The 48,337-nt window shown below is 38.8% G+C and carries 49 protein-coding genes and 1 pseudogene; 12 read left to right on the top strand and 38 right to left on the bottom strand.

Translation table 11 applies throughout. The features are described from left to right. Positions 1-98: 98 nt before the first annotated feature. From ACYQY7_RS07375 to merA, 6 genes are all read left to right on the top strand, one after another. Positions 99-431, top strand: coding sequence for an ArsR/SmtB family transcription factor (locus tag ACYQY7_RS07375; protein WP_461201431.1), 333 nt, complete (start codon positions 99-101; stop codon positions 429-431). 18 nt (positions 432-449) lie between these two features. Next, complete coding sequence (locus ACYQY7_RS07370) at positions 450-1,748, top strand: arsenic transporter (RefSeq protein WP_461201430.1); 1,299 nt, start codon at positions 450-452, stop codon at positions 1,746-1,748. 15 nt (positions 1,749-1,763) lie between these two features. Continuing rightward, a complete protein-coding gene (arsC, locus tag ACYQY7_RS07365; protein WP_461201429.1) occupies positions 1,764-2,183 on the top strand; it encodes an arsenate reductase (thioredoxin) in 420 nt (139 codons plus the stop codon). Between the two features lie 391 nt (positions 2,184-2,574). Next, positions 2,575-3,477, top strand: coding sequence for a DMT family transporter (locus ACYQY7_RS07360; RefSeq protein WP_461201428.1), 903 nt, complete (start codon positions 2,575-2,577; stop codon positions 3,475-3,477). Positions 3,478-3,664: 187 nt separating this feature from the next. Beyond that, complete coding sequence (gene merR / locus ACYQY7_RS07355; protein ID WP_461201427.1) at positions 3,665-4,060, top strand: Hg(II)-responsive transcriptional regulator; 396 nt, start codon at positions 3,665-3,667, stop codon at positions 4,058-4,060. Positions 4,061-4,065: 5 nt separating this feature from the next. Continuing rightward, the gene (gene merA / locus ACYQY7_RS07350) at positions 4,066-5,676 is read left to right on the top strand and encodes a mercury(II) reductase (RefSeq protein WP_461201426.1); all 1,611 of its coding nucleotides are present in this window, start codon (positions 4,066-4,068) and stop codon (positions 5,674-5,676) included. A 23-nt stretch (positions 5,677-5,699) separates the two neighbouring features. Here merA and ACYQY7_RS07345 read toward each other — a convergent pair whose 3' ends face one another. Then, on the bottom strand, positions 5,700-7,784 hold the full coding sequence (locus ACYQY7_RS07345) for a DNA topoisomerase III (RefSeq protein ID WP_461201425.1): 2,085 nt from the start codon (positions 7,782-7,784) through the stop codon (positions 5,700-5,702). A 138-nt stretch (positions 7,785-7,922) separates the two neighbouring features. Between ACYQY7_RS07345 and ACYQY7_RS07340 the strand changes: the two are divergent. Beyond that, positions 7,923-8,211, top strand: a pseudogene (locus ACYQY7_RS07340) (ferritin-like domain-containing protein); the annotation flags it as partial. A 269-nt stretch (positions 8,212-8,480) separates the two neighbouring features. On the opposite strand, the gene ACYQY7_RS07335 reads toward ACYQY7_RS07340, so the two are convergent. The 8 genes from ACYQY7_RS07335 to ACYQY7_RS07300 form a co-directional block, all read right to left on the bottom strand. Beyond that, positions 8,481-8,675, bottom strand: coding sequence for a hypothetical protein (locus tag ACYQY7_RS07335; protein ID WP_461201424.1), 195 nt, complete (start codon positions 8,673-8,675; stop codon positions 8,481-8,483). A 198-nt stretch (positions 8,676-8,873) separates the two neighbouring features. Next, the gene (locus ACYQY7_RS07330; RefSeq protein WP_461201423.1) at positions 8,874-10,301 is read right to left on the bottom strand and encodes an alanine/glycine:cation symporter family protein; all 1,428 of its coding nucleotides are present in this window, start codon (positions 10,299-10,301) and stop codon (positions 8,874-8,876) included. Positions 10,302-10,606: 305 nt separating this feature from the next. Beyond that, positions 10,607-12,511: a vWA domain-containing protein gene (locus tag ACYQY7_RS07325; RefSeq protein WP_461201422.1), complete on the bottom strand. Its 1,905-nt coding sequence runs from the start codon at positions 12,509-12,511 to the stop codon at positions 10,607-10,609. A 10-nt stretch (positions 12,512-12,521) separates the two neighbouring features. Further along, on the bottom strand, positions 12,522-13,343 hold the full coding sequence (locus ACYQY7_RS07320; protein ID WP_461201433.1) for an AAA family ATPase: 822 nt from the start codon (positions 13,341-13,343) through the stop codon (positions 12,522-12,524). A 197-nt stretch (positions 13,344-13,540) separates the two neighbouring features. After that, positions 13,541-13,804: a metal-sensitive transcriptional regulator gene (locus ACYQY7_RS07315; protein ID WP_043966402.1), complete on the bottom strand. Its 264-nt coding sequence runs from the start codon at positions 13,802-13,804 to the stop codon at positions 13,541-13,543. A 63-nt stretch (positions 13,805-13,867) separates the two neighbouring features. Continuing rightward, complete coding sequence (locus ACYQY7_RS07310) at positions 13,868-14,242, bottom strand: helix-turn-helix transcriptional regulator (RefSeq protein ID WP_003397201.1); 375 nt, start codon at positions 14,240-14,242, stop codon at positions 13,868-13,870. 165 nt (positions 14,243-14,407) lie between these two features. Further along, positions 14,408-15,307 carry a formyltetrahydrofolate deformylase gene (gene purU / locus ACYQY7_RS07305; RefSeq protein WP_461201421.1) on the bottom strand — a complete coding sequence of 300 codons (900 nt, stop codon included), beginning with the start codon at positions 15,305-15,307 and terminating at the stop codon, positions 14,408-14,410. Positions 15,308-15,391: 84 nt separating this feature from the next. Next, entirely contained in the window at positions 15,392-16,213 is an 822-nt protein-coding gene (locus tag ACYQY7_RS07300; RefSeq protein WP_461201420.1) for a formate/nitrite transporter family protein, read from the bottom strand. A 242-nt stretch (positions 16,214-16,455) separates the two neighbouring features. Between ACYQY7_RS07300 and speE the strand changes: the two genes are divergently transcribed. Together speE and rpmG are read left to right on the top strand one after the other, a co-directional pair. Further along, positions 16,456-17,304, top strand: a complete 849-nt coding sequence (speE, locus tag ACYQY7_RS07295) for a polyamine aminopropyltransferase (RefSeq protein WP_461201419.1) — start codon at positions 16,456-16,458, stop codon at positions 17,302-17,304. Between the two features lie 98 nt (positions 17,305-17,402). Further along, on the top strand, positions 17,403-17,552 hold the full coding sequence (gene rpmG, locus ACYQY7_RS07290) for a 50S ribosomal protein L33 (RefSeq protein WP_003397205.1): 150 nt from the start codon (positions 17,403-17,405) through the stop codon (positions 17,550-17,552). A 152-nt stretch (positions 17,553-17,704) separates the two neighbouring features. On the opposite strand, the gene treR is transcribed toward rpmG, so the two are convergent. The 7 genes from treR to ACYQY7_RS07255 form a co-directional block, all read right to left on the bottom strand. Further along, the gene (gene treR, locus ACYQY7_RS07285; protein WP_461201418.1) at positions 17,705-18,427 is read right to left on the bottom strand and encodes a trehalose operon repressor; all 723 of its coding nucleotides are present in this window, start codon (positions 18,425-18,427) and stop codon (positions 17,705-17,707) included. Between the two features lie 27 nt (positions 18,428-18,454). Further along, positions 18,455-20,119, bottom strand: coding sequence for an alpha,alpha-phosphotrehalase (gene treC / locus ACYQY7_RS07280; RefSeq protein WP_461201417.1), 1,665 nt, complete (start codon positions 20,117-20,119; stop codon positions 18,455-18,457). 1 nt (position 20,120) lies between these two features. Next, positions 20,121-21,524 carry a PTS system trehalose-specific EIIBC component gene (gene treP, locus ACYQY7_RS07275; RefSeq protein WP_461201416.1) on the bottom strand — a complete coding sequence of 468 codons (1,404 nt, stop codon included), beginning with the start codon at positions 21,522-21,524 and terminating at the stop codon, positions 20,121-20,123. A gap of 169 nt (positions 21,525-21,693) precedes the next feature. Further along, positions 21,694-22,080, bottom strand: coding sequence for a PilZ domain-containing protein (locus tag ACYQY7_RS07270; protein WP_461201415.1), 387 nt, complete (start codon positions 22,078-22,080; stop codon positions 21,694-21,696). 68 nt (positions 22,081-22,148) lie between these two features. Next, positions 22,149-24,545 (bottom strand): DNA topoisomerase IV subunit A, encoded by a 2,397-nt coding sequence (gene parC / locus ACYQY7_RS07265; RefSeq protein ID WP_461201414.1) that lies wholly within the window; start codon positions 24,543-24,545, stop codon positions 22,149-22,151. 4 nt (positions 24,546-24,549) lie between these two features. Next, positions 24,550-26,523: a DNA topoisomerase IV subunit B gene (parE, locus tag ACYQY7_RS07260; protein ID WP_461201413.1), complete on the bottom strand. Its 1,974-nt coding sequence runs from the start codon at positions 26,521-26,523 to the stop codon at positions 24,550-24,552. A gap of 122 nt (positions 26,524-26,645) precedes the next feature. Next, positions 26,646-27,050 carry a CoA-binding protein gene (locus tag ACYQY7_RS07255; RefSeq protein ID WP_461201412.1) on the bottom strand — a complete coding sequence of 135 codons (405 nt, stop codon included), beginning with the start codon at positions 27,048-27,050 and terminating at the stop codon, positions 26,646-26,648. A 135-nt stretch (positions 27,051-27,185) separates the two neighbouring features. Between ACYQY7_RS07255 and plsY the strand changes: the two genes are divergently transcribed. After that, on the top strand, positions 27,186-27,767 hold the full coding sequence (gene plsY, locus ACYQY7_RS07250; protein ID WP_461201411.1) for a glycerol-3-phosphate 1-O-acyltransferase PlsY: 582 nt from the start codon (positions 27,186-27,188) through the stop codon (positions 27,765-27,767). Next, the gene (locus ACYQY7_RS07245) at positions 27,767-29,131 is read left to right on the top strand and encodes an RsmF rRNA methyltransferase first C-terminal domain-containing protein (protein WP_461201410.1); all 1,365 of its coding nucleotides are present in this window, start codon (positions 27,767-27,769) and stop codon (positions 29,129-29,131) included. Before plsY ends, ACYQY7_RS07245 begins: the two co-directional genes overlap by 1 nt. Before the next feature lie 157 nt (positions 29,132-29,288). Here ACYQY7_RS07245 and ACYQY7_RS07240 read toward each other — a convergent pair whose 3' ends face one another. From ACYQY7_RS07240 to ACYQY7_RS07140, 21 genes are all read right to left on the bottom strand, one after another. Next, complete coding sequence (locus ACYQY7_RS07240) at positions 29,289-29,852, bottom strand: YpmS family protein (protein ID WP_461201409.1); 564 nt, start codon at positions 29,850-29,852, stop codon at positions 29,289-29,291. Positions 29,853-29,855: 3 nt separating this feature from the next. After that, complete coding sequence (locus ACYQY7_RS07235) at positions 29,856-30,599, bottom strand: SGNH/GDSL hydrolase family protein (RefSeq protein ID WP_461201408.1); 744 nt, start codon at positions 30,597-30,599, stop codon at positions 29,856-29,858. 66 nt (positions 30,600-30,665) lie between these two features. Next, positions 30,666-31,238 (bottom strand): SCO family protein, encoded by a 573-nt coding sequence (locus tag ACYQY7_RS07230; RefSeq protein ID WP_461201407.1) that lies wholly within the window; start codon positions 31,236-31,238, stop codon positions 30,666-30,668. 13 nt (positions 31,239-31,251) lie between these two features. Continuing rightward, a complete protein-coding gene (locus tag ACYQY7_RS07225; protein ID WP_461201406.1) occupies positions 31,252-32,094 on the bottom strand; it encodes a DegV family protein in 843 nt (280 codons plus the stop codon). A gap of 141 nt (positions 32,095-32,235) precedes the next feature. Continuing rightward, a complete protein-coding gene (locus ACYQY7_RS07220) occupies positions 32,236-32,487 on the bottom strand; it encodes a YpmP family protein (protein ID WP_461201405.1) in 252 nt (83 codons plus the stop codon). A 97-nt stretch (positions 32,488-32,584) separates the two neighbouring features. Next, complete coding sequence (gene ilvA / locus ACYQY7_RS07215; protein WP_461201404.1) at positions 32,585-33,853, bottom strand: threonine ammonia-lyase IlvA; 1,269 nt, start codon at positions 33,851-33,853, stop codon at positions 32,585-32,587. Between the two features lie 123 nt (positions 33,854-33,976). Then, positions 33,977-34,519, bottom strand: a complete 543-nt coding sequence (locus ACYQY7_RS07210) for a dihydrofolate reductase (protein ID WP_461201403.1) — start codon at positions 34,517-34,519, stop codon at positions 33,977-33,979. Beyond that, complete coding sequence (gene thyA / locus ACYQY7_RS07205; RefSeq protein WP_461201402.1) at positions 34,479-35,273, bottom strand: thymidylate synthase; 795 nt, start codon at positions 35,271-35,273, stop codon at positions 34,479-34,481. Before thyA ends, ACYQY7_RS07210 begins: the two co-directional genes overlap by 41 nt. A gap of 92 nt (positions 35,274-35,365) precedes the next feature. Then, the gene (gene hypE, locus ACYQY7_RS07200) at positions 35,366-36,358 is read right to left on the bottom strand and encodes a hydrogenase expression/formation protein HypE (RefSeq protein WP_461201401.1); all 993 of its coding nucleotides are present in this window, start codon (positions 36,356-36,358) and stop codon (positions 35,366-35,368) included. Positions 36,359-36,361: 3 nt separating this feature from the next. Beyond that, positions 36,362-37,471: a hydrogenase formation protein HypD gene (gene hypD / locus ACYQY7_RS07195; protein WP_461201400.1), complete on the bottom strand. Its 1,110-nt coding sequence runs from the start codon at positions 37,469-37,471 to the stop codon at positions 36,362-36,364. Next, positions 37,452-37,679: a HypC/HybG/HupF family hydrogenase formation chaperone gene (locus ACYQY7_RS07190; RefSeq protein ID WP_461201399.1), complete on the bottom strand. Its 228-nt coding sequence runs from the start codon at positions 37,677-37,679 to the stop codon at positions 37,452-37,454. The genes hypD and ACYQY7_RS07190 overlap by 20 nt, the downstream gene beginning before the upstream one ends. Beyond that, a complete protein-coding gene (hypF, locus tag ACYQY7_RS07185; RefSeq protein ID WP_461201398.1) occupies positions 37,670-39,949 on the bottom strand; it encodes a carbamoyltransferase HypF in 2,280 nt (759 codons plus the stop codon). The genes ACYQY7_RS07190 and hypF overlap by 10 nt, the downstream gene beginning before the upstream one ends. Continuing rightward, complete coding sequence (gene hypB, locus ACYQY7_RS07180; protein WP_461201397.1) at positions 39,922-40,593, bottom strand: hydrogenase nickel incorporation protein HypB; 672 nt, start codon at positions 40,591-40,593, stop codon at positions 39,922-39,924. Before hypB ends, hypF begins: the two co-directional genes overlap by 28 nt. A gap of 4 nt (positions 40,594-40,597) precedes the next feature. Beyond that, positions 40,598-40,948, bottom strand: coding sequence for a hydrogenase maturation nickel metallochaperone HypA/HybF (locus ACYQY7_RS07175; protein WP_461201396.1), 351 nt, complete (start codon positions 40,946-40,948; stop codon positions 40,598-40,600). Then, complete coding sequence (locus ACYQY7_RS07170; RefSeq protein ID WP_461201395.1) at positions 40,941-41,360, bottom strand: Rieske (2Fe-2S) protein; 420 nt, start codon at positions 41,358-41,360, stop codon at positions 40,941-40,943. Before ACYQY7_RS07170 ends, ACYQY7_RS07175 begins: the two co-directional genes overlap by 8 nt. Next, positions 41,357-41,833 (bottom strand): HyaD/HybD family hydrogenase maturation endopeptidase, encoded by a 477-nt coding sequence (locus tag ACYQY7_RS07165; protein WP_461201394.1) that lies wholly within the window; start codon positions 41,831-41,833, stop codon positions 41,357-41,359. The genes ACYQY7_RS07170 and ACYQY7_RS07165 overlap by 4 nt, the downstream gene beginning before the upstream one ends. Next, complete coding sequence (gene cybH / locus ACYQY7_RS07160; RefSeq protein ID WP_461201393.1) at positions 41,823-42,599, bottom strand: Ni/Fe-hydrogenase, b-type cytochrome subunit; 777 nt, start codon at positions 42,597-42,599, stop codon at positions 41,823-41,825. The genes ACYQY7_RS07165 and cybH overlap by 11 nt, the downstream gene beginning before the upstream one ends. Positions 42,600-42,610: 11 nt before the next feature. Next, positions 42,611-44,332 carry a nickel-dependent hydrogenase large subunit gene (locus ACYQY7_RS07155; RefSeq protein WP_461201392.1) on the bottom strand — a complete coding sequence of 574 codons (1,722 nt, stop codon included), beginning with the start codon at positions 44,330-44,332 and terminating at the stop codon, positions 42,611-42,613. 11 nt (positions 44,333-44,343) lie between these two features. After that, positions 44,344-45,405 carry a hydrogenase small subunit gene (locus tag ACYQY7_RS07150; protein WP_461201391.1) on the bottom strand — a complete coding sequence of 354 codons (1,062 nt, stop codon included), beginning with the start codon at positions 45,403-45,405 and terminating at the stop codon, positions 44,344-44,346. 166 nt (positions 45,406-45,571) lie between these two features. Beyond that, complete coding sequence (gene tatC / locus ACYQY7_RS07145; protein WP_461201432.1) at positions 45,572-46,291, bottom strand: twin-arginine translocase subunit TatC; 720 nt, start codon at positions 46,289-46,291, stop codon at positions 45,572-45,574. 88 nt (positions 46,292-46,379) lie between these two features. Continuing rightward, on the bottom strand, positions 46,380-46,574 hold the full coding sequence (locus ACYQY7_RS07140; RefSeq protein ID WP_009361196.1) for a twin-arginine translocase TatA/TatE family subunit: 195 nt from the start codon (positions 46,572-46,574) through the stop codon (positions 46,380-46,382). A gap of 95 nt (positions 46,575-46,669) precedes the next feature. On the opposite strand from ACYQY7_RS07140, the gene ACYQY7_RS07135 reads away from it, so the two are divergent. Then, positions 46,670-47,035 carry a GIY-YIG nuclease family protein gene (locus tag ACYQY7_RS07135; RefSeq protein WP_461201390.1) on the top strand — a complete coding sequence of 122 codons (366 nt, stop codon included), beginning with the start codon at positions 46,670-46,672 and terminating at the stop codon, positions 47,033-47,035. Between the two features lie 21 nt (positions 47,036-47,056). Here the strand turns inward: ACYQY7_RS07135 and ACYQY7_RS07130 are convergent, their stop codons facing one another. Continuing rightward, positions 47,057-48,277, bottom strand: coding sequence for a dicarboxylate/amino acid:cation symporter (locus tag ACYQY7_RS07130; RefSeq protein ID WP_461201389.1), 1,221 nt, complete (start codon positions 48,275-48,277; stop codon positions 47,057-47,059). Positions 48,278-48,337: the final 60 nt, after the last annotated feature.

The following is a 48,337-nucleotide window of genomic DNA, read 5'->3' as shown; positions in this document are numbered from 1 at the left end:
ATAACCAAAAAAATCGGTCGAGAAAAAAATCTCCCACAAAGTCTTGACTCAAACAGTATATAATTATATAATGATAAATGGATAGAGGAGGGAGGTATATGCACGACTTTGAAGAAACCGCAGCAATTTTAAAACGATTAGGAGATAAAACAAGATTAGCGATTATGACTATACTAAACGAAACAGATTGTTGTGTATGCGAGCTCGTTGACATTTTACAAATGAGCCAACCAGCTATTAGCCAGCATTTAAGAAAATTAAAAGACAACGGTTTAGTGAGAGAAACAAAAAAAGCGCAATGGGTATTTTATTCACTAAACAAACAACATGCGTTTTATCCGCTTGTTCGAAGTATTTTAGCTCACTTACCAGATCAAAAAGAACACATTCATCGACTTGAGAAAAAAGGAATGCGCATTCGTTGCGAATAAAAAGAAAGGAGTGGTTTTTTGCTTTCCGTTATCCTTGCCTCATTAATTTTTATTATCACCCTTGTATTTGTCATTTGGCAACCACGTAACTTATCAATTGGTTGGTCGGCTTGCGGTGGTGCCTTATTAGCGTTGCTCGTTGGAGTCGTCGATTTTCAAGATGTTGTTGATGTGACGAACATCGTCTGGAATGCAACACTTGCTTTTATTGCAATTATTATTATTTCCTTAATTTTAGACGAGATTGGCTTTTTTGAATGGGCAGCATTACATATGGCGCGTGCTGCTAAAGGAAATGGTATCCGCATGTTTGTATTTGTTTCCATTCTTGGAGCGCTTGTTGCAGCATTTTTCGCTAATGACGGTGCAGCACTCATCTTAACACCCATTGTATTGGCAATGGTGCGTGCATTGCAATTTGATGAACGAAATGTATTGCCTTTCATTTTAGCGAGTGGGTTTATTGCTGATACGACATCGTTGCCACTTGTCGTCAGCAATCTTGTCAATATTGTATCAGCGGATTTCTTCCGTATTAGTTTTGGTGAGTATGCATCACGTATGATCGTTCCAAACTTTTTCTCGCTCGCAGCGAGCATCGGAGTGTTGTATTTATATTTCCGAAAAGATATTCCGAAACGTTATGATTTATCACATGTCAAACAACCGTACGAAGCAATTAAAGACGTGCGCATGTTTCGATTGTCGTGGATCGTTCTTGCTGTTTTATTAGTCGGTTATTTTGTCGGTGAACTTGTAAACATCCCTGTTTCATTTATTGCTAGTGCTGTCGCATTATTATTTTTATGGATGGGGAGACGTAGTCCTGCTGTACATGTGAAACAAATATTAAAAGGAGCACCTTGGGCTGTCGTCTTTTTCTCCATTGGGATGTATGTTGTAGTATACGGACTACGCAACGTCGGCTTGACGACCATTCTAGCTAATATCATTGAAACGGCAGCGAATCAAGGGCTGTTTGTTGCGACAATTGCCATGGGATTTATTGCAGCCATTTTGTCATCTGTGATGAACAACATGCCAACAGTCATGATTGATGCGCTAGCTATTGCGGATACAAATACAACTGGAATCATTCGTGAAGCACTAATTTATGCGAATGTGATCGGTTCAGATTTAGGTCCGAAAATTACGCCAATCGGTTCACTTGCTACGCTTCTTTGGTTACATGTCCTCTCAACAAAAGGCGTTAAAATTACGTGGGGTACTTATTTTAAAAATGGGTTAATTTTAACTATCCCAACATTATTTATTACTCTCGTTGGGTTATATATGTGGTTACTTATTATTTATTAAAAGGAGTCGAGCGCAATGGAAAAGAAAGTAATTTATTTCTTATGTACAGGAAACTCTTGCCGTAGCCAAATGGCAGAAGGATGGGCTAAAAAATTCCTCGGAGATAAATGGGAAGTGTATAGTGCTGGTATTGAAGCGCATGGTCTTAATCCGAACGCTGTCAAAGCGATGAAAGAAGTAGGTATCGATATTTCGAACCAAACATCTGATGTCATCGATCCAGAAATTTTAAACAAAGCCGATTTAGTTGTTACATTATGCGGACATGCGGCGGATCACTGTCCAGTAACACCACCACATGTCAAACGTGTTCATTGGGGATTTGACGATCCAGCGAAAGCAGAAGGAACAGAGGAAGAAAAATGGGCCATCTTCCAGCGCGTCCGCGATGAAATTGGTGCACGAATTAAGCGTTTTGCTGAGACGGGGGAATAAGAAAAAAGCCGGAGATTTTCCGGCTTTTTTTAATATTTTTTAATATAATGAAAATATATTGTTTTCAAATAAGAAAGAACATAAAATGAATACAAGTAAACTAGCTTATTTAGAGGTGGGGGAAGTTATGATCCGCTCCAATTTATGTTGCTTCCGAATCCCCAAGCGCGTTTCGAGCGATAATTAATAAAATACCGACACAATTGGATCACATCTTTCATATCGCTATTCATGACGGAGTTGGTGATGTTGTCACAAAGCTTCGTTCATACATAATCCACATATTATAAATATCATTTTGTTCGTTTCATAGCAACGAGGAGACATCATCGTCCTCGTTGCTATTTTCCTTTGTGATGATCATATTAACAACAGATAAGGGGAATCTGCTATGCTAACTAAAAATATAAAAACAAATATAAAAACGTACATTTTTTTATTTTTAACGACTACGATTTGGGGGGGTGCCTTTGTTGCTGGAAAAATCGCAACGACGACTTTACATCCTGTGTCAGTTGCTTTTTTTCGTTTTTTCGGTGCTAGTTTGATTTTGTTTCCATTATTGTACTGGCAAGAGCCGAATAGACCAACTCCGACGAGAAAAGATTGGATCGTGTTAGCGCTCCTCGGTTTAACGGGAGTGTTTTTATACAACATTTTCTTTTTTATAGCTACAAAATATGCACCAATTGTCAAAAGTTCATTAATCATTGCTGTCAATGCTCCATTGATTACATTGTTATCTGCAATATTTTTGAAAGAAAAATTGAACGCCAGAAGTATATTTGGCATGTTAGTAGCTTTATTTGGAGCTGTATATATCATTACAAACGGTCATCCGTCCGTACTTATCGAACTCGGTGTTGCTCCGATCGATCTTGTGCTAGCAGGAGCATGTCTGAGTTGGAGCGCATACTCCGTTATTGGAAAAGTGGCTATGAAAAAATATAGTCCACTTGCAGCAACCACGTACGCAACAGGTTTTGGAACGCTCTTTTTAGCCCCATTTGCGCTATATTATACTTCTTTGGCTTCCATTAAAGCGAGCGAATGGGAAGTGTGGGTAAGCATTTTATACGTCGCTGTCATTGTTTCGGTCGTTAGCTTCGTATGGTGGTATAACGGCATTCAAAAAGTCGGTGCATCCACATCTTCTATTTTTATTAATGTAATGCCTATCTCGGCTGCGGTGATGGGAACCATTTTCTTCGATGAGCAATTGACGCACGTGCACGTCGTCGGTGCGCTATTCGTCTTCGGTGGGATTTTATTCAATATGTATAACAAACAATAGAAAAAAGAAACACCGTCGAAAAAAATATTACGGCATGACGGAGAGACTATGCTACAAATAAAACGATTATCGGAATGTACGTTAGAAGAAGCGGTACGGGCTTTGAACGCTGGATTCAAAGAAAAAAATTTACTTTATTGACTGCGTACTATAGTCCAAGGTTTATACTTAATTTGGGGGTGACGATGTGTATCGGATTAGCGAATTAGCCAAACGGTGTGGTGTGAATAAAGAAACGATCCGCTATTATGAAAAACGGCAGCTACTTCCACTCCCTGTACGAACAGAAGCAGGGTATCGTTTATATTCAGAAAGAGATGCAAAGCGCGTCCAATTTATTAAACGTCTGCAACAGCTCGGATTTTCGTTAACAGAAATTCACCAACTGCTTGGCGTTGTCGATCAAGATAAAGAAAGATGTGCAAATATGTATGAGTTTGTATCGAAAAAACGAAACCAATTGCAAAGACAAATTAAAGACTTACAGCGAATGGAACAAGTGCTACAAGACTTGCAAAATCGATGCCCGAGCGAAAAAGCATTATATGAGTGCCCGATTATTGATTCATTTGAGGAGGAATGAGCACCATGAAAACGTATACGATGCATATTAAGGGGATGACGTGTCCAAGCTGTGAAAAACACATTGCTTCGATTCTTGAACAAATCGGCTCAAAACGTATTCATGTTAGTTTTCGCCGTGGAGAAGCGATGTTTGAACTTCCTCACGCCAACGTGGAAACAGCAAAACAAGCCATAGCGGCAGCTGGTTACGAACCAATAGAAGTAGTGGAAAGAGCAGAAGAAACATATGACTATATCATCATCGGTTCTGGCGCGGCCGCTTTTGCTTCGGCGATTGAGGCGAGAAAATATGGCGCAAAAGTAGCGATGATCGAACGGGAAACGGTAGGAGGAACATGTGTAAATATCGGTTGTGTACCTTCGAAAACGCTGCTTCGGGCAGGGGAAATTAACTTCCTTGCGAAAAATCCTCCGTTCGCTGGACTGCATACGTCTGCAGGGGCTGTGAATTTAGCCGCATTAGTCGAGCAAAAAAATGAATTAGTCCAACACCTACGCCAAACGAAATATGTGAATCTTATCGACGAATATGGATTTACGCTTATTCAAGGGGAAGCAGCATTTGTCGACGAAAACACAGTAGAAGTCAATGGGAAAAAATTATCAGCGAACCGCTTCCTTATTGCCACAGGTGCTTCTCCGACCATCCCGAATATCCTTGGACTTGCGGATGTGGATTACATGACAAGCACGACGCTACTCGAACGAAAGGAAGTACCGAAACGATTAGCGGTCATCGGTTCTGGTTATATTGGTATCGAACTTGGTCAACTGTTTCATCATCTTGGTTCTGACGTTACGTTGATGCAACGAAGCCCTCGACTATTAAAAACGTACGATCGAGAAATCTCCAAAGCAATGACAGAAGCGCTCACGAGTCAAGGTATTCGCCTTCTCACGGGAGTGTCCTTTGAACGCATTGAACAAGACGGAAATGTGAAAAAAATATATATCGAAGTCGATGGAAAAAAACAAGTAGTCGAAGCGGATGAGTTGCTCATTGCTGCTGGGAGAACACCGAATACTAAGGCGTTGCGTTTGGAAGCAGCTGGAGTAAAAACCGATTCGCGTGGCGAAATTATCGTTAATGACTATTTACAAACGACAAATCCGTATATTTACGCGGCAGGCGATGTCACACTTGGCCCACAATTTGTCTATGTCGCCGCATACGAAGGAACGATCGCCGCAGCGAACGCGATTGGTGGGCAACATAAAAAAATTCAGCTGGACACCATCCCAGCGGTTACGTTTAGCTCTCCAGCAGTCGCAACCGTAGGGCTAACGGAACAGCAAGCAAAAGAAAGCGGATACGAAGTAAAAACGTCTGTTTTGCCGTTAGAAGCTGTCCCAAGAGCAATAGTGAATTACGAAACAACGGGTGTTTTTAAATTAGTCGCGGATGCAAAAACAGGAAAATTACTAGGAGCTCACATTGTCGCGGAACATGCAGGGGAAGTCATTTATGCAGCGACACTCGCAGTCAAATTCGGCTTAACCATCGATGACCTTCGTGAAACGCTTGCCCCTTATTTAACGATGGCAGAAGGATTAAAGCTAGCGACGTTAACGTTTGACCAAGATGTCGGAAAATTATCTTGTTGCGCAGGATAAGCCACTTCCAGATGGAAGCGGCTCTAGTTTTCTTTCTTATTTAACGCTTGTTTTAACAAATCACCTAAACTTGTACCAAACGAATCGTTCTCGGCACTATATTTTTTCAATAATGCTCGTTCCTTATGTCCAACTTTCGCTTTGTTCTGTTCTTCGGCTTTTTCGATGACGTTACAAGAGCGGCATTGGAAGTAGGCTCCTGCTTTTCCTTCATGAATTTCCATCCGCTTTTTACATTGTGGACAGCGTCGGTTTGAAAGCTTTGGATCCTTTCGTTTTCGGAATCGGCATCCTATATTCGAGCATACAAGCATGCGTCCTTCTTTTGTCGACCGTTCTTTTAAAAACGAACCGCATTCTGGACACATCGAGCCAGTTAAATTATGAGCGCGATACGTTCGTTCACTTTGTTTTATTTCCGCTATCAACCGCTCTGTTTGCTTGCGGATGTTTTGAAGGAAAGCTTTCGGGTCACCGTTTCCGCGGGCGATTGCTTCTAATTCTTTTTCCCACTTTGCAGTCAACTGCGGTGATTTTAATTCCTCGTTTACAAGTTCAATTAATTGTTTTCCTTTCGGTGTTGGATAAAACCGCCCATTTTTTCGCTCGACCGTTTCTGTTTCGACGAGGCGTTCAATAATGTCAGCGCGCGTCGCTGGCGTACCTAGTCCGTATTTTTCCATTTGCAACAAAAGATCTGCTTCCGAGTAGCGAAGAGGAGGTTCTGTTAACGCTTCTTTTTTCTCTAACCTAACAGACACCGTTTGCCCTTTTGTAAACGTAGGGAAAGCTACTTTTTCCTCTTGCTTTTCTAAAACGCGACGAAATCCTACATTTACTACTCGCGTTTCGCGGGCGACAAATGCTTCGCCAGAGATATCAAAAACAACATGAACCGTTTCGTATTCGCACGCCGGATAGAAAAGCGCTAAAAAGCGGCGGGCAATTAAGTCATATAGTTTGCGCTCATCAGCAGAAAGCTTGTCGATGTCAAATCGTTCTTCCGTCGGGATAATCGCATGATGGTCGGTTACTTTTTCGTTATCAAAAACTCGTCGAGCCATCACTTTCCCTTTATGTTTTAAAAGAGGGGTAATTTCGTCTACATACCCAGATTTCATTGCCTTTAGTCGATCAAACATCGTGTTTTCCATATCGGTCGTTAAGTAGCGCGAATCGGTACGCGGATAGGTGACGAGTTTATGCTGTTCATATAGTCGTTGTAACACGTTTAACGTTTTTTTCGCGGAAAAGCCAAATCGCTTGCTTGCTTCCCGTTGTAATTCGGTTAAGTCGTAGGGGAGTGGCTGCGCTTCTTTTTTTGCCTTTCGTTCGACAGAAATAACGCTTGCTTGCTTGTTTTTTAGTTTTTCATATAGCTGTTCCGCTGTTTCTTTCAAAAATATCCGCTTTTCTCCGTTATGCTCTAAAGTGGCAGCAACAGATCCAATATTCGCATGAATTGTCCAATATGGTACTGGTTTAAACGACTGAATTTCTTTTTCCCGCTCCATCATCATCGCAAGTGTCGGTGTTTGGACACGACCCGCAGAAAGGGGTTCATTGTATTTGGTCGTTAACGCTCTCGTCACATTTAACCCAATCAGCCAATCCGCTTCTGCACGGCAAACAGCTGATTCATATAAACGATCAAACTGTTTTCCTGTTTTTAAATGTTGAAACCCGTCGCGAATAGCTTGATCAGTTTGTGACGAAATCCAAAGGCGAAGGAGCGGTTTTTTCCATTGGATCTTTTTTAAAATCCACCGTGCAACGAGTTCACCTTCTCGTCCAGCATCGGTGGCGATAATGCAGTTTTTAATGTCCCGTCGTTTCGCTAGTGTTTCGATGGCGCGAAATTGATGGCTCGTTTGTCGAATGATGTTGAGACCCATTTTTTCTGGGATAATCGGTAAATCTTCCAGTCGCCACGTTTTATATGCTTGGTTATAATGCTCTGGCATTTTCAACTCAATTAAATGACCAAGCGCCCATGTGACGATATATTTCGATCCTTCAAAGTAATGTTTATGTTGTTCCCGACAACCAAGCACGCGAGCAATTTCCCTTGCCACGCTCGGCTTTTCAGCAAGAACGAGTGATTTCATTTTATATTTTCCTCCTCAACTCAAGACTACTTGTTCAGTATAGCGGAAAGGGGAGAGGTTTGAAAGTAAGAAAAGAACATGTACTGATTGAAAAAATAGGGGGCTTTTATCGTAAATGTACAAAACAATATAAGGTTTATGAAGGACCTTGAAAAAGCTGTTAATGGAGAGTATAGTGCGATTCATTGTTATGCAACATTAGCTAATTTGGCAACAGAAGAAAATATCAGAAAACAAATGCTTGAAATTCGACAGGATGAAATGAAACATTTCCAACAGTTCGAGTATATTTATATGAGTTTGACCGAAAGACGTCCTCAACAGAAGATGATTGAAAGATGCCCAAATGATTATAAAAGCGGACTAGAATTGGCGTTGCAAGACAAACAACAAACAAACCGTCGATTTTTATTTAGAAATGGCAGATCGTTTGGTTTTTATACTATTTTTCCAAAACTTGAATAACAAGAGGGCAGAATAAACCTGCCTTTTTTTCATGTTTACTTTTAAGTTTACATAACATAAATTATAGGAAGTTAATCGAATTAAATCTCATAAAATAAGTAAACTTATATTTTTGAGACAGAAGAAAAAATATAAACCGCAGCTGTTTATGAATTTATCAATATGTTAGCAAACAGCTGCGGTGTATTATGATGAAACAAACACTATATGATCCGTCCTTTCTTATGTCGCTTATGCAATATCCTCATTACAATAGCGAACACCTTTGTATTGAACACGGATCGGGATTTGTTTTTCATGTTCATATTGGCGACATAATTTTTTCGCTTTTATACACGCATCCATCATTCCATCCGCAATAATGACTTCCTCCCATAAGACTGGTTGTTGATGATGTGTGCTAAAAGTAAAAATGTACTGTTTCATACACATCCTCCTTCCTTTTTCTTATTTCTTACTTTATATCCATTTCGTTTATTATTATAATTCAGATCTGTATTACAAGAAAGCTTGAAACTGTTACAACATTGTAAACTTTTACAATACAATTTGTAAATAAAAACAAGCCTAATTGTAAATAAAAACAAGCCTAAGGGTAATCCTTTAGGCTTGTTTACTTTCAACTTATTTGCTAACAGTCATTCGCTCTTTCTCGCGAGTCGGCCAACATTCTACGCCTTTTAGACCTTCAATATCATCAGCATAAAATACAGGGTCTTCGCCACGTTTGCGTTTTGCCATGTAATCATCAAGTGCTTTAAATGCAATACGACCAAGTAAACCGATTGCTACTAAGTTTGTTAACGCCATAAGCGCCATTGCTAAGTCAGCTAAATCCCAAACAATTTGCAAGCTAGCAAGCGCTCCGAAAATAACCATTCCAATTGCTAGTACACGGTAAACGAATAATGCTGTTTTTCCTTTACTAATAAATTCAATGTTTGCTTCACCATAGTAATAACTTCCAATGATCGAACTGAAAGCGAACATGAAAATAGCTGCTGATAAGAAAATACCTGCCCAAGAACCGAAGTGTTCAGAAAGTGCTGCTTGTGTTAATTCAATACCAACAAGTTCACCAGTTTTATACGTATCTGATAATAAGATAATAAATGCAGTTGCACTACATACAAGCAATGTGTCAAAAAACACCCCTAATGCTTGAATAAAACCTTGTTTTGCTGGGTGAGATACAGTTGCGGTTGCTGCTGCGTTTGGCGCACTACCCATACCAGCTTCATTCGAAAACAATCCGCGTTTTACACCCATCATAATTGCGGCACCCATACCGCCACCTACAACTTGCTCTAAACCAAAGGCACTTTTGAAAATTAAAGCAATAACTGCTGGGATTTCAGTAATGTTTGTTACCATAACATACAACGCTAAACCAATATAGAAAAATGCCATGATCGGAACAATAATTTCGGAGAAACGAGCAATGCGCGTAACTCCACCAAAAATAATCACGGCTGCTAATGCCGCTAAAACGAAAGCGGTTACATAAGGGTTCAAGCTAAATGAGTTTTTAAATGCTGTGGCAATCGTATTACTTTGTACAGCGTTAAATGTTAACCCAAAGCTAGCGATAATTGTGAAAGCAAAAATCGTGCTCATCCAACGCGCGCCCAATTGTTTTTCCATATAATATCCTGGGCCACCTTTAAAACCAACATCGCTTTTTACTTTAAAGATTTGTGCTAATGTACTTTCAACAAACGCGCTCGCCCCACCTAAAATCGCAACAAGCCACATCCAAAATACCGCTCCCGGGCCACCGATTGCTAACGCCATGGCAACCCCCGCAACGTTACCTGTTCCGATACGTGTAGCGGCACCAATGAAAAATGCTTGAAGTGAAGAAATTTCTTTTTTTCCTTTTCCTTCAGGAGATTTTTCTTTTAAAACTCGAAACATTTCTCCAATCAAACGAATTTGCGCAAATTTTGTTCCGATCGTAAAGTACAAACCGAGACCAAGCAACAATCCGATAATAACATAAGACCAAAGAATGTTGTTTAAAAATCCGACTACTTGATTAATGAACTCCATACACTTCCTCCTTAAAAATAAATAATTAAGATAATTAGTAAGATTATTAATCTTGCAATAGTATTATCTGAAAATTAGAATTATGCGTCAATAGTAAAAAATAGAAAAGTGTAGACAATTTACAGCGTTAAAGGAACAAAATTGAAATTAAATTATTGTAATATACTATTTGAAAAACAAATATAGTGATTATTATTTCATTTTTTACATACTATTCAAACAAAATCTTTTTACAAAAAAATTTTTGTTAACAAATTTTTTTTTGTGATTAACATAAAAACACCCAGTGAAATAGCGGGTGTTTTTTACAATTTGTATAACAATAACTTTCTTAGTAGCGGAGCTAAAAATGTTGGTAATTGCTCTACGTTTGGAACGAGTACATTATAGTGCCCATATATATTTTCAATTGTTTTTTGTTGGCTTTCCGTAATCACTCCGTTAGCTAAAAACACATTTACTACCTCAATCCCTAATTTTCTCGCTTCCATCACCGCTTCATGTGTATCTACAATTCCGTTTTGATCATACCCAAAAGCAGCTGGTTCTCCATCAGAAAAAACAAGTAAAAATTTTTGTTTTTCATTTTTTTTCTGTAGCTCTTGTGTCATTAATCGAATGGCCAAACCATCACGGTTATCTTCTCGAGGCTCTAGTTGCATAATTTTTGCTCCATGATTTTTTCTTAGAGAATCATCAAAATCAATAACAGTTTGAAAATAGTTAGGTTGATAAGACGCTGTCGCTTCGTTCGTATCCTCCCAAAAACCAACAATTTTATGTGGAACGCGAAGTGCTTTAAGAGATTCGTGAAATAAAACAATCCCTCTTTTTGTTTCTTCCATTTTGTCATACATCGAGGCAGAACAATCGACAAGCAAAACAAAAACAGCATCTAACAACGGAGATGTTTCGTGTTTTTTATAAAATAAACGCGGATGTTCCTCCGTAAAAAAGCGTAGTAGCTTTTTATTTAAACGCCCTGCATGTAAATCCGTACGGGGGTGTATTTTTTTATGTTCTAGCACTTTTTCAATTGTTTGCGTCAATTTTTTTTGATACGGTCTGATAACTTCACGGTCACATTCATACTGTTTAATTTGCTCGATTGTCGGTAGTAAGGCGTCCACAAATATCGGCTTAACATAACGATTTTCTTTTCCGTATTCGTGCTCTGAACGCCCAAAAAGTCCTTGGCACTGCTCTTGTTGCCCTAGATGTGTATAATCATTACGTGTCGTTTTTTGTGACGAACCATGTACAATTCCAAGTGCTTGATCTCCCGCTTCTCCTTGCCGAACCCCTTCCCCGAGTAAATCTGTCTGGGAACCTTGTTCGAGATCAAACTGTAAAAAACTATTCGTCATATCGCTCGTTTCACGATGCCATGTATACACCATTTCTTGAAAAATATTTTCATCTTCCGACTTTTTATCAAGTACGTCGTGATTTTTCAATGGATCTTTACGACGAATATCCTCTCGATCTTCTTGTTGCTCAACGTAAATATACTCCGGGAGATGAAAATACGTGTTTAGCATATCGGCATCTAACAATTCATCTAACACATCTATTATTGTGAGTACAATACATGCAATGTGGGCGGTCGATTTTGCATCATATACATTTCGTATTTCACGTTCAACAAATGGAAGAGCTGAGCATAAACGTTCAGGGAGAAAAACATCGTGTACGGGTTGTTCCGCTGTTAATAGCAAATATAAATAATTAAACAATGCATCTGTATAAACACTTTTTATCATATTCACATTCCATTGGGTTTCGAAATAATGGCGATATACATGTTTTCGAATAGCAAACGCTTTTTTTGTACCAGGACGTACATACCGACATATATCTTCCAATCGTATATCTTCAAGTAATACAAACAACTGTTTAGCAAAGCTCGGAATAGAATATGCTTTTATTTGATTAAGAAAAAAAAGAATATCTTTATCATTTGTATAATAAAAATTTCCGATCGTTCGCAAAAACACATCACTTTTTAATCCATATACGTACTGCTCTTTCGGGCGATTATCCCAAAAATGACTAACAACAACTTTTTTATGCTGCCGATCAAGATACGACTGGTAGCCGAACTCGAGTTCCATTTGTTCATCTTTTGTTAATGTTTTCACTAAATCAGATAGCTCCATAAACAAAAAAGAGTCCACTTTTTTATCATTAAACATAATAAAACGGTTCATGTAGCCACCCTCATTCATCAAACAATGTTTCAGCTAAGTTGCGCACCGCAGCTTTTTCCCTGTCATCTTCTAATTTCTCGACGATCGCTCGTTCAATGGCACGTCGTGGTGGAATGTACACCGCTAAATCGCAAGCATCAATTAATGCTCGAATCGATGCTGCTTCTTCTGATACGTATCCTTGCTTCACTTGAACAATTAAATCGGCAGACAATGTAACAAAACGATTTAATAATGTTTCATTTGTTAACTTCGTTTGCTGTTGTAAAATACATTTTAATGCCTCCCCTTGAACGTACGGTACATCAATGACAACAAAGCGATTTTTTAACGCTTCATTTAGAGGAACCGTCCCGACATATCCTTCATTAATCGCTGCAATAACACCGAATGTTGGTTTTGCTTTGACGACTTCAGCAGTAAATGGATTTGTAATTATTTTTCGATAATCGAGCACCCCATTTAAAATCGGTAATGTCTCTGGTTTAGCCATATTAATTTCATCAATATACAACAGATGCCCTTTTGTCATCGCTTGAATAACAGGACCTGGAATAAATTCAATCGTCGCTTGCCCATTTGTTTGTTGAATAGTCTTAAAACCAACCATCGCTTCAGCATCTAAATCAATCGAACAATTGATGCTATGCATCGGCTGTCCAAAGAAGGCTGATAACGTTTCTGCTAATTTTGTTTTCCCTGATCCTGTTGGTCCCTTTAACAACACATTTTTTCCTAACGCTAAGGCGATAATTGCGTCATATATAATAGACTCATGAGCGGGTGTGTAAGCAATATATTCAACCTGTTCATTTATTTCATTTTTAAACATCTCTCTTCTTGTTTTAACGATCGTTTCAATTGCTTTAGGAAGTGGGAACGATTGTGTATAAACCATGATGTCATTCCTTTCTATGTTTTCGTACGTACGTATTGTACAAAAAATAAACGAATTTGTACAAATAAAAGAACTGTTTAACATAATATAATTATGTTAACAAATAAATAAAAAAAAGGAGCCACTCGGCATTATCGACTTTTGACGAGTAGCTCAACCGCTTCTTGGATAAGTTTCTCACTTTCTAGTGATCCTGTTTCTACATCTTTGCGGATGCAACGCTCTAAATTAGCACTTACAACAACCGCGATAGCGCGATCAACAGCACTACGAATAGCTGACAACTGAGCAACCACTTCTTTACAATCTTTTTGCTCATCCATCATTTTGAGCACACCACGAACTTGTCCTTCAATTCGTTTTAATCTGTTTTTCACTTGGTTATCGTATGTCATATTTATCAATCTCCTTTTTGTATATACCCTTATCAGTATATTAAATGAAATATGATCCTATTGTCAACTAAAATTATCTTTAATCGCTTTACGAATAAGCGCTTCACAACGATCTAGTTCTGTTTTTAATTGTCTTTTATATAGCTGGGCTTTTTTATATCCTTCCTCAGTGAAACGATAATAAACGACCTCTTGATATTTCATTCCTTCTTTTTTCTTTTTTACTTGTTCTAAAATTCCATCTTCGATTAAATCATGTAACGCTTTGTATACCTCTGAATGATTTGGACGATATCCAAATGGTTGAAACTCTTCACGAAGCACATCTAACAATTTTAATCCATACAATCGTTCTTGTTCAGTTAAAGTAATTAAATATAACTTTAAAAATGCGCGTTGTTTTAATAAAAATCCACTCGGTTTTCTTTTTTCACTCATCCTTTCTCCTCCTTTCACATGACACATTCTTTACTAAAAAGAAAAAATCCTTCTCTATTTCCATTATAATTGAACATTTTTATTTTTATTCAATTTTTATTTAGAACATAGTTTTACTATATAAAATAAATTTTTACAAAAAAAGAAGAAGGTATTCCCTCTTCTTCATTTGAACACGATCGTTTTATTTTCATGAATAATGACACGATCTTCCAAGTGCCACTTTAGTGCACGAACAAGAACAGTTTTTTCGATCATACGTCCGATTCGTTTTAAGTCTTCTACATGATGTTTATGATCGACTCGCTCGACATCTTGTTCAATAATTGGTCCTTCATCTAAATCATCTGTTACATAATGAGAAGTAGCACCGATCAGCTTCACCCCACGTCGATAAGCCTGCTCATATGGCCGAGCGCCAATAAACGCTGGTAAAAACGAGTGATGAATATTAATGATTTGCGCTGGAAACGTCGCAACAAAATGAGGCGATAAAATTTGCATATAACGAGCAAGCACAATAACATCAATATCGTATTCCTTTAACAACTGTATTTGTTGTTCTTCTGCTTTCTGTTTTGTTTCTTTTGTCACAGGTATGTAATAGTACGGAATTCCGAATGACTCGACTATTTCCCTCATGTATTCATGATTGCTGATAACTAGTGCAAAATCTGCAAGTAACTCTCCCGCTTGCCACTCCCATAGTAACTCTAATAAGCAATGCTCTTCTTTGGAAACAAATATGGCCACTTTTTTCATATGCGTATGTAAACTCAACCGCCATTTCATTTCAAACTGTTGCGCTATCGCTGCAAATTTTTCTTCTATCGCCTCTTTTCGTTCCGATATATTCGGAGCGTCGAACTCGATTCGTAAAAAAAATGTACCACCTTCAGGATCTGTCGAATATTGACTCGACTCGACAATATTAGCTCCTTGTTCATACAGAAAAGTGGTAACAGCTGCCACAATTCCTGGTTGATCTGGACATGAAATAAGTAACCGTGCCCGATCTTTATATTTGTCCATAAACTTTTGGACATGTTTTTGTTGAAAATACATTGTAACTCCCCCTAAACAGAAATAAAATAATAGCTTTTATTATAACAAATAAAAAAATAGTCGAGAACATATCCCGACTACTTTTTACTTATTCAATATTTTTCTTGCTCCAAACGCCCCTTTCCACGTAGAAGCAGGCTGTTTAACAGGAGAAGAAAGATACGTATATAATGCGCCCATAAATAATGAACCACCAACGATATTCCCAAGCGTTACAGGTACGATGTTATGGATCATTCCTGACACATGAATCGTATCTGGATGTTGAACAGCTAAAGCAAGTGAGAAAATAACAAAGTTTGCGATCGAGTGTTCATATCCAGAAGCAAAAAAGACAAAAACAATTAAAATCATCGCAAACATTTTGGCGACATCTTCTTTCATTTGCATCGGAATAAAAATAGCTAAACAGACGAGCCAGTTACATAAAATTCCTTTCACAAACAGTTGTATCGTCGTTGCATGCATTTTTTTCAATGCAATCGCAAATAGTAAATGGTCCATTGAGATATCATGAAAAATGCCTGATTGTGCGATTAAAAAGGCAAAGAAAATCGCACCAAGCAAGTTCCCGCTATAACATATTATCCAGTTGAGAAGCGTATCTCCAATCGTTGTTTCTTTTTGAAGCGTACTCACAGTAAAATACATTGTATTCCCTGTAAATAGCTCTGCCCCTCCGTACATAATAAGAACAAGGGCGATACCAAAAAAGATGCCACTTGCTAAATATGTTGCTGGTGAATGTGTCTCATAAAAATATTGACCAACACGGACACAAAGAATAAGGGCAAACCCGATATATACACCCGCTAAAGCAGCACGAATCACGTATTGAAGCGGTGATGTTTGCAAAATGGATCGCTTCTTTAATGCGAGCTCTTTACATGTTTGTAAAGCTTCCATTGTTTTCTCACTTCTCTTTCTTTTTTTGTGATGTTTTTCACAATTATCCTACTCCTCTTCTTTCTGTTTTTCAATACATTTGTGTAAATGTTAAAACAACTGTCAACACTTTATTTTTGTAAACGTTTGCGAATAAAATGGCTATTGCAATTTTTTCACCGATTGTTCTCATCCTTTGCAAACTCATGCACAAATGTATTAATATAAAAAAGGTGCAAAATACATTGTTAGAGGAGGAAGCTATGAATTACATAAAAGAGCAAAACGGACAGCTATGGTTAACAGAAGATGAGCGTGAAAACTTAAAAATTAGTTATCGTATTAAAGAAGTCATTTACTCGGAGCGTTCACCATTTCAACATGTAATGATTTTAGACTCATACGACTTTGGAAGAATGCTTGTGCTTGATGGAGTTGTACAAACAACTTCTATTGATGGACATATTTACAATGAGATGATTACACATGTTCCTCTTTCTCTTCATCCGTCGCCAAAAAAAGTTTTAATCATTGGTGGAGGCGATTGTGGTGCGGCTCGTGAAGTGGCGAAATATGAAGAGGTAGAAGAAATACATCTCGTCGAAATCGATGAGCTTGTTGTTCAAGCATGTAAAGAACATTTACGTGAAGTATCTGGAAATCTTTCCGATCCACGTGTCCAATACGTATATAAAGATGGCGTTCAATTTGTGAAAGATCGATTGAATACGTACGATGTCATTATTATTGACTCGTCTGATCCAATCGGTCCTGCACAAGTATTATTTGAATACGATTTTTACAAAAGTGTACATGAAGCATTAAAAGAAGACGGGATGATGGTTTGTCAAAGCCAATCACCGATTTTTCATATGGACGTATTGAAACAAACATATACAAATATTCGTCATTTATTCCCACACGTTCACGTTTATACAGCTACTGTTCCGACATATCCTGGTGGGCTATGGAGCTTTACTCTCGGAGCAAAACAAGCTATTTCATTTGAGCGCCTTAACACATTTGCGAAACAAACGAAATACGTAAATGCTGATGTATTAAGCCAATGTTTCCGTCTTCCACAATTTATGAAAGAGCATCTTCAATCGTAGTCGGAATGATTCCGACTACGATTGTTGACAAAGGGGCACCTTTATATTATGATACAAAACGTAATGATTACTATTTTCTTTATAAGGAGAGTGCCTATATGCGTGTGAAAGTTGTTTTGCAATGTACAGAAACTGGAGACCGTAACTACATAACAACAAAAAATAAGCGGAACAATCCTGAACGACTTGAATTAAAAAAATATTGCCCACGTTTGAAACGCCACACATTACATCGTGAAACAAAATAATGGGGCTCACTCAAAAGCCCCTTTTTGATGAAATTTCACCGAAGTATGTGAAATAGACCACCACTAAAACCAAAGATTTTAGTGGTGGTCTATTTTTCCATGTTGCTCCAGACAGGAGCATTACTGCTCTTTTGAATCGGCACCATTATTTTTTAATGCAAATGAATGCGTCGTGCAAAATCAACGAATCGAAATTTATCAAGACGATGCCGAGACTCTGTATATTGAAATAAGCTTGCGTCATCTAAATAAACGTAATTTCGCACAACGACAACGTGCGTATATTTCTTTAAATGTAAATACATCCGATCTTCATCTGTGCATTCTTCTACAAAAAACTCTTTTTTTGCAAAGCTAATTTTTAATTGCAGTTCCTTTTCAAGATATTCATAAATGGAACGCTCACATATTTCTTTAGATAAAAACGGAACAAATTTTTTATTAAAAAAGTCTTTATCTAAAATAATGCGTTCACCTTCGATTTCTCGCACGCGCACAACTTTCCAAATATCTTCTCGCGCCGTGACATGAAGATGTTTTTTCAACACTTCATCAGGCTTGATCATGTCAAGCTGCTCAACAATCGTCCGCGATGGCTTTCCAAGCTTTTGTGCCAATTCCTTAAAACTAATCAGCCCAGAAATCGGAAAATCGAATTTACGAACATCTAATACAATTGAGCCTTTTCCTTTAATTTTTTGAATATATCCATGCTCTGAAAGTAAATTAAGCGCTTTACGAATCGTTTCACGTGATGTTTCGTATTGTTCTACGAGCTGATTTTCAGAAGGGATCTTCATCCCCGGTTTAAATATTCCCTCTTCAATTTTTGATAACAAGTCATTGTAAATAGACAAATATTTATTTTCGCTCATCGTTTATCACCGAAAAATATTTTACCATTATTTTTTCAAGTAATAAACAATGGATTCATACGGACGTAACATCATTTTTTTAAAGTCGTTTGGTGAATCATCGTAGTTTGATAATAAAACTTGACTTGTATATTCACTTATATTTATATGTTTTGGCCATTCAAACACCGTTTCTTGTCCGTAAAAATTATTAATTACAACAAGTTTTTCATCGCTTCCGTTGCGAATATATGCAAAAATAGAAGGATGATCTTCTAAAATGAGCTCATAATCCCCTATTGTAATAATATCGTATTGTTTACGCAACTGAATAAGCTTTTGGTAATGATAAAAAATAGACGTCGTGTCTTGCAATGCTCGTTGAACATTAATTTCTCTATAATTTTGTGCGACAGAAATCCAAGGAGTTCCCGTTGTAAAGCCTGCATGCGGCTCATCGCTCCATTGCATCGGTGTTCGCGAATTATCACGTGATTTTCGCTGTAAAATATGCAACACTTCTTGTTCGTTTTTCCCTTGTCCTTTTAGTATACGATACATGTTCAATGACTCTACATCGCGATAGTCATCGATTCGTTCAAATTTCGGGTCTGTCATCCCGATTTCTTCACCTTGATAAATATAAGGTGTTCCTTGCATCATATGAATCGTTGTTGCTAACATTTTTGCAGATTCTTTATGATACTGTCCATCATCACCATAACGAGAGACGATGCGCGGCTGATCATGATTACACCAAAATAAGGCGTTCCAGCCACCGCCTTTATGCATGTTCACTTGCCATTCTGATAAAATCTTTTTTAACTGTAAAAAGTCAAAATCAGCAACTGCCCACTTTTCTCCATTTGGATAATCGACTTTTAAATGATGAAAGTTAAACGTCATATTGAGTTCATGACGATCAGGATTTGTATATAAAATACAATGGTCAATTGTCGTTGATGACATTTCCCCTACTGTCATCATATCGTACTTCGAAAACACTTCTCGATTCATTTCTTGTAAAAATTCATGAATGCGTGGACCGTCTGTATAATATTTTCTACCGTCACCCGGAGGAATAGAGCCGTCATCATCTAAAAAGCGCTGATCTTTTGAAATTAAATTAATCACATCTAAACGGAAGCCGTCGACTCCTTTTTGTAACCAAAAATGCATCATATCGTACACACGCTTGCGTACTTCTTCGTTCTCCCAATTTAAATCTGCTTGTGTAACATCGAACAAATGCAAATAATATTGCCCTGTTTGTTCATCATATTCCCAAGCAGAGCCTCCGAATTTCGATTGCCAATTGTTTGGCTCATCTCTCCAAATATAAAAATGGCGATACGGGTTATTTTTCGATGAACGTGCTTGTTTGAACCACTCATGGTCTGTTGACGTATGATTAACAACAATATCCATAACAATTTTTATATTGCGCTTATGTGCTTCTTCAATAAGTTTTTCAAAATCTTCCATTGTTCCATATGGTTCATAAATACAGTAATAATCACTAATATCATATCCATTATCACGCTGAGGCGATTCATAAATCGGGGTGAGCCAGATGGCATCAACCCCGAGCATCTTTAAATAATCGAGTTTTTCAATAACTCCTTGCAAATCGCCAATTCCGTCACCATTTGTATCTTTGAAACTTTTTGGATAAATTTGATACACGACCGCTGTTTTCCACCATGGATGCATATTACTTACCGCCTTTCGTTTTTGCCAAAATGTATGTCAATGTAAATGGAACGATCAAGACAATCGCCATACCGATGAAAAACGGTACCCACTTGTCAGGGAAAATCGATAAAAATCCAGGGAGTCCACCGACACCAATAGAAGATGCCTGCACTTTGTTGATCGTAATAAAAATTCCCGCAATCGCAGAGCCAATTAAAGCTGAAATAAACGGATAACGGAATCGTAAATTGACACCAAACATCGCTGGTTCTGTAATGCCTAAATAAGCAGATACAGCTGATGTAAACGATAAGCCTTTTAACTTTTCATCTTTTGTTGCGAACATCATTGCAAGTGCTGCTGAACCTTGTGCGATGTTTGATAACGCAAGCATTGGCCATAAAAATGTCCCACCTGTACTACCGATCAGTTGTAAGTCTACGGCTAAAAACGTATGGTGCATTCCTGTGACAACGAGAACAGCGTATAATCCTCCGTATACAAGTCCACCTAACGCAGCAAAACGGTCAAATAGTGCGACAAGACTATCTGTTAAAGCATTCGCAATCCCGAACGTCACAGGACCAATTGCGATGAAAGAAACAAATCCTGTCACAAGTAAAGCGATTGGCGCAACAAGCAACAATTGAAATGCTTCTGGAATACGTTTTTTCAAAAATAGTTCTAATTTCGCCAAGACATATGATGAAATTAAAATAGGTAATACTTGACCTTGATAACCAATTTTTTGAACGTCAAACCCGAATAAATTCCAATATGGCACAGTTCCTTCCTGAACAGCAGAAGCGTATGCCCATGCATTTAATAATGCTGGGTGAACGAGCATCAATCCGAGTACAATTCCAAGTAACTCGCTTCCACCAAATTTTTTAACCGCTGACCACCCGATTAATCCTGGTAAAAAGACGAACGCTGTGTTGGCAATTAAGTTAATCATATCAGCAACATCGCGCCACTGTTTATGAACATCAACAATTGATTTTCCTTCATAAAAAATTCCTGGGCCTGTTAAAATGTTGTTAATCCCCATCAATAAACCGGCTGTGACGATGGCAGGTAAAATCGGAATAAAAATATCAGCTAACGTTTTAATTGCCCGTTGTAGCGGATTTAATTTTTTTTCTGCAGCGTCTTTAATATCTTGTTTCGTTGCCCGACCAATCTCGGTCATTTCAATCATTTCGTTATACACTTTATCAACTAGTCCTTGTCCGATCACGACCTGAAACTGACCGTTTACTGAAAATGAACCTTTAACAATATCAATGTTTTCTAGCGCTTCTTTATTCACTTTTCCTTCATCTTTCAACGCAAAACGAAGACGTGTCACACAATGTGTAGCAGCAATAATATTTTCTTTTCCACCAACTGCTTGGACAATTTGCTCAACAGATTGTCGCATCATTTATTCCTCCTTAGTTAAAACGTTTGCAATGGATTTTAAAAAACTTGTATATACAAGCTTACTTGTTGTTTTTATTTTAACTTGTATATACAAGTTAGTCAACCGCTTTCAAACAATTTTCAAAGAAAAAAGATGCCCATGTGGACATCTTTTTTCCCATTTAATTTTAATTACTTTCTCTTTTTCGTGCATACATCGCTGCATGTCTCTTAATTTCACCAATTAATCGCATTTCTTCTTGCTTAGAAATGTCTAATGAAAGACCATATTGAAAGTCATTGGCGTATGTTTTTTTCCAAATCACAATGCCTCGAACGGTTATTGGTTGATCAACAATCGTAAACTGTAACTCCACTTCGAGTTCACCTTTTGTGGAGTCAATTGGTAAATTCAAGTTAGTTTCCATTCGAATACCGCGCGGACTAATATCGTGAATTTCAGCCGCTCCTTTATCCGTTTCCACTTCCCGTTCTCCAATGCGTGTAATACGGAACGTGCACGGGATCGGTTGACCAAATTGATATCGGAAAGGTTCTTGTCGTTTAAATCTCATCATAAGTCCCCCACATAAAAGCTATACCTTTTTCAATATAATTGAAATCATAAATGAATGCAAGGGAATTATGACCATTTCACCCACGTATCCGTAACGTTACCAACTTCATCATAATCAAGTACGTATGTCACATTGCCATATCGATCGCTTAATCGTAGTTCGTCAACATTGACTTCTTCAATTATCCCTTTCCCTGTTTTTAAAACAACACGTCCATGTGAAAGAAAATGACAGCTTACTACTCGATGTGGATTTGTTTTCACTTCTTTAACGAGAAGTTGCCCACGTTTTGCACGTGTAGATTGCTCGATCTCTGTTCGTGCTATTTTTTTCACTGCTCCACGTTTTGTCACAAGAACAACGTTTTCTTCTGTCGCTTGTTGACCAGAAATGACGCAGTCTCCTTCTTTTAGATGAATTCCTTTCACTCCTGTCGCTCGAACACCAACTTCCCCGATTTCTTCTTCTTGGAACAATAAGCCGTATCCGTATTGTGTGACCAAGAATATGTATCCACTTCCGTCTGTCCAATACGCGTTCACAACTTCATCATCCTCTTTCAATCGCATAGCTACAAGCGGCTTAGAGTAGCGTTGCGCTTTATAATGAACGAGACTTGTTTTTTTCACTAATCCTTGTTTTGTAATAAATAATAAATATCCATTTGAAAAATCTACAATCGGGATGGCGCTAATTAGTTGCTCGTCACGATCAAGCGGGATTATATTAGAGATGTGCTGACCGAGATCTTTCCAACGAATGTCAGGAAGTTCATAAACAGGACAATGCAAATAATTTCCTTTATTCGTAAACAATAATAACGTATGTGTTGTATTCATCTCAAACATCCCGAGTAACCTATCTCCCTCTTTCAGACCAATATCTTGTCCGTTAGAGGCGCCGTAAGAGCGAAAACTTGTTCGTTTGATATACCCATCTTTTGTAACCGTGACGATCACATCTTCCTCTGGAATCACAACGTTCATTTCGATTTTAATTTCTTCTATTTCTTCTTCAATGATCGTTCTTCGTTCATCGGCATACGTTTTTTTCATTTTTCTTAAATCGGCTTTAATCACAGATAATAGCTTTTTCTCACTTTCTAAAATGGATGTTAATTGCTCAATTCTATCATGGAGTGCATTTGCTTCTTCACGCAAATCATCAATATCTGTATTCGTCAAGCGATATAATTGCAATGTGACAATCGCCTCCGCTTGAGGTTCTGTAAAACCATATCGATTCATCAAATTCGTTTTGGCATCTTTTTTATCTTGCGAAGCGCGAATCGTTGCGATAATTTCATCTAAAATGGATACAGCTTTCATTAATCCCTCTACAATATGAGCACGTTCCTTTGCTTTACGCAATTCATAACGCGAACGATTCGCAACAACTTCTTTTTGATGTTCAATATACGCATCTAATAGTTGTGGTAAACTTAATAACTTTGGGCGACGCTCATGAATAGCAACCATGTTAAAATTGTACGTGATCTGCAAATCTGTGTTTTTATATAAATAGTTTAAAATGCCCTCTGCATTCCCGTCTTTTCTCACTTCAATGACAATACGTAACCCCGTGCGATCCGTTTCGTCACGCACATCCATAATTCCGTCTAACTTTTTTTCAAGCCGCAATTCATCAATTTTTTTAACTAAATTAGCTTTATTGACTTCGTAAGGAATTTCTGTAATAACAATTGCTTGTTTACCGCCTTTTCCTTGCTCGACCGTTGCTTTACCACGGATAATGATTTTGCCTCTTCCTGTTTCGTAGGCGGCTTTAATCCCTTCTTTTCCTTGGATGATGCCGCCTGTTGGAAAATCTGGTCCTTTTAATACAGTCATTAAATCATCGACCGTACAAGTCGGATGATCGATACGCATAATAACAGCATCGATTACTTCTCCTAAGTGATGCGGTGGAATTTCTGTCGCGTAACCAGCTGAAATGCCTGTTGAACCATTGACAAGCAAATTCGGAAACATCGCTGGCAACACAATCGGCTCTTTGCTTGTATCATCGAAGTTTGGTACAAACTCTACTGTTTCCTTATCGATGTCGCGCAACAACTCCGATGCAATGGCAGATAATCTAGCTTCTGTATAACGCATCGCTGCTGGTGGATCCCCATCAATACTTCCGTTATTCCCATGCATTTCAATGAGCACGTTCCTTACTTTCCATTCTTGACTCATGCGAACCATCGCTTCATATACAGAAGAATCACCATGTGGGTGGAAATTACCAATGACATTTCCGACGGTTTTGGCTGATTTGCGAAACGGTTTGTCGTACGTATTCCCATCTACATACATTGCATATAAAATGCGACGTTGCACCGGTTTCAATCCATCACGCACATCTGGCAGAGCACGTTCTTGAATAATATATTTACTATATCGACCAAATCGGTCTCCTAACACATCTTCAAACGGTAAATCTAATACACGTTCCACGTCCTTATTCCCCCTCTGCTGTCATCACATGATCGTTTTCTAAAATGTTCATGTCTTCCGCTAAACCAAATTGTACATTGGACTCAATCCATTTTCTTCTCGGCTCCACTTTATCACCCATTAATGTTGTTACACGACGTTCAGCACGTGCTGCATCATCAATACGAACACGAATAAGCGTCCGCGTTTCAGGATTCATTGTCGTCTCCCATAATTGATCTGCATTCATTTCACCAAGTCCTTTATACCGCTGAATCGTATATCCTTTTCCGATCTTTTTTAAAATCGATTGTAGCTGTTCATCTGTCCACGCATATTCAACCACTTCTTTTTTGCCGATTTTTTTACTTACTTTATAAAGTGGGGGAAGAGCGATAAACACTTTACCAGCTTCAATGAGCGGTCGCATATAACGATAAAAAAAGGTTAACAACAACACTTGAATGTGTGCCCCATCTGTATCTGCATCAGTCATAATAATCACTTTATCATAATGAATATCGTCAAGCGAAAAATCAACTCCAACACCGCCACCGATCGCATGAATGATTGTATTAATTTCCTCATTTTTAAAAATGTCAGCAAGTTTCGCTTTCTCTGTATTAATCACTTTCCCGCGAAGAGGCAATACTGCTTGAAAACGGCGATCACGCCCTTGTTTCGCAGATCCACCAGCTGAATCTCCTTCAACTAAATACAACTCATTTTTTTGTGGATTTCGTGTTTGGGCAGGGGTTAATTTTCCACTTAATACATGTTCTTTTCCTTTTCGTTTTTTTCCGGATCGTGCTTCTTCCCGTGCTTTCCGAGCTGCTTCGCGCGCTTGAAAAGCACGAATCGCCTTTTTAATTAACATCGTGGCAACATCTGGATTTTCATTTAAAAAGTACGTTAGTTTCTCGCTAACGACCGCTTCAACGGCCGAACGAGCCTCAGGCGTTCCTAGTTTTCCTTTCGTTTGTCCCTCAAATTGCAAGAGAGCTTCAGGAATACGAACGGATATAACGGCAGATAATCCTTCACGAATGTCTGTTCCTTCTAAGTTTTTATCTCTTTCTTTCAATAAGCCTACCTTTCGTGCATATTCATTAAAGACGCGAGTCATCGCTGTTTTGGCTCCAATTTCATGCGTCCCTCCATCTTTCGTTCGAACATGGTTAACAAACGAAAGCATGTTTTCCGCATATCCGTCATGAAATTGGAAGGCAAACTCCACTTCAATATCACTTTGCTCACCAGTAAAAAATACGACAGGATGCAAAACATCTTTTTCCTCGTTTAAATATTGTACAAATGCCTCGATGCCGCTTTCGTAATAAAACGTATCGCGTAAGCCTGTTCGTTCATCGTATAATTCAATTTTTAAGCCTTTTAATAAAAATGCAGATTCTCTCAATCGTTCGCTAATCGTTTCATAATGAAACGTCGTCGTACTAAAAATCGTTGGATCCGGTTTAAATCGAATCGTTGTTCCTGTTTGTTTTGTTACCCCGATTTTCTCAAGTGTAGTCACAGGTTTTCCACCGTGTTCAAATCGTTGGTAATATATGTATCCATCGCGTTGAATTGTCACTTCTAGCCACTCAGACAAAGCGTTAACGACAGAAGCGCCTACACCATGCAACCCACCACTCGTTTTATATCCACCTTTACCAAATTTTCCTCCAGCGTGTAATACTGTCAAAATAACCTCTGGAGTCGGTTTTCCTAACTTATGCATGCCTGTAGGCATACCACGTCCTTCATCTTGTACGCTAATGCTTTGGTCATTATGTATCGTTACAATAATACGCTTTCCATATCCAGCAAGCGCCTCGTCAACTGCATTGTCTACAATTTCATATACAAGATGATGCAAACCGCGGCTATCTGTGCTCCCAATATACATGCCTGGTCGTTTACGAACCGCCTCTAATCCTTCTAATACTTGAATTGTATCTTCGTTATATGTAAGAAGTTGCTGATCTGTCACAATCATTCCCCTTTCACAACAAGAACATTTGTTTCTATTTTTTTGACTTTCTCTATTTTAACATACATTCGAAAAACGTCCAACGTCATGAAGAAAAAGAACGACCATTGCAAAAAGAATGGTCGTTTTTACCGTGTGAGCGCATGTTCTACTTTGATGCAGCGATCCATCACAACCGTATACCCTTTTTCTGTTAAGTCACGGTACACTTCTTCATCGTACACACCTAATTGCGCCCAAAACACATCTGCATCCATTTGGACAAACTGTTCAGCGATTTCACGTAAATGTTCGGAGCGACGGAACACATTAACAATATCTACATGACCTTCAATATCTGTTAATGTCGCGACGGCTCGGATACCTTCCCATTCTTTAATAAGCGGGTTGACCGGAATAATTTCATACCCTGCTTCTTTCATCGCTTTTGCAACCATATAAGATGTACGATTCGGATGATCTGACAACCCCACCACAGCAATGCGTTTTGCTTTGTTTAAAATTTGTTTGATTTGTTCACGACTCGGACCCATATCATCTACCTCCCATGATAAACTAGTATTTCTTCATATAAAAAAATAATCCTGCCTTCATTTTTTAAAAAAGCATGTTACAATAAAAACATGACCTTGATAGAGGAAATATGAATGAAGTAGAGGGGGCTCATAATGTCCATTTTGCTTATGATCATCGGTTATTTACTTGGTTCAATTCCGTCCGCGTTACTTGTCGGAAAAATTGGGTACGGAATTGACATACGTGAACATGGGAGCGGCAATTTAGGCGGAACAAATACGTTTCGCGTACTCGGTGTAAAAGCAGGATTAATTGTGACAATTGCAGATATTTTAAAAGGGACGTTAGCCGCCAGCTTACCTGTATTGTTTTCTGTAGATATTCACCCACTTATTACAGGGATGTTTGCTGTCGTTGGTCATACATATCCGGTGTTTGCTCAATTTCGCGGTGGAAAAGCAGTTGCTACATCTGGCGGAGTATTGTTATTTTATTCACCCGTTCTCTTTATGACGATGTTAGCTGTCTTTTTTCTCATTCTATATATATCAAAATACGTCTCGCTTTCATCCATGTTAACAGGCGTGTATGCGACCGCTTATGCATTTGTATGGACCAATGATGTTCCTTTGCGCATTGTCGTCATATTATTAACGCTTTTTGTATTTTATCGCCACCGAGCGAATATTAAACGTATTTTAAACAAAACAGAACCGAAAGTGAAGTGGTTATAGTGACTACATGTCATTTACCAAAAGAATTTGTAACGAAAATGAATGCTTTGCTTCAACATGAAGCGGAGCGTTTTTTTGCGACATACAATGAAGAAAAAGTCAATGGTTTACGGGTCAATTCGTTGAAAGTATCACCATCGACATTTTTAAACATAATCCCATGGGAACTTGAACCGATCCCTTTTTGTCCTACAGGATTTTATTATGACAACGCTCAGCCTGGGAAACATCCGTATCATGCTGCTGGGTTGTACTACCTTCAAGAACCAAGTGCCATGTTTGTAGCCGAAGCGCTTGCCCCATCTCCAGGAGAGCGAGTACTTGATTTATGTGCAGCACCAGGGGGGAAAACAACACAGTTAGCTGCCTTAATGAATAACGAAGGATTTTTATTGGCAAACGAAATTCATCCAAAACGTGTTAAAGCTTTATCTGAAAATATTGAGCGACTCGGAATTACAAATGCTGTGGTTACAAATGAAACTCCTAAAAAACTATCGGAAACGTTTGAAGGTTTTTTTGATAAAATTTTAGTTGACGCCCCATGTTCAGGGGAAGGTATGTTTCGAAAAGACGAGGAAGCGATCAAATTTTGGAGTTTAGAACACGTTCAAAAGTGTGCACAAACACAACGACACATTTTATCATGTGCTTATAAGATGTTAAATGAAGGAGGCACGCTCGTTTATTCGACATGCACATTTTCCCCAGAAGAAAATGAACAAATAATTGACTGGTTTTTAACGACTTATGATGATATGGAACTCATTCCAATTGAAAAAGAACACGGGATTCAACCAGGTGTGACACATTGGACAAACACACACAATGAACAAATCGTACATACAGCAAGGCTCTGGCCTCATCATCTCCGAGGAGAAGGGCATTTCGTTGCGAAAATGCGCAAACGGGGTAGCGGCAACCGTTGGAATGGAAAAATGGCCGCATGTAACGTCTCTAAAGCGATGTGGCGCGATTATGAAACGTTTATGAATAATATCATCCAAACAACAACAAAAGGAACGATGTATGCGTTTGGCACACATTTATTTGCCCTCCCACATTCATGCCCTCGCTTAGACGGCTTAAAAGTTGTTCGTCCTGGTCTTCATATCGGAGAATGGAAAAAAAATCGCTTTGAACCAAACCACGCATTAGCAATGGCATTAACAAAAAAACAAGTACAAGCGCATTTGTCTCTGACGTTTGAAGAAAGCCTTCGATATATGAAAGGAGAAACATTACAGACGAATAACGATCGTGGATGGATATTAGTCACCATCGATGGGTATCCACTTGGTTGGGGCAAAGAAGTCAAAGGGGTTGTAAAAAACTTTTATCCTAAAGGATTGCGAATCAAATAGGGGCTGACCCAAAAGGAGGGTAATGCCCCTATTTGAGGTGAAATGGAAGAATAGAACACCAGTGAAAACCCAGTAAAATCAAGTGTCTCAGAGGTGATCTATTTCACATACTTAGGTTAAATTTTATCAAAAAAGGGGGGTCTTGGGTCACCCTCTTTTATTTTGTTATAGTGACTGTAAAGGTGAGGAGATCATTTTTATTTAAATCGAACGTTTTTGCCTTTAACACGAATCCTTCTTTTATGCGAATGTTACTTACAACAATATAAATGCGCTCGTGTTTCGCATCGATTTCCACCCAATTTGGCAATGAAGCATGTTTATTAATATACGTTAACACATATGGCACAGGTAAACGAAGTTGTCCAAACGTCATCGTCGGGTGGGCAAGTACAACGTGTCCGTTTTCATCCACTGTTGGATCAAATGCCATTGTCAAATCGACTGGCTTTCCGAATACCGGAATGGCGCTTGTTATATACAAACGATCAGCTAATTGAACACTATAAGACAAGCTCCCTTTTTTTCCATGCTTCTGAATATAGTCGTTCACTAACGTATTTAAATGTTGTTTTGATGTTTGAACAATAAATGTCGGGCCTTCCACACGGACGTTCGGAATATGTGGGGAAGATGATGATTGAAACATATAAAAAAATAATAACGCCATTACTAAACTATTTACTCCTAATAATCCAAGAAACAATACTTTCCACTTCACTATTTATTCTCCTATCCATTCGTGTTGTTGTAAATATTCATATATACGTTGTGCAATTAGCTCATAGCCACGTGTGTTTGGATGAAATTGATCGTCATACAATATATCGTCACGCCCTTCAAACAAATCGACAATAGGTACAAACAGCGCATAATCATAACGGGAAAGCACTTTTTCACTCCCTTCGTTCCACATGTGTATGACCTCATCCATTTCTGATATATTCGGAAAAGCCTCAGAAAACGGGTTGTATAACCCGACGAGTACAATATAAGCATCTGGATTTATATAGCGAAGCAGTTGCAGTTGCTCATCAAGTCGAAACGCAAACGCCTGTTGTTCTTTCACAAACAACTCGTATGTTAAGGATAAAAAATGTGAACGAACAACTTTCATAACATCATTTCCGCCAATTGTGATCAAAATAAGATCTGCTTTTCCAATGACCGATTCATTTTTCATAATGATATTTGTTAGTTGTTCACTACGTAACCCTCGCTTACCAAAGTTTTGCACGAACACTTCACTTACATCTTCACGTTGTTCTAAATATCGCTTGACTAATTTGACATAGCCGCCTTTACCATCCCCTACCCCTTCCGTTAACGAATCACCTAACGCTACAACATGTAAATCGCGTGGCTTTATTTGCTCCTGTTCATTTTCTTGCATGGTCGTTGGGGCAGTAGTTGTAGAGGAACATCCGACTAAACATACACAAAGAAATAGAAGAAGCAACCTGTTCAATGGGATCCCCCTCTCTATAAAAGAAAAGACAAAAATGACAGGGTCATCATTTTTGTCTGTATCATGTTATTTTTGTAACATGTCAATATGTTTTAAAATCTCTTCAAAAGGCACATCATTTAGACCGCTATAGTATTTTACAATTGTCCCGTTTTGATCAACAAGATAAAAATCTGTGCCGTGGATGACTTGATCTCCTTCTTGTGGCTTTTTCACAACTGCTTTAAAGTTTTTTTGAGCAAAACGTTCAATTTCTTGTTGTGTGTATCCTGTAAGTAGATGCCAACGACTCGTATCTCCTTGAAACTTCTCAACATATGCCTTTAATGCATCCGGCGTATCGTTTTCAGGATCGACACTAAACGAAACAAAATGAACGTCTAACCCTTTTTCTTTTGACATTTTTTGTAATTTCGCCATATTTGCCGTCATTGGAGGACAAACGTCAGCGCAGCGCGTAAAAATAAAATCAGCCACCCATACTTTTCCTTTCAAATCAGTTAGACCAAATGTTTGACCATTTTGATCAGTAAATGCAAAATCTTCAATTGGCCAATTTTTTGCATCTGGAATCGATTGTTGGCAAGCAACAAGCAAAGATAATAGTACAACAAACAACGATAAACGTATTCGTCTCACCTTTTCGCTCCTCCTACTCCGTATAATACATAAACCCTATTGCTCCTGGACCTGTATGCGTCGAAATAATCGGAGTTGTATATACAATGTCTGTTTTTGTCCATCCTGTTGCTTCTGCAATCGCCTGTTTTAACCGTTCGCTTAAATCAAGGGCGTCTGCGTGAGCGATGCCCACTGCTCGAATCATTTTTCCTTTCGTATGTTCAACAAATTGATTTGTTAAATATTTGACGATTTGAGAATGACTCCGAACTTTCGTTACAGGCGTATACACCCCATCTTCTAATGAAGCGATCGGTTTAATGTTTAATAGCGAACCAAGCATTGCTTTTCCTCGTCCAATTCGTCCGCCTTTGACGAGATTTTCAAGCGTATCAACAACGACGAATAAATGCGTATTTGCACGGATCGCATCAAGACGTGAAACAATTTCTGCTACCGTTTTTCCTTCAGCAGCCATTTTTGCCGCTTCTAACACTTGAAAGCTAAGCGCAAGGGAAATAAAACGCGAATCGACGACCGTGACATTTGCTTTTGTCATAGCCGCAGCACTTTCTGCAGAGCGCACCGTTCCGCTCATTCCCCCTGTCATATGAATCGAAATGACATCGTATCCCGCTTCTCCAAGTTCATCATATACTTGTAAAAACTGCCCTGCCGACGGTTGGGAGCTTTTTGGAAGCTCACGTGATTGTTTCATTTTTTCAATAAATTGTTGTGGAGTTAAGTCAATACCATCCAAATATGTTTGCCCATCAATAGAGATAGATAATGGAACAACACGAATGTCCCACGCTTCAATTGTTTCTTTTGGCAAATCGATTGTAGAATCTGTTACAATTTTTACTTTGCTCATTTTTTCACTTCCTGTATTTCATTCTAAAATTTTCGTACGTTGAAATTATATAATAAAATCGTCCTGTATGTCGTCGTTTTCATAAATTTTTTTGTAAAAAAAGAGCCGATTTGCACATTAGCAAAACAGCCCCTTCGTCATTTATGCATTGTTTTTTAAAACTTCAGATTTAAATATTTGTTCGTATATCGGCCACTTCAACACACGCTTTAAATAATCTTTAAATGAATACACCTTCTTTGGACTTTTATTAGCATACACTTGTGCAATAAACGTCTGCAACCGCACTTTGACAATAAATTGATAAAGGTTATCGTCCTCCAATATCGGAATTTCGATAATTTTCACTTTTTGCCCATCTACGTTTTTAAACTCTAGGCTTTTGAATAACAAAATATCAATCCTCTTTTTTGACCGATTTATTTATATTATACACGATTTTTGTGTTGAAGTATGTCACATTTCGTCGTCGATTTATAAAAAATTTTTGTCAAATGAGTAAATGGAATAAACTGCTATCTTTATTCACTTCCATAAACGGAAAACCTTTTTTCTTCATTCGTTCAACAAGTGGACCATAATCTTCGCGACATTTCAATTCGATACCAACGAGTGCCGGACCACTATCTTTATTATTTTTTTTTGTATATTCAAACAATGTAATGTCATCGGTCGGTCCTAGCACTTCATCAAGAAATTCACGTAAAGCTCCCGCACGTTGTGGAAAATTCACGATAAAATAATGTTGAAGACCTTCATAAATCATCGACCGCTCTTTAATTTCTTGCATGCGTCCGATGTCATTGTTTCCTCCGCTAATAATACAAACAACGGTCTTGCCACGAATATGCTCTTTATATAAATCAAGCGCAGCAACAGGCAACGCCCCAGCAGGCTCCACTACAATAGCATTTTCATTGTAAAGCTGCAAAATCGTTGTACACACTTTTCCTTCAGGAACGACCACAATGTCGTCAACGATGTCTTTGGCTAATGCAAATGTTTTTTCACCCACACGCTTTACCGCTGCACCATCTACAAACGAGTCAATTTCATTTAAAGTAATTACTTCCTTTGCTTCAAACGATTTTTTCATTGAAGGAGCCCCTTCTGGTTCGATACCAATCAATTTCGTCGTTGGTGAAATACTTTTTATATACGTACCGACACCCGAAATAAGTCCTCCTCCACCAATACTTGCGAACACATAGTCTATCGGTTCTTCGCAGTCATTTAAAATTTCAACCCCAACCGTTCCTTGTCCAGCAATGACAGCTTCATCATCGAACGGATGGATAAACGTTCGCTTCTCTTTTTTGGCACAAACAAGCGCTTGCTCATAAGAATCATCAAATGTATCGCCAACTAAAATGATATCAACAAATTCCCGACCAAAAAATTGTACTTGTGATACTTTTTGTCGTGGAGTGGTAGATGGCATATAAATTTTACCGTGCACACCGAGTGCTCGACACGAATAAGCGACACCTTGCGCATGATTGCCTGCACTTGCGCAAACAATTCCGTTTTTCTTTTCTTCTTCGCATAAACTTTTCATTCGATAATATGCCCCACGAATTTTAAACGATCGAACGACTTGTAAATCTTCCCTTTTAAAGTATACGTGGCAATCATAACGTTCTGAAAGCAGTTCATTTTTTTGTAAAGGGGTATGATACACAACATCTTTTAGCGTTTGATAAGCAATTAAAATATCTTCTACATATACGCCATGTTTTCGTTTTACTTGTTGTTCCATCTTCTCGTTCCCTTTCTATTTATAATTTCGTTGTCAAAATTATGTTATTCTAAAATATATCATATTTTCGGATAAAGAAAAGTAAATTTTCTAAAAATTAATCAAAAAGATGAAGCTCGCTGACTAGCGAGCTCGTTCATATATGCAAAATGTATGTGGATAGCGATTTTTTTCGTCTTGCACACCTTGTCGAGCGGTACGAAGCGCCCACTGTTTTTCATCGATTGGTGGGAAAAATGTATCACCTGTAAACGTTGCATCAATATGTGTAACGTACAATCGGTCCGCTAGCGACATGGCTTGTTCAAATACTTGTGCCCCTCCAATGATAAACACATGACCATATTGTTGTTCGATTTGTCGAATGTGATCCATCGAATGAATGACTTGAACATTGGAATTCACTAAAAACGTTTTGTCTCGTGTCAGGATTATATTGATTCTCCCCGGGAGTGGACGACCAATCGATACAAACGTTTTTCGTCCCATAACAATCGGATGTCCCATAGTTACACGTTTAAAATAAGCCAAATCTGCTGGTAAATACCAAGGTAACGTATTGTTATAACCAATTACTCGATTTCGATCCATAGCCACAATAATAGAAATCAATCGACTCACTTCCTTATACAGACACGTCCGCTTTAATATGCGGATGTGGATCATAGTCAATAATTTCAAAATCTTCAAAACGATACTCAAAAATAGAAGCTGGCTTTCGTTTTATTATTAATTTTGGAAGAGGGCGCGGCTGTCGCGTTAATTGCAACTTCGCTTGTTCAATATGATTCATATATAAATGAACATCACCGCCAGTAAAAATAAGTTCTTTTGGCTGCAGATCGCATTGTTGAGCAACCATATATGTAAGTAGCGCGTAGCTTGCGATATTGAACGGAAGACCTAAAAATGTGTCAACAGAGCGTTGCTGCCACATGCATGATAACATCCCGTTTTCAACATAAAACTGAAAAGCATAATGACAAGGTGGCAATTTCATATCGTCTAACTCTGCGACATTCCACGCACTGACTAAAAGGCGACGTGAATTTGGATTGTTTTTTATTTGTTCGATTACTTCGCTAATTTGATCAATCGTTCGGCCGTCTGCTCCCCTCCATGAACGCCATTGTGCACCATATACTGGTCCTAAGTCTCCATTTTCATCCGCCCATTCGTCCCAAATCGTTACACCATTTTCTTTTAAATAGCGAATATTCGTATCCCCGCTCAAAAACCAAAGTAATTCATGAATAATGGAACGAATATGTAACTTTTTTGTTGTAAGTAAAGGAAAGCCTTCTCGTAAATCAAAACGCAACTGACGTCCAAATACAGAAAGCGTCCCCGTTCCCGTACGATCGTCTTTATACACACCGTTTTGTAAAATATCTTCGAGTAATTGTAAATATTGCTTCATGATACCCTCACCCTTTTTTATTTACTGTCATTTATTATGACATAAAGCAGAAAAGTAGGAAAGACAAAAAACCGTAGGATTTGCCCTACGGTCTAACAAATACGAGGTAACATGAGTCCGGTTAGTCGGTATAACCGTCTTGTTGTACCGAGTGATGTCCGCAATAACAACTGCCCTTTGTTTGTTGCTCGAACTGTTCCGATCATAGCCGCGTCTTTTCCCTCTGGTTGGGAACGAAGTGCATCAAGAACTGCCTGTTCATCTTCTTTTGGTACGATCATGACTACTTTTCCTTCGTTAGCCAAGTAAAGCGGATCAAAACCGAGTAGTTCACATGCACCTTCTACTTCCTTTTTCATAGGGATACGATCTTCTTCCAACTCAATCGTTACACCAAAATCTTCACAAATTTCTACAAGAGCTGTTGCTAATCCACCGCGGGTCGGATCGCGCATCAGCCGAATGTGTTCACTTGCCCCCATCGCCTTTTCAATGAGCGAATATAACGAGGCGCAGTCGCTTTCAACTGTTGATACAAGCCCTAATTCGCCACGAGCAACTAATATAGCTACTCCATGATCGCCAACTGAACCGCTCACAATGACCGAGTCTCCTTCACAAATTTTCCGATCAAGCGGACGTGAAACGACACCGATCCCTGATGTATTAATATATAATCGATCCGCGCTGCCTCGTTCAACAACTTTTGTATCTCCCGCCACAATCGCCACATTTGCTTTTTTCGCTTCTTCTGCCATCGATTGAACGATCGTTTTTAAATCGCGAATAGGAAAACCTTCTTCAATAATAAAGCCACACGTCAAAACTTTCGGAACCGCCCCGACAACCGCTAAGTCATTTATTGTTCCCGCTACCGCTAATTTCCCTATATTTCCACCCGGAAAGAAAAGTGGTTTAACGACAAAACTGTCTGTTGTCACAGCGAGCTCATGTGCTCCTAACGTCAATGTAGCAGAGTCCAATTTGGCATAATGATCGTTATGAAACGTAGAAACAAACACATCTGTAATTAGTTTGTGGGCTAATTCTCCCCCGTCTCCGTGAGCGAGCGTAATTCGCTCCATTTATTATTCCTCCCTCATGTATTGATAATACGCCGCGCAACTACCTTCTGATGACACCATACATGGACCAATCGGGTTTAGCGGTGTACACGCTTTTCCGAATAATGCACATTGCGGTGGATCAATGAGACCACGAATAACTTCCCCACAACGACACTTTGTTCGACGTGGTTCACGCGTTAAAACAGAAAACTTCACTTTTGCATTAAACGAATCATACTTTTTCTTAAAGTCCATCCCACTATTAGGAATAACACCGATGCCACGCCACGCCTCATCACATAACGTAAAGTAGTGATTCATCCAATATTTCGCTTGTATATTTCCTTGTTCAGTCACAACACTTTTGTAATCATTTAATATCACTACACGTTGTTCGATCGACAACATTAACAAATGACGAATCGCACTTAACATATCAAGTACTTCAAACCCACTAATTACTGCAGGCATACGGTATTCTGTTGCTAAAAACTCAAAATGTTTTCTTCCCATTACCATCGATACGTGTCCAGGAAGTAAAAATCCATCTAATGCAACTTCTCCATCGTGAAGTAATTGTCGCAAAATCGGTTCGACGAGCTTTGTCGACATCCACATCGAAAAATTGTGCACTTGTTTTTCTTCTGCTTCCTTTACCGCTGCAGCTAAAATCGGGATCGTCGTTTCAAACCCTATGCCTAAAAAAATAACTTCTTGATCCGAATGTTGTTCAGCGATACGAACTGCATCAACAGGAGAATAGACGACTCGTACATCTTTTCCTTCTGTCTTTGCTTGCATCAACGTTCCGTAAGATCCAGGAACTCGCATCATATCACCAAACGTACAAATGATTCGATCTGCGCCATCCGTCAAAGAAACCATCGCATCAATCGTTACTTGATCGGTCACACAAACAGGGCAGCCAGGACCAGAAATAAGACGAACATATCCTTCAAGCGCTTTTTTTACCCCCGTACGAGCAAGTGCCATTGTATGCGAACCACATACTTCCATAAACGAAGGCACTCGTCCGAACGTTTGTTGAAACTGACTCGCTAACGTCCGTACTTCTTGTAACAACGTTCGACTGATTGCTGAGCGAGTTAGGTTATCCATCACGTCTAGCATCGACTAGCTTCCTCCATTCTTCTAAACTTTCTCTTGCATATTGCTCATCAATAATAGACATCGCCTGTCCTGCATGCACAATAACATAGTCACCAATTTTCACTTCAGGAACAAAAATAACTCCAACATTCATTTGTGACCCCATTACATCTACTAATGCTGAAAAACCTTCAATATGTAACACTTTTGCTGGCACTCCTACACACATACACGTTCCCTCCTATGTGCTGCAATAATTAACTGTCCAAGCGCTAGTCCCCCATCATTGCAAGGTACTTTTTGATGCGTATAAACACATAACCCGAGTTTGTTCAGTTCTTGTCGAAGACGTTTTGTGATATAGCGGTTATGCATGCTTCCTCCAGATAACACGATGTTTCGTTCGTATGTTGGATATTGTTGTAAAGCTAAGCGAACCATTTCAACAGATGCTTGAACGACCGTTTCATGGAAGCGACCAGCAATGGTATTCGTTTGCTCATGAGCTTCAACATCTTGAATTATCGCTCGCCACATCTCCGTCAAATCGATCTCCCATTCATCGCACTTCTTTACACGAAATGGATAAGTCTCATATATTTTTGTATCATCGATTAATTCAGAAAGTCGAATCGCTGCTTCTCCATCATATGTACTATGTGTGCAAACGTACAAAAAGGCACTAACGGCGTCAAATAGCCTCCCGCACGTACCTGCTAAAGGAGAGTGTAGCCCTTTTTCGACCATTTGTTTTAATACACGTACCTCTTGTGCTCGTTCGGTAAATCGCTTCTCCGCCAGAGCATATCCTTGTTCACCGAAATAATGTCCCAGCATGCCGACTGTTGTACGCCAAGGCTCTTTTATACAACGTTCTCCACCTGGAAGAGGCGTATATGTTAAATGTCCGAGTCGTTTATACTGCAAAGCATCTCCGTACAGTAACTCAAAGCCCCATATATGTCCATCTTCTCCGTATCCTGTTCCATCTAAAATAAGACCAAAACAAGGGGAGTGGATATGATTTTCCTCCATGCATGAAACCATGTGCGCATGATGATGTTGGACAGCTACAATATCAACATTCCATTGTTTTGCAATATTCCACGTTTCATAATTTGGATGTAAATCGACAGCGACTACTTTCGGTGTCACTCCCATCCATGTGCGTAAATGTTCGTATTCCTGTTGGAAATGTTCAACCACCTCTACATGCTCTAAGTCACCAATATGAGGGCCTAAAAAAATTTGATGATGTCTTCCAAACGCGAATACGTTTTTTTGTTGTCCACCAAGTGCAACAATTTCATGAACGTCATACTTCGTCTCTAATGGATCGGGAACAAAGCCACGCGCTCGTCGAATAAAATGAATCTTGCCACTCTCTATTTGAACAACAGAATCATCAATAGGGTGAACAATCGGACGATTATGTACAAGAAAATAATCAGCAATGCCTTGTAAATCACGTAAAGCTTGTTCATCTTCATATATAATCGGTACTCCCGAACGATTCGCACTTGTCATAACAACGACAGGCAATTGCTCATCAAGCAATAAATGATGAAGCGGAGTGTACGGTAACATCACCCCAACCGTTTGTAACCCAGGAGCAACCGATGGAGCAATCATTGTGTTTCTTTTCTGTTTTATCACAACAATCGGAGCTTCCGATGAAATTAATAATTGTTTTTCTTCTTTCGTTATTTCACATAATTGCTCTACTATGTCAAGTGAAGCAGCCATAATAGCTAACGGTCGATTTGGGCGTTGTTTTCGCAAACGTAATTGTTGAACTGCCTGTTCGTTAGTCGCGTCACAAGCTAAGTGATATCCACCTAATCCTTTCACCGCAACAATCGCCCCAGCACGAATATATTGCTTCGCTTGTTCAATCGCATCCCCTTGTACCATTTGACCATCTACCTTCAATAATGCAACAGATGGACCGCATGTTGGACAAGCAATAGGTTGGGCGTGATGACGGCGGTTCATAGGATCTTTGTACTCTTGTTCACATCGCTCACACATTTGAAACGAATGCATCGATGTAAACGGGCGATCATACGGTAATTGTTCAATAATTGTATACCGAGGACCACATTGTGTACAATTGATAAACGGATAACGATAGCGATGATCATTTCGGTCATTCATTTCCCGTAAACAATCATCGCAAACAGCCGTATCGATCGGAATCACGAGCGAAGAACTTCCTTTTCGTTCGCTTGGAATAATAGAAAAATCTTTAAACGCACGCCATTGTACTAAAGTTACAACCATCTCATCAATACGGGATAATCGCGGCGCCTGAACAGGTAAAGCGTGAATAAACTGATCGACTGCATCTGCATCGCCTTCAACATGAATAAAAACTCCGTCCATATTGTTTTGTATAGTTCCTTTTACTTGATATCGTTGGGCAAGTGCGAAAATAAAAGGACGGAAGCCAACTCCTTGCACTCGTCCTTTTACTGTGATGTTAACTGCTTTTTGCATCGGGCAACCCCTTCTCGAATCCAATGTAGCCATTCATCCATGCCTTCACCGGTTTTTGCTGATAGCGGTAATAACGTAGACTGTGGATTAATACATGACAAGTCTTCCTTTGCTTGTTCCACATTAAAATCAAGATATGGCAATAAATCGATTTTATTCAGTAAAACAAGCTCTGTTCTTATAAACATCGTTGGGTATTTCGGAATTTTATCATTTCCTTCTGGTATACTTAATACTGCCACTTTATGTTGCTGTCCTAAATCATAACTAGATGGACAAACAAGATTACCTACGTTTTCAATAAACAAAATATCTAGTTGTTGAAAATCAAATTGCGGTAGCACAGCCGCAATCATACGTGCATCTAAATGACATCCTCCGTGTGTATTAATTTGTACCGCTTGCGCACCAAGAGCACGAATGCGCTCTGCGTCTTTTTCCGTTGCTAAATCTCCTTCGATGACACCAATGCGAAACTCATTTGCTAATGCTTCGATCGTTTTTTCTAAAATGGTCGTCTTTCCTGCCCCAGGTGAGCTCATTATATTGATCACAAGCGTATTCGTTTCCTCAAACAATTGACGATTAAACGCAGCTGCCCGATTATTGTTTGTTAACACATCAACTTCTAATGTAATTTTCATATTATTAACCCCCTTCATATGCCAAAATACGAAATGTTTCTCCAGCTACAATTTTTCCACTTGGAAGCAAACATGTTGGACATTGGGCAATTTTAGCAACTGGCACATATTGTTTATCACAAATCGCACAAATCGCTTTCGCTTCCTCGATATGAATAATCAACTCAGCATCTGACGTTAAACAATTATCTTCTTGTATTTTATACACATCAAAAGCAAACTGTAATGCATCTGGAAGCGCATTGCTTAACGTGCCAACAACCAACTCTACTTTTTTTACATATTTCACTTTTTTCGTTTGGGCATCTTGTTCAATTAGCTGAACGATTTCTCCCATTAACGCCATCTCATGCATACGAATCCCTTTCTATTTGTACATACCATATATTTCCCTCTTTTTTCGTTGGAAGAAGTGGCATATGCAATGTGCCATGTTGTGAGAATACGCGCCATTCACGATCACAGTATAAACAAATAAAACGATGGTCTTGGTGAATGTAATGAGGCATCACGTGACAATGTGAACAAATGGCTTTTTTTGCATGTAATGTCCCGTCATGGTTATAAACAACAATCGGGATGCGACCAACCGTTTTCATTTCGACATCACATACATCATCGCACGAGCCAATAGCATGCCACGTGCGATGATCGAAAAATAATTTCTTCACTTTTTCCACCTCTTCCTCTAATAATGGGGCGGAAGCTTCTTTCAGCGTTTCAACGAAACTATTACGCATCATCTTTAAAAATTGTGAACGATTCATGTCGTATGACACCACTTCTCTACTTGATGAACGACTTGTTCAACAACATGCGGCAGTTGCGCTTGGACGATCGGTGATAGTTCTAATCCGAGAGATAAAGAAGCTGGTTGTATTCCGAACAAAACCATTTGCTTTGGGTATGTTTGTCGTAATTTCGCCGCTGACAATACTTCTTGAAAACCAAGTTGATGAATAGACATTTTAATTCCAAAATAAGCTGGAATTTCGTCGTCCACTAATATAATCATCGTTCCTGCTTCTTTTCCTGCATTGACAGCATCGACAATTGCCAAATACTCCGTCTCTTCGATTGTCCCAAGTAAACGCATCCCATCCGTTGATCCTTCAATTACTTCTACATCATCGTATTTCGCCAATTTTTCTTCTAATAAAGGCAAAATATGAATGCCTACTCCTTCATCGGAATAAAGTAAATTTCCAATTCCGAGAACGGTTATTTTTTTATTTTTCATTATGTTCACCTAATGCTTCTTTTTTTCGTTCTATTTTATAACCGGTAAAAATCGACGACATCGTTCCATTTCGTTGTAAATAGTCTTCACGAAACGCCATATACACGTGTACGACAGTAAAAATCATAAACCCCCATGCGACGAGGTGATGCCATGAACGAACGGAGTAGCTATCACCACCAAATAAATGAGCCACCCACATAAACATTTTTCCATAAATCGATTCCGGTTGTGGCTCGAATAATAAGTAATAACCTGTAAGCATCATAATGATGGATCCAAGCCCGATAAAAATCCAATAACTCAATTGGGCAAGCGGATTATGTCCGATATAATGTTTTTTATTGTTTTTCATAAACAAGTAATATTTGATCGTTTCGAATGCTTCTTTCCAAAAAGAAAGGCGAAACGGATTCGATGTCGCATGTTCATTTCCTTTGTATACCCAATACCAACGAACAGCTAAATTAATAGTAAAAAGAAACGCAACAAAAAAGTGAATATAGCGCGCCCACCCCATCAAAAAAGAGTAATACGCTTCTTCTTGAATAGATGCAGAAACAAACGGGCGGCCGATAAACACGCCCGTAATCATTAAAACTATAATGGAAAAAGCATTAATCCAATGAAAAATGCGAACAGGCAATTCCCATACGTACACTTTCACCATTTGGTCGTTTAACTCAATGTTTTTCGCTTTTCGTGACCGTTTCCAAACTACTTGTGTTTGTTTTTGCTCAATTTTTGGATTTGTTGGGACTGACATACACTCCCCTCCTACCCAATACGAATATGAGTCGTCTGTTTTGATTCAAGATCTGTTAAATGAACCGCACATGCTAAACATGGATCGAACGAATGGACAATGCGTAAAATTTCCAACGGTTTTTCTTTGTCAAGCAACGGTGTTCCTTTTAAAGATGCTTCATACGCACCAATTTGTCCTTTATGGTCACGCGGTGAGGCGTTCCATGTTGTCGGAACAACCGCTTGATAGTTTTTCGTTTTCCCATTTTCAATTTCAATCCAATGACCTAACGCTCCGCGTGGCGCTTCCATCCATCCGACTCCTTTTGCGTGTTTTGGCCATGTACTTGGCTCCCATTTTGTTCGATCGAATGTAATTTGGTTTCCGTTCCGAATATTCGCAAGCAATGCATCCATATCGTCACGCATCCATTTCGCAACGAGAATAGACTCAAGTCCACGTGCTACTGTGCGCCCGAGTGCTGAACGCATCGCTTCAAGTGGCCAATTTAATTTTTTCAACGTATCATCTATTAATCCGACAAACTCATCTTTCTTTAATGCATAACCAACAAGCATACGTGCAAGTGGCCCTGTTTCCATCGGATGCTCTTTCCATCTCGGAGATTTTAACCAGCTATATTTTTCTTCCGTGTTTAATGTTTTAAATGGTGGTTTCGGTCCTGTATAACGAAGTGAAGTTTCGCCTTCCCATGGATGTTTACCAACTCCACCTTCTTTTCCATCATACGTATACCATGAATGATCAATAAACTCTTTTACTTGTTCTGGATCTTTTGGATCGACATCAAGTACTTCATTTAAATTTCCATTTAAAATAACACCACGTGGAAAACGATATAAATGGACATCGCGAATATCACCTGTTGAAAAATCACCATAACATAAATAGTTATTTAAGCCGCCACCATATGTCCAATCTTTATAAAATGAGCCGATCGCCAATAAGTCTGGGATGTAAACATTATTTACAAACTCTACTGCTTGATCAATAATTTGCGAAACATGCATCAAACGTTCGGCATGAATGGCGTTATCGCTATTAATATCAATTGGCGTAGCCATCCCACCAACAACATAGTGAGGATGAGGGTTTTTTCCTCCGAAAATCGTATGGATTTTCACAATTTCTTTTTGCCAATCAAGCGCTTCTAAATAGTGAGCAACAGCAAGTAAATTTACTTCAGGTGGTAATTTATATGCCTTATGTCCCCAATAGCCGTTTGCAAAAATACCAAGCTGACCACTATCCACAACTTTTTGTACTTTCATTTGAATGTCTTTAAAATAACCTGGAGACGATTTTGGCCAACTAGAAAGAGACTGAGCAATGCGGCTTGTCTCGTTTGGATCTGCTTTCAGGGCGCTTAATACATCTACCCAGTCAAATGCATGCAAATGATAAAAGTGAACGACATGGTCATGTAAAAAGACCGCTGCGTTCATAATGTCACGAATGAGATGTGCGTTTCTTGGAATTTTAATATCGAGCGCATCTTCAACGGAACGGATAGAAGCTAGAGCGTGGGTTGTTGTACAAACGCCACAAATGCGTTGCACATATGCCCAAACATCTCGTGGATCGCGATCACGCACAATTAATTCAATGCCACGAACTGCTGTACCGGAACTAAATGCCTCTTGAATGACGCCACTTTCATCAACGTCTACTTCTATACGTAAATGTCCTTCAATTCGCGTTACTGGATCGACAACAATGCGTTCTGTCATCTTTATTCACCTCAATCATGATGTTCATCTTTTTTCTTCATTGCTGTTACCGCAGCGTGGGCAGCAACACCTGCAGCTGTCACACCAACTGCAATCGCTCCGACCGTTTCTGGATTAATCGTCGTTTGGGATGCAGGAATTTTAGCACGACGAACAAAGAAAGGACCGTTGTCCCAAAAACCTTTTTCAGAGCAACCAATACATGGGTTTCCGGATTGAATTGGGTAGCTAACCCCTCCGTTCCAGCGCATTTCTGCGCAAGAGTTATATGTTGTTGGTCCTTTACATCCTACTTTATATAAACAATATCCTTGTCGTGCTCCTTCATCATCAAACGATTCCGCAAATAGCCCAGCATCAAAATATGCTCGGCGATTGCATTTATCGTGAATACGATGACGATAAAACGCTTTTGGTCTTCCAAGATGATCGAGCTCTGGCAGTTTTCCAAACGTGATGATATGTGCAATGACACCTGTCATAACTTCTGCAATTGGTGGACATCCTGGAACTAATATGACTGGTTTATCTTTCACAAAATGTGTAATTGGTTTTGCTTTTGTTGGGTTCGGATATGCGGCAGGAATTCCACCCCACGATGAACAGCTTCCATATGCAATAATTGCTTTTGCTCCTTTAGCTGCACGAAGAAACGTCTCTTTTGCCGATACACCGCCAACGGTTAAAAATGCATCATCTGTTGGCAAACTTCCTTCCACCGCAAGTATGTATTCCCCAGGATAATGTTCAAGAACATGTTCAAGTGCGGCTTCGATTTGATGGCCGGAAGCAGCGGAAAGCACTTCAGAATATTCAAGTGAAATCATGTTTAAAAGCACACTTTCTACTTTTGGGTGTGTAGAACGAATAAATGATTCAGAGCAACCTGTACAGTCTTGAAACTGTAACCAAATGACAGGAACACGTTGACTCTTTTCCATTGCCGAAACAACTTGATCCGTTTGTGAAAAATCTAGCCCCATTGTCGCTGCAAGTGCCGTACACATTTTTAAAAAATCGCGTCTCGTGAAACCACGGTCAAGCACTTCTTCCAAAATCGTTTTTCTTTTCACATAGCTCCTCCCCTTTACTTGATAACGCTTACAATTGATTATATATCATTATTTATCTTTATGTTATTTTTAAGGAATAACTGTAACAAAATGTTCTTAAATATATTAACAACATGAAAATAGTTTTTATTATAATAAATTAAATACAGAAACAAAAAAGCGCCTTCTATTCTGAAGACGCTCCTTGTCCTAACTGTTTTTCTTTTCGTTTATACACAAATTTTGAGATCGATATACTTACTTCATATAACAACAGCAACGGAATCGTCACTAAAAAATCAGAAATAAAATCCGGTGGCGTAATGGTTACTGCGATAACAACTAATATAAAGTACGCATACTTTCTTACTTTTTGTAGCGCATATGGATTAATTAAACCAATGCTTGTCAAAAACATAACAATAATCGGTAATTCAAACAATACAGCGAAAGGAATTGTCATATTTAAAATAAATCGAAAATACTTTTCTGTCGTAAACATCGTTGCGAACAAATCTCCGCCGAGACTCATTAAAAAATGGAATACCATTGGCAATACAACAAAGTAGCCAAAACATAAACCGAGTACAAATAATAGAAACGTCGCTGGAATATACGACAACGTTACTTTTCGCTCCCGTGGTGTAAGAGCAGGCTTCACGAACATCCATACTTGCCAAACAAATACAGGAATCGTCATTGTAATCGCAAAAACGCCAGCTAATACGACATACACCCATAAAATGTCAGTAGGTCCTAAAATCGTTAGCTTTACATCTAAATCGGAAATTAGCCAACGATATAAATCTTGAACAAAGATAAACCCTACAATAAAAAATAAAATGAGTGCTCCAACAACAATAAAAATGCGTTTACGTAACTCTTCTAAATGTTCAACCAACGTCATCTCTTCATCTTCGTATCTTTTCTTTTCTTCCACGAGCGTAAACACCAACCTTTTTCCATGTTAAAAACGGCAACACATCGTTGCCGCTTTATGATTTACGCGCTTCTTTCTTTTCATCAAGCTCTTCTAATACTTCATCGCGCAATCCTTTTGTTGATTTTTTAAACTCACGCAATGTTTCACCAAAAGCCCGTCCGATTTCAGGTAATTTCTTCGGTCCAAAAATGACAAGAGCGATGACAAGAATTAAAATTAAACCAGGTACCCCGATATTTGAAAGCATAACGTCATCTCCTTTTTTTTCATACATACGCTTCTTTTTTATTGTATTGCTAAGATCTTCATTTTTCAATGACAAATTGTTAAGAGGTGTGAGAAATGTTTGACAATCAACATACAGTGTACGCTATTTTCTTTACAATTGATAGCAATGTCATTGTAGAAGTAGGTAAATTAGGTACTTTTTTATTCCCGAGCGGAAACTATATTTATGTAGGGAGCGCGAAACGAAACATACAATCACGTATTCAACGCCATCTCCAAGTAGAAAAACGCAAGCATTGGCATATCGATTACATTCGCCCATACGGTGAAATCATACACGTTCAAACGTATTCTTCTGAACTTAGTGAATGTGAACGTACCCAACAACTTTTTCAACAATATAAAGGACAATGGATCGTAAAAGGATTTGGTTCATCTGACTGTCGTTGTTTTTCTCATCTTATTTACTATAAACAATAAACGAGAGATATGTTCCCTCGTTTAGCTCGCCTTTTCATATTTTTCTTCTGATTTAGCTACAATTACCGCGCATGCAGCATCGCCTGTAATATTCACGACTGTTCTCGTCATATCAAGCAAACGATCAACTCCTAGAATAAGAGCGACACCTTCAACAGGTAGACCGACGGATGTTAACACCATGGAAAGCATAATTAAACCAACACCTGGAACGCCTGCTGTACCAATACTCGCAAGTATTGCCGTTAAAATGACTGTCAAAAGATCACTAAATGTCAAATCGACACCATACACTTGGGCGATAAACATCGTTGCCACACCTTGCATAATGGCTGTTCCATCCATATTGATTGTTGCACCAAGTGGTTGCACAAAACCGCTAATGCTTTTCGGAACGTTTAAATGTTTTTGTGCTGTTTCCATCGATACTGGCAACGTAGCATTGCTGCTCGATGTACTGAACGCAACAGCCATCGCTGGAGAAAATCCTTTAATAAATGCGATAGGGCTCATTTTCCCAAGTGTCCATACTGCCGTACCATACACGACGAAGAAATGAATAAATAACGCTAACAATACAGCAAACATATATTTCCCCATCGCTGCGATCGCGTCGAATCCTTGTCCTCCAATGGCGATAGCAATTAATGCAAACGCACCGTATGGAGCGAACTTCATCACCCATTCGACTAAGTACATGAGAACATCATTGGCTTGCTCTACGAATACTCGTACTTGTTTCACCCGATCACCTAAACGGGCAATTGCCATCCCCACAAGCACTGCAAAGACAATTACTTGCAGCATATTCCCTTCTACCATTGCTTGAAATGGGTTTGTTGGAATAATATTTAATAATGTATCTACAACTGGTGGAGCTTCCTTCTTTTCAAACGTTGCCCCTTCTAAATTAAAATTTCCTTCTCCCGGACGAATGACAGATCCTAACGTTAAAGCAATGATAAGTGCCAAAGAAGTAGTAATTAAGAAGAATGCAATGGTTTTCATACCGATACGACCAAGCTTTTTCGGATCACCGACACCAGCTGCCCCTAAAATAAGCGATACAAGTACAATTGGAACAACAAGCAGTTTGATTAAGTTAATAAATATTGTGCCAAGTGGGTTGAGCACGTACGTTTTTGTGAGGTCAAACCATTCTGTTGGAAGGGCTAAGTTGAAAATAAGACCTACGATAATTCCTGCAAACATTCCGAGTAAAATTTTCTTTGTCATCGACATATCCACACCGTTACAGAAAACTTACAAAACTTTATAAATAATCTATTCATTATTTATAAA

The organism is Anoxybacillus sp. TBDG-1 (assembly GCF_054815885.1).
Note: the sequence above shows the minus strand (reverse complement) of the source record. Positions and strands in the feature narration are given on the sequence as shown.

Coding starts and splice junctions, on each gene's coding strand:
- ACYQY7_RS07270 (WP_461201415.1), bottom strand. CDS start 22,080: ATGAGATTTAAACGACAAGAACCTTTCCGATATCAATTTGGTCAACCG.
- ACYQY7_RS07225 (WP_461201406.1), bottom strand. CDS start 32,094: ATGAGCAAAGTAAAAATTGTAACAGATTCTACAATCGATTTGCCAAAA.
- plsY (WP_461201411.1), top strand. CDS start 27,186: ATGTCCATTTTGCTTATGATCATCGGTTATTTACTTGGTTCAATTCCG.
- ACYQY7_RS07170 (WP_461201395.1), bottom strand. CDS start 41,360: ATGAATCGTTCACAATTTTTAAAGATGATGCGTAATAGTTTCGTTGAA.
- purU (WP_461201421.1), bottom strand. CDS start 15,307: ATGTATTTTCAACAAAAACATGTCCAAAAGTTTATGGACAAATATAAA.
- ACYQY7_RS07130 (WP_461201389.1), bottom strand. CDS start 48,277: ATGTCGATGACAAAGAAAATTTTACTCGGAATGTTTGCAGGAATTATC.
- ACYQY7_RS07330 (WP_461201423.1), bottom strand. CDS start 10,301: ATGGAGTTCATTAATCAAGTAGTCGGATTTTTAAACAACATTCTTTGG.
- cybH (WP_461201393.1), bottom strand. CDS start 42,599: ATGTCAGTCCCAACAAATCCAAAAATTGAGCAAAAACAAACACAAGTA.
- ACYQY7_RS07335 (WP_461201424.1), bottom strand. CDS start 8,675: ATGAAACAGTACATTTTTACTTTTAGCACACATCATCAACAACCAGTC.
- ACYQY7_RS07135 (WP_461201390.1), top strand. CDS start 46,670: ATGTTTGACAATCAACATACAGTGTACGCTATTTTCTTTACAATTGAT.
- rpmG (WP_003397205.1), top strand. CDS start 17,403: ATGCGTGTGAAAGTTGTTTTGCAATGTACAGAAACTGGAGACCGTAAC.
- ACYQY7_RS07360 (WP_461201428.1), top strand. CDS start 2,575: ATGCTAACTAAAAATATAAAAACAAATATAAAAACGTACATTTTTTTA.
- ACYQY7_RS07190 (WP_461201399.1), bottom strand. CDS start 37,679: ATGTGTGTAGGAGTGCCAGCAAAAGTGTTACATATTGAAGGTTTTTCA.
- hypF (WP_461201398.1), bottom strand. CDS start 39,949: ATGCAAAAAGCAGTTAACATCACAGTAAAAGGACGAGTGCAAGGAGTT.
- ACYQY7_RS07345 (WP_461201425.1), bottom strand. CDS start 7,784: ATGAAATCACTCGTTCTTGCTGAAAAGCCGAGCGTGGCAAGGGAAATT.
- ACYQY7_RS07325 (WP_461201422.1), bottom strand. CDS start 12,511: ATGAACCGTTTTATTATGTTTAATGATAAAAAAGTGGACTCTTTTTTG.
- speE (WP_461201419.1), top strand. CDS start 16,456: ATGAATTACATAAAAGAGCAAAACGGACAGCTATGGTTAACAGAAGAT.
- parE (WP_461201413.1), bottom strand. CDS start 26,523: ATGATTGTGACAGATCAGCAACTTCTTACATATAACGAAGATACAATT.
- hypE (WP_461201401.1), bottom strand. CDS start 36,358: ATGGAGCGAATTACGCTCGCTCACGGAGACGGGGGAGAATTAGCCCAC.
- ACYQY7_RS07175 (WP_461201396.1), bottom strand. CDS start 40,948: ATGCATGAGATGGCGTTAATGGGAGAAATCGTTCAGCTAATTGAACAA.
- treC (WP_461201417.1), bottom strand. CDS start 20,119: ATGCATCCATGGTGGAAAACAGCGGTCGTGTATCAAATTTATCCAAAA.
- ACYQY7_RS07155 (WP_461201392.1), bottom strand. CDS start 44,332: ATGACAGAACGCATTGTTGTCGATCCAGTAACGCGAATTGAAGGACAT.
- ACYQY7_RS07255 (WP_461201412.1), bottom strand. CDS start 27,050: ATGGGTCCGAGTCGTGAACAAATCAAACAAATTTTAAACAAAGCAAAA.
- ilvA (WP_461201404.1), bottom strand. CDS start 33,853: ATGGAACAACAAGTAAAACGAAAACATGGCGTATATGTAGAAGATATT.
- ACYQY7_RS07140 (WP_009361196.1), bottom strand. CDS start 46,574: ATGCTTTCAAATATCGGGGTACCTGGTTTAATTTTAATTCTTGTCATC.
- ACYQY7_RS07375 (WP_461201431.1), top strand. CDS start 99: ATGCACGACTTTGAAGAAACCGCAGCAATTTTAAAACGATTAGGAGAT.
- treP (WP_461201416.1), bottom strand. CDS start 21,524: ATGCGACAATCTGTTGAGCAAATTGTCCAAGCAGTTGGTGGAAAAGAA.
- merA (WP_461201426.1), top strand. CDS start 4,066: ATGAAAACGTATACGATGCATATTAAGGGGATGACGTGTCCAAGCTGT.
- tatC (WP_461201432.1), bottom strand. CDS start 46,291: ATGACGTTGGTTGAACATTTAGAAGAGTTACGTAAACGCATTTTTATT.
- arsC (WP_461201429.1), top strand. CDS start 1,764: ATGGAAAAGAAAGTAATTTATTTCTTATGTACAGGAAACTCTTGCCGT.
- hypD (WP_461201400.1), bottom strand. CDS start 37,471: ATGCTAGACGTGATGGATAACCTAACTCGCTCAGCAATCAGTCGAACG.
- treR (WP_461201418.1), bottom strand. CDS start 18,427: ATGAGCGAAAATAAATATTTGTCTATTTACAATGACTTGTTATCAAAA.
- ACYQY7_RS07165 (WP_461201394.1), bottom strand. CDS start 41,833: ATGAAAAATAAAAAAATAACCGTTCTCGGAATTGGAAATTTACTTTAT.
- ACYQY7_RS07300 (WP_461201420.1), bottom strand. CDS start 16,213: ATGGAAGCTTTACAAACATGTAAAGAGCTCGCATTAAAGAAGCGATCC.
- thyA (WP_461201402.1), bottom strand. CDS start 35,273: ATGAAGCAATATTTACAATTACTCGAAGATATTTTACAAAACGGTGTG.
- ACYQY7_RS07210 (WP_461201403.1), bottom strand. CDS start 34,519: ATGATCCACATCCGCATATTAAAGCGGACGTGTCTGTATAAGGAAGTG.
- ACYQY7_RS07310 (WP_003397201.1), bottom strand. CDS start 14,242: ATGAGTGAAAAAAGAAAACCGAGTGGATTTTTATTAAAACAACGCGCA.
- ACYQY7_RS07315 (WP_043966402.1), bottom strand. CDS start 13,804: ATGACATACGATAACCAAGTGAAAAACAGATTAAAACGAATTGAAGGA.
- ACYQY7_RS07320 (WP_461201433.1), bottom strand. CDS start 13,343: ATGTTTAAAAATGAAATAAATGAACAGGTTGAATATATTGCTTACACA.
- hypB (WP_461201397.1), bottom strand. CDS start 40,593: ATGAAAATTACATTAGAAGTTGATGTGTTAACAAACAATAATCGGGCA.